Source organism: Microlunatus ginsengisoli, from assembly GCF_039537205.1.
Classification (GTDB): Bacteria; Actinomycetota; Actinomycetes; order Propionibacteriales; family Propionibacteriaceae; genus Microlunatus; species Microlunatus ginsengisoli.
Map to the genome: position 1 here is coordinate 1 of NZ_BAABAB010000021.1, position 56,860 is coordinate 56,860.

50 protein-coding genes, 2 tRNA genes and 2 pseudogenes (1 of these 54 cut by a window edge) are annotated in these 56,860 nt (G+C 70.5%); 23 read left to right on the top strand and 31 right to left on the bottom strand.

Features of this window, described 5'->3' with window-relative positions; genetic code table 11:
• Positions 1-648: 648 nt before the first annotated feature.
• Entirely contained in the window at positions 649-1,164 is a 516-nt protein-coding gene (locus tag ABD747_RS14135; protein WP_344805580.1) for a hypothetical protein, read from the bottom strand.
• A gap of 319 nt (positions 1,165-1,483) precedes the next feature.
• The gene (locus ABD747_RS14140) at positions 1,484-2,236 is read right to left on the bottom strand and encodes a GAF and ANTAR domain-containing protein (protein WP_344805582.1); all 753 of its coding nucleotides are present in this window, start codon (positions 2,234-2,236) and stop codon (positions 1,484-1,486) included.
• Between the two features lie 274 nt (positions 2,237-2,510).
• On the opposite strand from ABD747_RS14140, the gene ABD747_RS14145 reads away from it, so the two are divergent.
• Positions 2,511-3,695, top strand: a complete 1,185-nt coding sequence (locus ABD747_RS14145; RefSeq protein ID WP_344805585.1) for a fatty acid desaturase family protein — start codon at positions 2,511-2,513, stop codon at positions 3,693-3,695.
• Between the two features lie 687 nt (positions 3,696-4,382).
• Here the strand turns inward: ABD747_RS14145 and ABD747_RS14150 are convergent.
• On the bottom strand, positions 4,383-4,811 hold the full coding sequence (locus ABD747_RS14150; protein ID WP_344805587.1) for a hypothetical protein: 429 nt from the start codon (positions 4,809-4,811) through the stop codon (positions 4,383-4,385).
• Positions 4,812-5,507: 696 nt separating this feature from the next.
• Between ABD747_RS14150 and ABD747_RS14155 the strand changes: the two genes are divergently transcribed.
• From ABD747_RS14155 to ABD747_RS14165, 4 genes and pseudogenes are all read left to right on the top strand, one after another.
• Positions 5,508-7,727, top strand: coding sequence for a glycosyltransferase (locus ABD747_RS14155; RefSeq protein ID WP_344805589.1), 2,220 nt, complete (start codon positions 5,508-5,510; stop codon positions 7,725-7,727).
• Positions 7,728-7,752: 25 nt separating this feature from the next.
• A pseudogene (locus tag ABD747_RS26730) lies at positions 7,753-8,106 on the top strand (glycosyltransferase); the annotation flags it as partial.
• Complete coding sequence (locus ABD747_RS26735; protein WP_425562537.1) at positions 8,052-8,747, top strand: glycosyltransferase; 696 nt, start codon at positions 8,052-8,054, stop codon at positions 8,745-8,747. The pseudogene ABD747_RS26730 and the gene ABD747_RS26735, both read left to right, overlap by 55 nt.
• A gap of 76 nt (positions 8,748-8,823) precedes the next feature.
• On the top strand, positions 8,824-9,687 hold the full coding sequence (locus ABD747_RS14165; protein WP_344805909.1) for a glycoside hydrolase family 130 protein: 864 nt from the start codon (positions 8,824-8,826) through the stop codon (positions 9,685-9,687).
• 531 nt (positions 9,688-10,218) lie between these two features.
• Here the strand turns inward: ABD747_RS14165 and ABD747_RS14170 are convergent.
• Complete coding sequence (locus ABD747_RS14170) at positions 10,219-10,905, bottom strand: hypothetical protein (protein WP_344805591.1); 687 nt, start codon at positions 10,903-10,905, stop codon at positions 10,219-10,221.
• Between the two features lie 207 nt (positions 10,906-11,112).
• A complete protein-coding gene (locus ABD747_RS14175; protein ID WP_344805593.1) occupies positions 11,113-12,009 on the bottom strand; it encodes a phosphotransferase family protein in 897 nt (298 codons plus the stop codon).
• 63 nt (positions 12,010-12,072) lie between these two features.
• Between ABD747_RS14175 and ABD747_RS14180 the strand changes: the two genes are divergently transcribed.
• On the top strand, positions 12,073-12,945 hold the full coding sequence (locus tag ABD747_RS14180) for a sugar phosphate isomerase/epimerase family protein (RefSeq protein ID WP_344805596.1): 873 nt from the start codon (positions 12,073-12,075) through the stop codon (positions 12,943-12,945).
• On the opposite strand, the gene ABD747_RS14185 is transcribed toward ABD747_RS14180, so the two are convergent.
• The 3 genes and pseudogenes from ABD747_RS14185 to ABD747_RS14195 all read right to left on the bottom strand — a co-directional run.
• The gene (locus tag ABD747_RS14185) at positions 12,932-14,530 is read right to left on the bottom strand and encodes a glycosyltransferase (RefSeq protein ID WP_344805599.1); all 1,599 of its coding nucleotides are present in this window, start codon (positions 14,528-14,530) and stop codon (positions 12,932-12,934) included. The two genes, ABD747_RS14180 and ABD747_RS14185, sit on opposite strands and share 14 nt — an antisense overlap.
• 56 nt (positions 14,531-14,586) lie before the next feature.
• Complete coding sequence (locus ABD747_RS14190; protein ID WP_344805601.1) at positions 14,587-16,662, bottom strand: YhgE/Pip domain-containing protein; 2,076 nt, start codon at positions 16,660-16,662, stop codon at positions 14,587-14,589.
• A gap of 788 nt (positions 16,663-17,450) precedes the next feature.
• Positions 17,451-19,685, bottom strand: a pseudogene (locus tag ABD747_RS14195) (MMPL family transporter); the annotation flags it as partial.
• An 8-nt stretch (positions 19,686-19,693) separates the two neighbouring features.
• Between ABD747_RS14195 and ABD747_RS14200 the strand changes: the two are divergent.
• Positions 19,694-20,401, top strand: coding sequence for a response regulator transcription factor (locus tag ABD747_RS14200; RefSeq protein ID WP_344805605.1), 708 nt, complete (start codon positions 19,694-19,696; stop codon positions 20,399-20,401).
• Positions 20,398-22,029, top strand: a complete 1,632-nt coding sequence (locus tag ABD747_RS14205; protein WP_344805607.1) for an ATP-binding protein — start codon at positions 20,398-20,400, stop codon at positions 22,027-22,029. The genes ABD747_RS14200 and ABD747_RS14205 overlap by 4 nt, the downstream gene beginning before the upstream one ends.
• Before the next feature lie 148 nt (positions 22,030-22,177).
• On the opposite strand, the gene ABD747_RS14210 is transcribed toward ABD747_RS14205, so the two are convergent.
• Genes ABD747_RS14210 through ABD747_RS14240 form a run of 7 tightly spaced genes read right to left on the bottom strand, consistent with a single transcriptional unit; the run spans position 22,178 to position 25,654 of the window.
• Entirely contained in the window at positions 22,178-22,789 is a 612-nt protein-coding gene (locus tag ABD747_RS14210; RefSeq protein ID WP_344805609.1) for a hypothetical protein, read from the bottom strand.
• Positions 22,780-23,337 carry an RNA polymerase sigma factor gene (locus tag ABD747_RS14215; RefSeq protein ID WP_344805611.1) on the bottom strand — a complete coding sequence of 186 codons (558 nt, stop codon included), beginning with the start codon at positions 23,335-23,337 and terminating at the stop codon, positions 22,780-22,782. The genes ABD747_RS14210 and ABD747_RS14215 overlap by 10 nt, the downstream gene beginning before the upstream one ends.
• A gap of 17 nt (positions 23,338-23,354) precedes the next feature.
• On the bottom strand, positions 23,355-23,975 hold the full coding sequence (locus tag ABD747_RS14220) for a hypothetical protein (RefSeq protein WP_344805613.1): 621 nt from the start codon (positions 23,973-23,975) through the stop codon (positions 23,355-23,357).
• A 53-nt stretch (positions 23,976-24,028) separates the two neighbouring features.
• The gene (locus ABD747_RS14225; protein WP_344805615.1) at positions 24,029-24,616 is read right to left on the bottom strand and encodes a DUF6286 domain-containing protein; all 588 of its coding nucleotides are present in this window, start codon (positions 24,614-24,616) and stop codon (positions 24,029-24,031) included.
• A complete protein-coding gene (locus tag ABD747_RS14230; RefSeq protein WP_344805618.1) occupies positions 24,613-25,002 on the bottom strand; it encodes an Asp23/Gls24 family envelope stress response protein in 390 nt (129 codons plus the stop codon). Before ABD747_RS14230 ends, ABD747_RS14225 begins: the two co-directional genes overlap by 4 nt.
• Complete coding sequence (locus ABD747_RS14235; protein ID WP_344805620.1) at positions 24,999-25,181, bottom strand: hypothetical protein; 183 nt, start codon at positions 25,179-25,181, stop codon at positions 24,999-25,001. The genes ABD747_RS14230 and ABD747_RS14235 overlap by 4 nt, the downstream gene beginning before the upstream one ends.
• A gap of 2 nt (positions 25,182-25,183) precedes the next feature.
• Positions 25,184-25,654, bottom strand: coding sequence for an Asp23/Gls24 family envelope stress response protein (locus ABD747_RS14240; protein ID WP_344805622.1), 471 nt, complete (start codon positions 25,652-25,654; stop codon positions 25,184-25,186).
• A 146-nt stretch (positions 25,655-25,800) separates the two neighbouring features.
• Between ABD747_RS14240 and ABD747_RS14245 the strand changes: the two genes are divergently transcribed.
• The 5 genes from ABD747_RS14245 (at position 25,801) to ABD747_RS14265 (ending at position 27,811) form a co-directional block, all read left to right on the top strand.
• Positions 25,801-25,874: transfer RNA gene (locus tag ABD747_RS14245), tRNA-Asp, on the top strand.
• A gap of 27 nt (positions 25,875-25,901) precedes the next feature.
• A tRNA-Phe gene (locus ABD747_RS14250) sits at positions 25,902-25,975 on the top strand.
• A 93-nt stretch (positions 25,976-26,068) separates the two neighbouring features.
• Complete coding sequence (locus ABD747_RS14255; RefSeq protein ID WP_344805625.1) at positions 26,069-26,638, top strand: RNA polymerase sigma factor; 570 nt, start codon at positions 26,069-26,071, stop codon at positions 26,636-26,638.
• The gene (locus ABD747_RS14260) at positions 26,622-27,053 is read left to right on the top strand and encodes a hypothetical protein (protein ID WP_344805627.1); all 432 of its coding nucleotides are present in this window, start codon (positions 26,622-26,624) and stop codon (positions 27,051-27,053) included. The genes ABD747_RS14255 and ABD747_RS14260 overlap by 17 nt, the downstream gene beginning before the upstream one ends.
• The gene (locus tag ABD747_RS14265) at positions 27,050-27,811 is read left to right on the top strand and encodes a fructosamine kinase family protein (RefSeq protein WP_344805629.1); all 762 of its coding nucleotides are present in this window, start codon (positions 27,050-27,052) and stop codon (positions 27,809-27,811) included. The genes ABD747_RS14260 and ABD747_RS14265 overlap by 4 nt, the downstream gene beginning before the upstream one ends.
• 28 nt (positions 27,812-27,839) lie before the next feature.
• On the opposite strand, the gene ABD747_RS14270 is transcribed toward ABD747_RS14265, so the two are convergent.
• From ABD747_RS14270 to ABD747_RS14310, 9 genes are all read right to left on the bottom strand, one after another.
• Entirely contained in the window at positions 27,840-29,099 is a 1,260-nt protein-coding gene (locus tag ABD747_RS14270; RefSeq protein ID WP_425562538.1) for an NAD(P)/FAD-dependent oxidoreductase, read from the bottom strand.
• 83 nt (positions 29,100-29,182) lie between these two features.
• Positions 29,183-30,214, bottom strand: a complete 1,032-nt coding sequence (locus ABD747_RS14275; RefSeq protein ID WP_344805633.1) for an alpha/beta hydrolase — start codon at positions 30,212-30,214, stop codon at positions 29,183-29,185.
• 79 nt (positions 30,215-30,293) lie between these two features.
• Positions 30,294-31,064 (bottom strand): DUF4870 domain-containing protein, encoded by a 771-nt coding sequence (locus ABD747_RS14280; protein ID WP_344805635.1) that lies wholly within the window; start codon positions 31,062-31,064, stop codon positions 30,294-30,296.
• 42 nt (positions 31,065-31,106) lie between these two features.
• Positions 31,107-31,358 (bottom strand): DUF3073 domain-containing protein, encoded by a 252-nt coding sequence (locus tag ABD747_RS14285; RefSeq protein ID WP_344805638.1) that lies wholly within the window; start codon positions 31,356-31,358, stop codon positions 31,107-31,109.
• 114 nt (positions 31,359-31,472) lie between these two features.
• Positions 31,473-32,546, bottom strand: a complete 1,074-nt coding sequence (purM, locus tag ABD747_RS14290) for a phosphoribosylformylglycinamidine cyclo-ligase (RefSeq protein WP_344805640.1) — start codon at positions 32,544-32,546, stop codon at positions 31,473-31,475.
• Positions 32,543-34,102: an amidophosphoribosyltransferase gene (gene purF, locus ABD747_RS14295; RefSeq protein ID WP_344805643.1), complete on the bottom strand. Its 1,560-nt coding sequence runs from the start codon at positions 34,100-34,102 to the stop codon at positions 32,543-32,545. The genes purM and purF overlap by 4 nt, the downstream gene beginning before the upstream one ends.
• Before the next feature lie 406 nt (positions 34,103-34,508).
• Positions 34,509-36,002, bottom strand: coding sequence for a glucose-6-phosphate dehydrogenase (zwf, locus tag ABD747_RS14300; RefSeq protein ID WP_344805645.1), 1,494 nt, complete (start codon positions 36,000-36,002; stop codon positions 34,509-34,511).
• Between the two features lie 46 nt (positions 36,003-36,048).
• On the bottom strand, positions 36,049-36,858 hold the full coding sequence (locus ABD747_RS14305; RefSeq protein WP_344805647.1) for an IclR family transcriptional regulator domain-containing protein: 810 nt from the start codon (positions 36,856-36,858) through the stop codon (positions 36,049-36,051).
• A 33-nt stretch (positions 36,859-36,891) separates the two neighbouring features.
• Entirely contained in the window at positions 36,892-38,391 is a 1,500-nt protein-coding gene (locus tag ABD747_RS14310; RefSeq protein ID WP_344805649.1) for an amidohydrolase family protein, read from the bottom strand.
• Positions 38,392-38,607: 216 nt separating this feature from the next.
• Between ABD747_RS14310 and ABD747_RS14315 the strand changes: the two genes are divergently transcribed.
• From ABD747_RS14315 to ABD747_RS14335, 5 genes are read left to right on the top strand one after another with little or no spacing between them, the layout of a single operon-like run.
• On the top strand, positions 38,608-39,774 hold the full coding sequence (locus tag ABD747_RS14315; protein WP_344805651.1) for a CaiB/BaiF CoA transferase family protein: 1,167 nt from the start codon (positions 38,608-38,610) through the stop codon (positions 39,772-39,774).
• Between the two features lie 47 nt (positions 39,775-39,821).
• Positions 39,822-40,592: a citryl-CoA lyase gene (locus ABD747_RS14320; protein WP_344805654.1), complete on the top strand. Its 771-nt coding sequence runs from the start codon at positions 39,822-39,824 to the stop codon at positions 40,590-40,592.
• A gap of 23 nt (positions 40,593-40,615) precedes the next feature.
• Complete coding sequence (locus tag ABD747_RS14325; protein WP_344805656.1) at positions 40,616-41,482, top strand: DODA-type extradiol aromatic ring-opening family dioxygenase; 867 nt, start codon at positions 40,616-40,618, stop codon at positions 41,480-41,482.
• The gene (locus tag ABD747_RS14330) at positions 41,479-41,838 is read left to right on the top strand and encodes a hypothetical protein (protein ID WP_344805659.1); all 360 of its coding nucleotides are present in this window, start codon (positions 41,479-41,481) and stop codon (positions 41,836-41,838) included. Before ABD747_RS14325 ends, ABD747_RS14330 begins: the two co-directional genes overlap by 4 nt.
• A complete protein-coding gene (locus ABD747_RS14335) occupies positions 41,835-42,806 on the top strand; it encodes a quinone oxidoreductase family protein (RefSeq protein ID WP_344805661.1) in 972 nt (323 codons plus the stop codon). The genes ABD747_RS14330 and ABD747_RS14335 overlap by 4 nt, the downstream gene beginning before the upstream one ends.
• On the opposite strand, the gene ABD747_RS14340 is transcribed toward ABD747_RS14335, so the two are convergent.
• Positions 42,803-44,155: a dipeptidase gene (locus ABD747_RS14340; protein ID WP_344805663.1), complete on the bottom strand. Its 1,353-nt coding sequence runs from the start codon at positions 44,153-44,155 to the stop codon at positions 42,803-42,805. The two genes, ABD747_RS14335 and ABD747_RS14340, sit on opposite strands and share 4 nt — an antisense overlap.
• A gap of 87 nt (positions 44,156-44,242) precedes the next feature.
• Here ABD747_RS14340 and ABD747_RS14345 point away from each other — a divergent pair, with 87 nt between their 5' ends.
• Positions 44,243-45,019 (top strand): SIS domain-containing protein, encoded by a 777-nt coding sequence (locus tag ABD747_RS14345; protein ID WP_344805665.1) that lies wholly within the window; start codon positions 44,243-44,245, stop codon positions 45,017-45,019.
• A gap of 4 nt (positions 45,020-45,023) precedes the next feature.
• On the opposite strand, the gene ABD747_RS14350 is transcribed toward ABD747_RS14345, so the two are convergent.
• Together ABD747_RS14350 and purL are read right to left on the bottom strand one after the other, a co-directional pair.
• On the bottom strand, positions 45,024-45,491 hold the full coding sequence (locus tag ABD747_RS14350) for a group II truncated hemoglobin (protein WP_344805667.1): 468 nt from the start codon (positions 45,489-45,491) through the stop codon (positions 45,024-45,026).
• 55 nt (positions 45,492-45,546) lie between these two features.
• Complete coding sequence (gene purL / locus ABD747_RS14355; RefSeq protein WP_344805669.1) at positions 45,547-47,811, bottom strand: phosphoribosylformylglycinamidine synthase subunit PurL; 2,265 nt, start codon at positions 47,809-47,811, stop codon at positions 45,547-45,549.
• Between the two features lie 50 nt (positions 47,812-47,861).
• On the opposite strand from purL, the gene ABD747_RS14360 reads away from it, so the two are divergent.
• The 4 genes from ABD747_RS14360 (at position 47,862) to ABD747_RS14375 (ending at position 53,041) form a co-directional block, all read left to right on the top strand.
• The gene (locus ABD747_RS14360; protein WP_344805670.1) at positions 47,862-48,860 is read left to right on the top strand and encodes a LacI family DNA-binding transcriptional regulator; all 999 of its coding nucleotides are present in this window, start codon (positions 47,862-47,864) and stop codon (positions 48,858-48,860) included.
• A 171-nt stretch (positions 48,861-49,031) separates the two neighbouring features.
• Complete coding sequence (locus ABD747_RS14365; protein ID WP_344805672.1) at positions 49,032-50,054, top strand: nitrilase-related carbon-nitrogen hydrolase; 1,023 nt, start codon at positions 49,032-49,034, stop codon at positions 50,052-50,054.
• A gap of 31 nt (positions 50,055-50,085) precedes the next feature.
• Complete coding sequence (locus ABD747_RS14370) at positions 50,086-51,456, top strand: APC family permease (RefSeq protein WP_344805675.1); 1,371 nt, start codon at positions 50,086-50,088, stop codon at positions 51,454-51,456.
• 4 nt (positions 51,457-51,460) lie between these two features.
• Complete coding sequence (locus ABD747_RS14375; RefSeq protein ID WP_344805677.1) at positions 51,461-53,041, top strand: amidohydrolase; 1,581 nt, start codon at positions 51,461-51,463, stop codon at positions 53,039-53,041.
• Positions 53,042-53,120: 79 nt separating this feature from the next.
• Here ABD747_RS14375 and ABD747_RS14380 read toward each other — a convergent pair whose 3' ends face one another.
• The 4 genes in view from ABD747_RS14380 to ABD747_RS14395 are tightly spaced (at most 9 nt apart) and all read right to left on the bottom strand, a layout consistent with a single transcriptional unit that may run on beyond the window.
• The gene (locus ABD747_RS14380) at positions 53,121-55,133 is read right to left on the bottom strand and encodes a hypothetical protein (protein WP_344805679.1); all 2,013 of its coding nucleotides are present in this window, start codon (positions 55,131-55,133) and stop codon (positions 53,121-53,123) included.
• 3 nt (positions 55,134-55,136) lie between these two features.
• The gene (purQ, locus tag ABD747_RS14385) at positions 55,137-55,817 is read right to left on the bottom strand and encodes a phosphoribosylformylglycinamidine synthase subunit PurQ (RefSeq protein ID WP_344805681.1); all 681 of its coding nucleotides are present in this window, start codon (positions 55,815-55,817) and stop codon (positions 55,137-55,139) included.
• Positions 55,817-56,098 carry a phosphoribosylformylglycinamidine synthase subunit PurS gene (gene purS, locus ABD747_RS14390; protein ID WP_344805683.1) on the bottom strand — a complete coding sequence of 94 codons (282 nt, stop codon included), beginning with the start codon at positions 56,096-56,098 and terminating at the stop codon, positions 55,817-55,819. The genes purQ and purS overlap by 1 nt, the downstream gene beginning before the upstream one ends.
• Before the next feature lie 9 nt (positions 56,099-56,107).
• Positions 56,108-56,860, bottom strand: the 3' portion of a protein-coding gene (locus ABD747_RS14395; protein ID WP_344805685.1) for a phosphoribosylaminoimidazolesuccinocarboxamide synthase. 195 nt of this gene lie beyond the right edge of the window; 753 of the gene's 948 nt are visible here — the last part of the coding sequence; its start codon lies beyond the right edge, outside the window; its stop codon occupies positions 56,108-56,110.

Consider the following 56,860-nt stretch of genomic DNA (forward strand, 5'->3'; position numbering starts at 1 on the left):
TGAAACTGACTGTGGCCACGCCACACTTCCTTTCCACGGGCAGGTACGTGCCCGACGATCCATAGTGAAGGAGCCTCGACCGCTAGCCACTGACGGCAGGACCGCCGCCGACGGCTCCCCGGCGAAGAGGGACGAATACATTAACGACATACCCGATCGCCAAGACCTCACGCGGCGCGTGCCGTGCGCCGAGTCCCACGCCTGCGGTCGGCCCAACGGGTGCTGTCGGTGGCCGGCGCTAGTTGCGGCGGACCAGTCATCATGATCCTCCGAGTAAGCGCCTGGCAGCCCCCTGCCGGCGCGGCACCCGGAATCTTGGATTGGAAGAGTTTGATGCCGGGGAGTTTCGAGTCGGTCGGGTCTGGGCATCTGTGCAGATAGGTGCTAAGTCGGGGTCGACACGGGCTCGGCGCCAGGTCCGGCGGTTCAAAAACCTGCCGCCGGGCCGATCGTAAGAGTTCGGCGAGACAGGGCTGGCGCGGGTTGCGGGGATCATGGTGGCCAATCGAACGGTACGCCGGTGATTCCTGGCGGGAGTGATATCTCACCGAGGGCGCGGTTGATCGACGGCGCCAGCGGCCCAGGCCGGCTGCGACATTAGCAGCACTCCCAGCTTACAACCCATCCGGCCTGAGGAGGTCTTGTGTTTCAGCGTTTCAGTAGTTGTGCGGCGTAGACGTACGGTTCGACATCCGCCGCGGCGGCATGACGTTGGAGTGCCCGCAGGGCTTCGTCAGGGTTATGTCCCTGGTCGATGAGGATGCCGATCGCCCGATTGATGGTCGACAGCTGATCGAGTCCGCTGAGGCCGGGCGGCGGCGTGTGCGGAGGAAAATCAGCGTCCAACACGATCGAGGCGTGTCCGCCGCGATGATCCGCGCCGACGTGGTCATCTTCACTCCGGTCGTTTCCATCGCGGCCTTTCCGGCTCGTTGGCTCCAGCCGGCCGATGAGGGTCGGCGCGTTCAGGGCGTGGCCGAGGTCGGCGGCCAGGTCGACGAAAGCCCCCGGTCGTGCCGCCCAGAACACGATCCGTCCAGCGGTACGGTTGCCGGCGTCGAGGCTGGCGAACGGTAGCCGGAGCGACGTGACGATCAGATCGTCCTCGTCGGGCAACCTGGCCAGGGTGATTGGCTGGTCGCCGTCGAAGATCGTGATGATCATCCCCCGGTAGGACGGCACAGCGGACCGGATCGCCGTCACCAGATCGGCCAGCGCACCGTCGAGGTCTTCGTCGCCGAGCGCTGCACCGGCGTTGAATTGCAGCAGATCGCGGAGCAGTGCCGTAGGAAGGTCCACCAGAGTGCTCCGAGGAAGCGGATCCGTCCGCTGATGGGTGTCCCACCTGGTCGGGGTTGCAGGTCGCTGCGCCCGATGAACGCGGTCCGGATACGGACCGAGGTGGTGTGCGACCGCGCCGTAGAGCCACTGTACTCCCGCCAGCATGAACTGGTCTCAGGCGAAGAGGGAGCTGGCTGCCGGGCTAGCTGGGGTTGTGGCGAGCCCGGGCCCGGTTGACGGCCTCCCCGACGATCTGGCTCGCGACCGTGACCAACTTGTGGTGCTCGTTCTGACTGAGCGCCCGCAGCCGGCCCAACGCCTCCTCGGCCGTGCCACCACTGCGGCTCATCATGATGCCGATCGCCCGGTCGACGACGACCCGGGACTCCAGGGCCGTCTGCAACCGGGCCGCCAGTCGACGGGCCTGCGCCAGCACCTGCGCATTCTGCACCGACACGGCGGCCGGAGTTGCGAAGATTTCCCCGAGTTCGGCGGCCCGATCATCGAAGACGTTCTTTGCGTGGGCGTACACGTTCATCGCGCCGACTACCCCGTCGGGGGTCACCAACGGCAACGACAAGGCGCTGTGTACGCCAAGCCGAGCTACCCCGCCGCCGAACTTTCGCCAGCGCGGATCGGCGCCCAGCGATCCCGACATCACCGTCTGGGCTTCGCGAGCCGCCGTGATGCATGGTCCTTCCCCGATCCCGTACTGGATGGCGTCGATGTCCCGGACGAAGTCGGCGGTGGCCACGATCGTGTCGGCCCGGTCCTGCTCCAACAGGGTCAGGCCGGCCCCGTCCGCGCCAGGAATCGCTCGCACCGCATACCTCGCCACTCGGATCAGCAGGTCCTCCAACCGCAGACTGCTAGACAGCCGCGACAATCCGGCCAGCCCTTCGCGAAGATCATCGTCTTCCGCGTCCAGCTCCGCCGACGTCCGATCAGCAACCAAGTCGTCCCCGTCATCCGGGCTCGACCAGACAGCATCGTGCCCCTCATCTGCGTCCATACCCACGCACCCACCTACAACCGTGACCCGACAGCCACCATCAGCGTAGCGCCGCCGAACCGCAGCCCGGCCGGACTACCACTGCACAGATCCGGGCTGTAAACTCCAGGTACTACCTCGTAGTCGGGCTGGACGGATTCGCCGTAATGCACCGCGAATCCTTGAGCAATGTGCCCCCGCCAGACGCCCCGGGAACGCTGCTCGATCGGCTCCTCCTGTGTCCGTTCTTACTCCATCCGCACCTATTGGGATCGGCGCCGAACCGGCCACCACCGCGTCGGCCACCACCGCGTCGGCCACCACCGCGTCGGCCACCACCGCGTCGGCCACCTTTGCGCCGGTCGCTGAGCCGAGTCTCACCACGAGATCGGGCAGTTCGTTCACCGCGTTGGCTCGGCAGGTGCACGAGCTGGGTCTGATGCGTCGCCGCTACGGCTACTACTGGGCCAAGCTGATCGGCGCCGTGCTGGTCCTGACCGGCTGGGTGGTCGGGTTCGTTTGGATCGGCGACAGCTGGTGGCAGCTCGCCTCCGGCGGGGTGCTCGCGGTGACCATGACCCAAACCGCCTTCCTGGGCCACGACGCCGCCCACCGACAGATCTTCAAGTCCGGCCGCTGGAACGACTGGATCAGTCTCATCGTCGCGAACCTGCTGGTCGGGATCAGCTACGGCTGGTGGCGAAGCAAACACACCCGCCACCACGCCAACCCCAACAAGGACGGCTACGACCCAGACATCGCGCTCACTGCCATCGCGTTCACGCCCGAGCGTGCCACCCGCCACCGCAGCCGGCTGATGCGGTGGCTGGTGGCGCACCAGGGTTGGTACTTCTTTCCCATCCTGCTGCTCGAAGGACTGTCGCTGCACTTCGCCGGCATCAAACGGGTCGTCACCCCCGGCAAGGTCGACCGGCGCTGGGTGGAGCTCGCCTTTCTGACCGTACGGCTCGGCGGACTGGTGACGCTGATGCTCTGGGTGCTGCCGCCGGGGAAGGCCGGAGCCGTCCTCGCCGTTCAGTTGGCAGTCTTCGGCTTGTACATGGGCTCCTCGTTCGCGCCGAACCACATCGGGATGCCGCTGGTATCGCCCAAGCTCAAGCTCGACTTCCTGCGCCGCCAGGTCCTGATGAGCCGCAACATCACCGGCGGACCCCCGATGTCGATCTTCATGGGCGGACTCAACTACCAGATCGAACACCACCTGTTCCCCTCGATGGCCCGACCACACCTGCGCAAGATCCAACCCCTGGTCGCCGCCTACTGCGCCGCCGAAGGCGTCCCCTACACCCAGACCAGCATCTGGTCGGCCTACCGCAGCGTCGTCGGCTACCTCAACACTGTGGGACTCCAAGGCAAGAACCCCTTCCTCTGCCCGCTGGTCGCCCAACGCCGGGCAATCTAGGCCGCCCCGGCCGGCGTCGCGGACACCGTCGAGGTATGCCTGGCGCGGGCCGCGATCCAACGCCGCGCCGTTCACGCCGCGGCGGCGCGGCCGCAGCCCGGCGAACACCGAAACCTGGTCGGCAGCTGGTGATCGATAGCTCACCCGCACCACCCGGTCGGCACCGAACAGACCGACCAGCAGTCCGACCGTCGAGTCAGACGCCCCGGGTCCGCGGTCGGTGAGCGCGCGGCGGACGATCCCTTTGCGGCAGCCGGTCAGCACCAGCCACTCCCCCGCGCCGGCCGCGGCCAGGTCCTCCAGCTCGACCACCGCTCGGCCCTTCCTCGCCGGCTTCCTCCTCCCAGATCCGCACGGCCGCCTGCATCTGTTGCGCGGTCACCTTCAAGTCCGGGTTGGCGACGACGTCGAACCCGGCGAGGATCAGGTGCGGCGCGAGATCGGACAGTCCGACCAAAGCCCAGTGGTGTGGTCGGCGTCGACGGCAGGAGGTCCGTGTCGAGCTCGTCGTCCTCGGTGTTGTCGAAGACCGGGTGAGCCACCGGCGGCGCGATGAGCGGGTCGTCAGCGGCGCCGCCGTCGGCGGTCTGGCGCTCGACAGTGCGGCCCTGGGTGGTCGCTTGGTGGGCGTTGGTCTCGCCGGCGGCCACCAGGTTCGGCGGGCCGGCCGAGGGGGCGGCCTGAGGGTCATTGTTCGAGTCGGTCATAGCGGTAGACCTTCCAGTGATCGTGGCCGTCGGAGACGAGGTACAGCACGAGCGCCCATCCGGGGCGGTAGGTGGCTTGGACGGTGACCTGTTCGTCGGAGACGTCGAGGACGTCGACCCCGTCGAAGTGGCCTTGGGGCACGTTGGCGACGTCGACCGTGGCGAGTTGCTTGTCGACGGCGTCGGTCACGTAGGGACGGAGCCGCGCCCGCCAGGTTGTGGTCGTATCGCCGCCGATGGTGGTGAAGGCACGGCTGAAGCCGATGGCGACCGGCTCCCACCTTCTGCGTTCCGCGGTGTCGCCGGCGGTGGGGCCGGTGTCGCGGGCGTCGGTTGCCGAGGCGTCCTCCCCTGCCCCCTCGTCGACCGGCTCAGATCCGGGTTCCGGCCAGGGTTGTAGTTGACGCATCGGCCGGTGACGCGGTCACCGGTCGGGTTGGGCTGACCGATGTCGCGGGCGCGATAGAAACGGTTGGGGCCGCGGACTGCGGGGCGGCAGGGTCGGCGGTGTCGTGGTGGCTGACGCCGCGGACGACGCGGACGGTCAGGGCGACCCCGACTGCGGCAGCGGCGACGACGGCCCGGCGGCTCACGGGGTGACTCCGTGACGACGCAGGATCGGCAGCGGGTTGGTCGGGCTGCCGTCGACCCGGATCTCGTAGTGCAGGTGGGCGCCGGCCGGTCCGTTGGGGATGACGTGGCCGGTAGTTCCGCGGGCCAGGTCCCTATCAGCGGTCGGCGAACGCCACCAGACCGGCGACCCCGTTAATCGACGGACAGGGGCAGTAAGTCATACCGGGTCCAGTGACCGCAGCTCCCCGCCCGGGAGAGCCACCAGGAAGGTAACTGGGCGGCCTTGCCCACGCCGCAGGTGCTGCACCAAGCGGCGCGGTCGTAGCCGCCCCGATCTTGGCGCCATGGATTCAAGGCGGCTGCTGGTCGCCGGCCGAGCCGAGAACTGGCGCGGACACTGAGTCGCCGACAGTCTCTTTCGGCGGACGACCGGATGCATGGAAGACTGGCAGTCTCCTAGAGGTCGAGACGAAGTGATCTGATGCGCGTGGCGATTGTCACGACTTATCCTCCCCGGCCCTGCGGTATCGGGATGTTTTCCCATGATCTGCGCGACGCCCTGCGCGAGGTCGACCCTTCGTCGCCGGTCGAGATCGTCTCGATCGTGCGCGATCCGCGGCAGGTCGCCGCATCGGAGGTCGTGGCCGCGATCCGGCAGGACGTGCGCAGCGACTACGCGGCTGCGGCTGCCGAACTGACCTCGCGGGGCACCGACATCGTGCTGATCGAGCACGAGTTCGGCATTTTCGGCGGGGACGCCGGAGCGTATGTGGTGTCGCTGGCCGAGGAACTGGAGCAGCCGCTGGTGGTCACCTTGCACACCGTGCTATCGGCACCGACCGTGCCGCAGGCCGAGGCGTTGCGCGCGCTGTGTCACCGGGCGACTCTGGTAACGGTCTTCACCGAAACGGCGCGCCGGATGATCCTCGATGCACGCATCGTGACGCCGGAACGGGTACGTGTGCTGCCGCACGGCGCCCCGAAGGTGCTGCTGGATGTGACCGCCGACGTGGCGACCGACAGCCGCGTCTCCCGGGTGGCTTTGGAACGACTCGAAGGCCGCACCGTGCTGTCGACCTTCGGGCTGATCTCGGCCGGCAAGGGGATCGAGCTCGCCATCTCCTCCCTCCCGGCGGTGGTGACCGCCCATCCCGAAGTTCTCTACCTGATCGCAGGTCAGACGCATCCGGAAGTGGTCAAGGTCGAGGGCGAGAGCTACCGGCTGGGGTTGGAGCGGCTGGTCCGCGAGCTCGACCTGAGCGAACACGTGCACTTCCTTGACCGGTTCTTCACCGAAGCCGAGCTCGCGGTGCTGCTGTCGTCGACCGACCTGTACCTGACGCCCTACCGTTCTCGAGAGCAGATCGTCTCCGGAGCCTTGACTTTCGCCGTCGCGGCCGGGTGCCCCGTGGTCTCGACGCCGTACTACTACGCGGAGGACCTGCTTGGCTCCGGGGCCGGTGTGTTGGTGCCGTTCGACGACTCCGCCGCCATGTCTGCGGCGGTGTTGGATCTGCTCGACCATCCCGACAAGCTGGAACAGGCCCGGATCGAGGCCCGCCGGGTCGGGTCGGCCCTCGCCTGGCCCCGGGTCGGTGCGGCGACGCTCCAGGTGCTCGCCGAGGCGGCCGAGCTCGGCCCGGTGGCCGGCTTCGAGAAGGCCTTGCCGGCTCTTCGGGCCCCGGCCATCCGCCCCGACCACCTGCTCCGCCTGGTCGACGATGTCGGCATCATCCAGCACGCCAACGGGATCGTGCCCAACCGGTCCACGGGTTACTGCGTGGACGACGTGGCGCGGCTGGCCGTGGCGGCGTTGGGCCTGGATCGTCAGCTCAACGATCCGAGATATGCGCGAATGCTGTCCTCCGCGCTCGCCTTCATGCAATACGCCTGGGACTCCTCGCGGTCGGGCATGCACAACTTCATGAGCTACGACAGGCGCTGGGTGGACGATGCCACCCACGGTGACCACCTTGGGCGGACCGCCTGGGCCCTGGGTGAGGTCGTCGGCGCCATACCGGCTCGACCGGAGGCCGGACCCAGTCTGCGGATGCTCGAGGCCATGGTCCCGGCGCTCGGGGCGTCCACCAGCCCGCGCCAGGCCGCGTTCACCGTCATCGGACTGGCTCGGCTCGATGCGCGGTCGATGTCGCAGCCGCTGGAGGATCTGCTCCGGCTGCTGGCCGGCCGCCTCTACGCGTGGTACGCGGCATGCCGTAGCGAGGAATGGCGCTGGTTCGAGGGAGTGCTCAGCTATGACAACGCCCGGCTGCCGCAGGCCCTGATCGCAGCGGGCTACCGCCTGGACGAGCCGGAGTGGCGACGGGCCGGGATCGAGGCGCTCGACTGGTACGCCATCCAGTGCGGCATCGAGACGAGCAGCGTGCGGCTGATCGGCAACCAGTGGCGGCTCCGGCTGCACCCCGTCCCGGTCACGGATGAAGGCGACGAGCAGCCCCTGGAGGCGGCGTCGCTGGTGGAGGCGCTCGTTGAGGCGATGGTGTCCACCGGCGATCACCGCTACGGGCTGCAGGCGGTGCACGCCTTCGAATGGTTCCTCGGGCGCAACCGCTTCGGGCTGGCGGTGTACGACTTCGGCTCCGGCGGCTGCCATGACGGGCTCGGGCCCGCGGGTCTGAACGAGAACGAGGGCGCAGAGTCCACCCTGGCGTTCCTGCAGGCTCTGCTCGCGCTCAACGGGGCCGGGTTGCAGTTCTCCGCGCCCAGCCCTGTGACTGTCGTGCTGCCGTGAAGATCGCCCTCGAATGAAGATCGCCATGCTGGGGCCGATCGCCTGGCGTACACCGCCGCGGCACTACGGACCCTGGGAACAGGTCACCGGGCTCCTCGCCGAAGGGTCGGTGGCTCGGGGGCACGACGTTACCCTGGGCGCCACCCTCGACTCGCGTACGTCGGCGATCCTCGACGGCGTGATACCGCGACCGTACGCCGAGGACCGCAGCCTCGACGGCCGCGTCTGGGAGGCGATGCATGTCGCACACGCCCTCGGCCGGTCGGGCGAGTTCGATCTGGTGCACAACCACCTCGACTGGTTGCCACTCGCCTTCGCCGCGCACTGCCGGGCGCCGCTGCTCACCACGATCCACGGGTTCTCCGACCCGGCCATCCTGCCGGCCTACCGAGCCAGCTCCTCCGCGTACGTCTCCATTTCCGACGCCGACCGGGTGCCGGAGCTCGACTACATCGCCACCATCTACCACGGCATCGACCTCGGTGTGCTGCCGGTCTCCGCGGCCGGCGGGGAGGATCTGGTCATCCTCGGCCGAATCCATCCCGACAAGGGAACGGCCGATGCCATCAGGATCGCCGCTCTCTCCGGGCGGCGGCTCCTGATCGCCGGCCTCGTCGCCGACGAGTCCTACTTCGGCGAACAGATCGAGCCCAGGTCGACGGTGACCGGGTCGTCTACCTCGGCTCGGTTGGACCTGGTCAACGCGGCGAGATCCTCGGTTCGGCTCACGCCTTGCTGCACCCGATCGCCTTTGCCGAACCGCTCGGCTTGTCGGTGGTCGAGGCGATGGCCACCGGCACGCCGGTGGTCGCGTTCTCGCGCGGCTCCATGCCCGAGGTCGTCGACGAGGGCGTCACCGGATTCCTGGTCAGGTGCACCGAAGAGACCGCCACCGCGGTGGCACGCGTCGGAGAGCTGGACCGGGCCACCGTGCGGCGCGTCGCGCAATCCCGCTACAGCGCACGCCGGATGGTGGACGACTACCTTGAAGCCTATGCCTCAGTCCTCCAGCGCGATTAGCGAACGGCTCTTTCGTCGTCATCCCGGCAATCCGGTCCTGACACCGAACCGCTGGCCGTACTCGATTAACGCCGTGATGAACGCCGGGGCTGCCCTCGTCAACGGCGACACGGTGCTGCTGTGCCGGGTGGAGGATCGGCGTGGATTCAGCGAGTTGACAGTGGCGCGGTCGCACGACGGCTTCTACAACTGGGTGGTCGAGTCGACGCCCCTACTGGCACCGACGCCGGGTGTCCTCCATGAGTCGTGGGGACTGGAGGACCCGCGGCTGACCTACGTCGCCGAGCTGGACGCGTGGATCATCGTCTACACATCGTTCGGACCCGGCGGACCGAGCCTCTCGTTGGCCCGCACCACGGACTTCCAGACGGCGGAGCGGCTCGGCATGGTTCGGGCGCCCGAGGACAAGAACGGGGCGCTGCTGTCACGAAGGGTGGATGGGGATTGGGTTCTGTTCCATCGTCCGGTGACGGCAATGCACGCGCGCGCCGATATCTGGCTGTCCCGATCAGCGGATCTGCACAGTTGGCAAGCTCCCGAGCCCGTGTTCGCGGCCCGCGAGGGTGGTTGGTGGGATTCGGCCCGGATCGGGATAGGTGCTCCACCGTTGGAGACGCCCGAGGGGTGGCTGCTGGTCTACCACGGCGTTCGCCAGACCGTCGCCGGTGCGCTCTATCGGGCTGGGCTCGCCCTGCTCGATCTCGACGATCCGAGTCGAGTCATTCGCCGATGCGAGGAATGGGTGCTCGGACCCAGCGAGCCGTATGAGAGAACGGGCGACGTGCCGGGGGTGGTGTTTCCGTGTGGTCTGGTCCACGTGCCCGACACCGACGAGCTCAGGCTGTACTACGGCGCGGCAGACACCTGCATCGCCATGGCCACAGCGTCCCTGTCGGACGTGCTCGCATTCGTGGTCGAGTACGGCGTCCAGCCGCCCTAGTCTGCAGCCGAGGCCCGTCGCCCGCCGCGAATCAGTAGAACGAGTACGGCGTCGTGGACAAGTTCAGTTGGCCGTTGTAAAGGTCGCGGCCGCGGTCGGGGTGGGTTGGCTCGCTCATCGACCGAAGTGGAATTGCCCAAGTCATACCCGCAGCGAGGGGTCGGCGGCGTGCAAATCTAGACCCGCCGCGACGCTTGGCACCCAGGTGTATGGATCTTCGCCCAAGGCCGCGTCAGGGCCACAGGACGACAAGAACCGATGGCAGACAACGAGAGATAGCGCGCTGTGCCGTTAGGGACGTCCTTCCTAGTCAAAACAGGTTTCCGCAGTCGCTGACAAGCATGGACGGGCTATGAAAGATCCGTGGGAATGCCCTTTCAAGGCGGCAGCGCGGGTTCGAATCCCGTTGGGGATACCAGCACGTGCACCATGACCGGGTCTCGCGGCCCACCGATCCGGAGGTCAAGGGTCGAGGCTTCGACCTCGGTCGGCGCGGCGCGGCCTCGTCTGATCCCAGAGACTTGGCCGGTCCTACACCCGAGGCAAGATGATCAGGTAGCCCAGCGCGTAGACCAGCATGCAGACGGCCAGTACGTTCGCGCTGATGCGGACCGGGCGCTGCTTGAAGCGCTGCCCGGCCGCGATCAGGAACAGGACAAGGGCGAACAACACGGTCATGCGGACGTACTTCCCTGCCTTCTCACCTGCCTCCGTGCCCGCCCTGAACAGTTCCTCGGCCTCGGCGTTGAGTTGTTCGGCCTTCTCCAGGTTTGGATTCTTGTACCCGGGCATGTAGCCCGGCCCGGGCGGCGCCGACGGGTTGTTCAGCGGGTCCGTCTTGATCCACTCGTCGAATGCTTGTCGATAATCCGGTGTGAAACGGCGGACCAGGATCGTCTCCAGCTCGGTGTTCCCGTCGGCGCGGGCGCCTAGCCAACTGCTGAACATTGCCGCGTCCGCGGCCAATTGCTGTCCGCCGAGGGTCGATGCAGCGCTCGCCGCGAAACGCTGCGTCGTCGCCTGCCCATAGGACAGACCCTGGCGCTCATCCCATTGCGACGCCTGGAATCCGCTCCAGGCGGTCGCTATCGCGGCCAGCGAGAGGACGAGGACCTCGACCACCTCGACGATCTCTTCCCAGCGGTGCTTACGGCGCTCGTCGTCCTCCTCCTTCTCGGCGAGCTTGTGAGCGACCTCGACATTCAGACCCTCGGGCATACCTAGGTCTCCTGGGCGTGAGTACGGAGAACGGCAGGATGGCGTTGAACCAGTCATGGTCTGGCATGCGCACACTATCGCCGATCGACGAGCCGTGGCCGTCGGCGACGACAACCCACCCATCAACTCACCAGACCTGCTGCGATGGCGCCCGAAGGCGACGATTCCTGAGTTCGTCGATGCCTACCTCGATCGGGAAGGCCGGCGTCACCAGGATTGCAGGGTCAGGGCCAACAGATCCTCCAGCCCGCGCCGGATACTGTCGGCGGTCAGGTCCGGCCGGGCAGCGGTCACGGCGGGCAGGATGTGCGCCGGATCCGGCAGGAAGCCGAGGATGTCGCTGACGACCCAGAAGGCGGCGGCGTCGGGGTCGGGATCGAGCCGTCCGCCGCGGCGGACGTACTCCGCCCGGAAGGTCTCGGCATCGGTCGCCGAATGCACCATGGCGAAGTCGGAGCAGGCGTGCGCGACGTCCAGGTCGGGTGGTCCCCAGGACACCTCCGCCCAGTCGATCAGCCCGCTGATCGCATCGCCCTGCCACAAGATGTTGCCGAAGTGGAAGTCGCGGTGCAGCAGGCCCGACGGCGTGGCCGTCGGGCCGACGCGCCGGATCTCGATCGCGCGACGCCAGAGCGCCGGCCACCGGACCCAGTCGGGGACCTGCGGCTCGGCCGGTCCGCGGAAGGAGAATGCCGGCGGTCGGCGCTCGACCGGCACCGGCTGCCCGTGCACCGCCACCGCGAGGTCCGCCAGGGCCGTCAGCGCGGCCGGGCCGAGCGGGTCGTAACGGGTTTGTCCCGGACGCCAGCTCAGCAGGTCCGCCGGTGCTCCGGAGATCAGGCCGTCCACGTCGGCCGCGATCAGCCGCGGCACCGGCAGCCCCGTGCCGGTGAGCAGGCCGGCGGCGAGTGCCTCGCGCCGGACGTGCTCGCGGCCGACGTCGCCCCACTCGGCCGGGTCCGCCCACCGCAGCACCAGCGGATCACCCTCACCCAGCTGCAGGATCCACTTCGTGCCGGTGATCCCGCCGAGGACCGGGGTGGCGTCGACGATCGGTCGAGGAGCGTGCGCCTCGGCCCAGCGCCGCACCGGGTCGGGCAGCATGCCGCGACCCTAGTCGTGATACGCCAGAACCAAGGGACGACACCGCCGACGCGAAGGACCACGATGGACGTACGGATCGGATTGCAGCTCTATTCGGTGCGGCAGTCGCTCGCCCGGGACCCGTGGGGCACGCTGACCCAGATCGCCGAGGCCGGATTCACCCGGCTCGAGGCCGCGAACCACAGCGCCCGGGTCGACCAGGGTGTCGGCTTCGGCGTCGGCGCCGCCGAGCTTCGCGACCAGCTCCGAGAGCTCGGGCTGTCCATCGTCGGCTGCCACATCAACCCGCTGGAGCTGGACATCCTCCCCCGCGCGCTGGACTACCAGGCCGAGCTCGGCAACAACCAGATCGGTTGCGACATCGAGTTCTATCCCTACGGCGACCGCGACTCCGTGCTCCGCCGCTGCGAGACGTTCAACCAGGTCGGCGCGCTCGCCCACGAGCGGGGAATGCGGTTCTACTACCACAACCACTTCCAGGAGTTCCAGCGCTTCGGCGACGAGTACGTCTACGACCTGATCGTGGCCAACACCGACCCCGAGCTGGTCTTCTTCCAGTTCGACACCTATTGGATGTATCGCGGCGGACAGAACCCGATCGACTGGATGGAGCGGCTGGCGGATCGGGTCATCCTGCTCCACCAGAAGGACTTTCCGGCGGACGCGCCACAACCGCTGAACCTGTACGACGGCGTCGTGTCGGCGACCGAGAACATCGACATGGCGGTCTTCGAGGAGCGCAAGGACACGCGTTGCTTCACCGAGATCGGCACCGGCGTGCTGCCCATCCAAGACATCGTCGACGCCGCGGCCGGACTGCCGAACCTGGACTACCTGTTCCTCGAGCAGGACCACACGACGCTGTCCGAGATCGACTCCATCCGCCGCAGCCACGACGCCTTCGCCGCCTCGATCGACAAGATCAGCTGGCCCTGATCACCGTCGCGCCGGGACGCAGCCGGTCGCGCAGGGCCGGCGGCGCCGAGCCGGAGCCCGCCAGCAACAGATCGATCTGCCCGACGTCGGTGAGCGCCTCCGCGGCCTCGTCCGGTGACGCGTGCCGGACCTCGACCCCGTCCAGGCCCTCGTGGCGCACCAGGCCGGCGACGACGTCGGCCCACTCGGCCGAACCCTCCAGGGCGATCAGCCGCCCGCCGCCGGCCATCCGCAGCGCCCGGCCGAGCCAGAGCGTCGACGCGCCGGCACCGACCTCGACCACGATCCCGGGGCGCTCCGCGAGGACCCGGCGAACGCTCTCCTGCAGGGCCCGCGAGGAGAGCGGCCAGTCCTGGCTGAACCCGTCGGGGTCGGCGAGCAGGTGCCGCAGATCGTCCTCCCCGACCGTGGTCTCCAGCCGGTGCTGTGCCTTCCGCAGGTCGTCGACCGAGCGCTGCAGCTGGACCAGCTCCTTGCCGAGCCGGCGGTGGCGGGCCCGGATCACGGCGGTGTCGACGAAGCGGCGCCCGCGGGCGAACCAGCGTGCGGCCGACCGGAACTGCAGCATCGGATGGCTGTGCGGTCGGACCAGCCGGGCGAGCGCGTCCCAGTCCGCGCGGCCGACCACGGCCAGATGCTCGCGCAGGACCCCGTCGAGCCGGCCCGGATCGATCCCCGTGATCAGCGGGTCGGCGAGCAGCTCGGACAGCCGGCGTAGCGCCCGCCCGCCGGCGTCGGGTCCGGCGTACACGATCGCCCGCAGGTATTTCTCCCGCACCAGGATCCGGGGCAGGATCACCCGGGCCGCGATCTCGTGCCGTTCCCCCTCCGGCAGCTCGCACGCGCGCAGCGCGGCCAGCATCCGGCGCAGGATCCGCTCGTTCTTCTCGATCAGCGCGTCGGAGTGGTCGGCGGTGCGGGACAGGTGCACGGGCTGGTTCGGGTCCTCGCCGTGCTGGGTCAGCCGGTAGAAGTCGTAGCCGCCCAGCACCAGGAACCGGTCGGCGCTCAGGATGTAGGAGAACGCGAACGCGACGTCCTGACCCGACGGCAGGGCCTCGTCGAAGCGGAGCCCCTGGCGCTCGACCTCGGCCCGCCGGAAGACCTTGTGCACGGTCAGCGTGGCCAGCGCCCGCGCGCGCGGAACCTCCTCCAGCGGTCGCCGGGCCCGGAAGATGCCGGCCCGGCCGTTCACGGCGACCTCGTTCAGCGCGATCCAGTCCGTCGGAGCGCCCGCGACGGCATCGCCGATCCGCTCCAGCGCCAGCTCGCCGATGGTGTCGTCGGAATCGACGAAGAAGATGTACGCGCCCCGGGCCTCGTCGATGATCCGGTTGCGCGGCCGCGCGGCGCCGCCGGAGTTCTCCCCCAGCAGGATCACCCGGAAGAAGCCGGGGGACGCTGCCAGCCTCCGCTCGAACTCGTCCAGGATGGCGAACGTCTCCGGATCGCTGCTGCCGTCGTCGGCGATCAGGATCTCGAAATCGTCCCGCGGCAAGCTGCTGTCCACCACCGACTGGAGGCAGTTGCGCAACAGGGACTTGCCGTTGAACACGGGAATCCCGACGGTGAGCAGCTTCCCCATGCGTCAGGTCCTCCAGAGCGTCATCAAATCCGACCCGGAGCGGAATCGGACGGTGCCTAGCCTGCCATCACCGGAGTGAGCCGGGCCGGAGCCAGCTCCGGCCGTTTTCGTGCCGTGGCGAACGCGGTGGCCAGCAGACCGAGCACCATCCACAGCACCAGCGTCACGCTGGCGCTCAGCAGACCCCCGCTGCTGCCGCCCAGGATCAGCTGGCCGGCACCGTCGACGAACCTGGGCAGCGGCAGCGCGCCGTTGAGCAACTGGATGAATCCGGGCGCCGTCTCGATCGGGATGACGCCGCCGAGGGCCGCCGCTTCGACCACGGTGAACGCCAGGCTCACCATCCGGCCGATCCCGCCGAACAGGGCGACCAGCGCCTGGTTGACCGCGGCGAAGCACAGCACGCCCAGCCCGCAGAACAGTGCCAGGCCGACCGGCGAGGCGACCTTCGCGCCGCCCAGCAGGACGAGGGCGAGCAGGATGGCGGCCTGAGCCAGGCCGACCAGCACCGCCGGCCCCCAGCCGAGCAGCAGCCGGCGGCCGACCGATGCCTGGGCCCAGGCCGAGCCCGTCGGCACGGCGCCGCGGGCCAGGAACATCATCAGCGTGCCCAGCCAGAGCGCGAGCCCGAGCGCGGCGGGCACCAGCCCGGCGGCCAGGGTGCTCTGGTGATCCGCGCTCGCGGTCACGGTCACCGGCGTGGTCACCACGGTGTCCAGCGTCTTGCGCTGGTCGTCGGTGTAGCTCGGCACGGACTTGGCGAACGTGTCCAGCCCGCTGGCCAGCTTGTTCGCGCCGTCGGCCAGCTGGTGCGCGCCACTGGCCAGCTGATCGGCGCCGTGGTCGAGCTGGTCCGCGCCGGCGGCATTCTGGTCCGCACCGTTCGCCACCGAGGCGGCGCCGCTCGCGGATGTGGCCGCCCCGGACGCCAGGGTCGCCGCGGCGCTGTCCAGCGAGGCGGCGCCGCTGCTCAGCTTGCCGGCGGCCGAGGCCAGGTCGGAGGCGCCGGATGCAACCTTGCGACCGCCCTTGGCGAGCGCGGAGCTGCCGTCGGAGATCGCCTTCGCCCGCTTCGAGCCGGCCTTGACGCCCTCGTCGATCACCCGGGTCGATCCCTGCTGGACGAGCGCTTGGGCGGACAAGGCGGCCAGCTCGGCACAGAACCCTCGCGGCGTCCCGACCACGGGGCACTCCCGAACCAGCTGTGCCGCTCGATCACGCATCTTCACCGCCCGGTCGTGCGTGTTGCCGGTCACCGTCGTCAGCCGCGACAGGTTGGTCGACTGGGTCTTCGCCTGGTCCGCCACCCGGCTCTCGCCGCGGGCGACCTTCGACGCGGAGGACGACAGCGTCCGCGCCCCGGATGCGAGCTTCGACGCCCCGCTTTCCAACGACCCGGTCGCCGACGCCAGCTGGCGCGCGCCGGTCGCGACCTGGGCCGCCCCGCTGGCCGCTTCAGCGGCTCCGCTGTCCAGCTTCGCGGCGCCGGTCTTCAGCGACTGGCTGCCGGCGGCGAGGTCGTCGCTGCTGTCGGCCAGCTGCTCGCTGGAGTCGGCCAGCTGGTGGGCGTTCTTCGCCGTGCTGGTCAGGTTCTTGTTGATCGTGGTGAAGCTGGACAGGGTGTTGTCGACGAAGCCGTTCGTCGCCTGGGCGCCCAGTGTGTTGGCGGCCTGGTCGACCGCCAGCGAGGCCAGCGCGGTGACCGCGACACTGGTCGCGTCGTTGCCGACCAGCTTCAGCTGCGCCTGCTGCGGCTTGTCGCCGGCGGTCGAGGTCAGCTGGGCCGAGAAATCCTTCGGAATGGTCAGCACCGCGTAGTAGCTGCCGGTGCGCAGCCCGTCGGCCGCGTCCTTGGAGTCGACGATCTGCCACGACAGCGGCGTCGCGTCGCCCGGGTCCGGGCGGGTCAGCGAGCCGGCCAGCTCGCGTCCTGCAGCCACCTTCTTCTGGTCGTCGCCCGAGCCGGTGGTGACCGGGTTGTCCTCGTTCACGATCGCGACCGGGATCACCGAGCCGGCGTTCTGCCGGCCGTGGATGGTGATCAGCAAGATGCCGCCGACGAGGGCGGTCAGGATGATCGCGACCACGGGCACGACCCAGCCCGCCGACGTACGTCCGTCCTCCGCGTTCACGCCCGTCCCTCCGTCGTCGCTACCGGCTGCTCGAGGAGGACCGGACCTCGCCAGTCCGCCCGCTCGCCGAGCCGCTCACCGATCAGCACGATGCCCGCCCCGGAGTGATGGGCGTACTCCCGGCAGATCGCCTCCAGCCGGTCCAGGTCGCCGGGCCCGAGGTCGGCGTCGGCGTCGATCACCACGATCATCTTGGGGCCCTGGGCCGCCGCGGCGCTGAGCCCCAGCAACCGGCGGTGCAGCGGGGTCAGCGAGCCGAGCAGCCGGCGGGAGAATTCCGCCTGTCCCGTCGGGGGTGCACCCGTCTCCTCGATCCACCGCTGGGCCTGGACCATCGCCCAGTGCAGCGTCCGCCGCGACGGCAGCAGCCGCTTCGACTGGGCGAACAACACCGACTGCAGGTGCCGCTGAACGCCGACGAGATCGTCGGCGGGATGCGGTACGTCCACCACCCGGACCTGCGCCCGGGCCACGTCTCCCTCCTCGGGCAGCACGCTGCCGAGCACCGCCAGAGTGCCGTCGATCTGCTTGTGTCGCCCGGCCAGTGCCCAGCCGAGGGCAGAGCGCAGCATCGGGTCCGGGTGCTCCACGCCGTAGACGGCGCCGGCCGGAACTCCGAAGTCCAGCCGCACCGGCCCGTCCGAGGACGGCAGCACCAGCCCGTCGGCCCGGACCGCTACCGGGCCGTGCTGCTCGGTCCACTCCGCTTCCTCGACGTGCCGGACCAGCGCGGCGCCCTCGACGTCGATCTCCGGCAGCGCGGCATCCCACGAGTTCGGCAGTGCCCAGGCCCGCTTGCCCAGCAGCGCGAGCACGGCCGGCACCAGCGTCATCCGGACCAGGAACGCGTCCACGAAGACACCGACGGCCAGGCCGAGGGCGATCGGCTTGATCGTGGAGTTGCCCTCCGGCACGAACGACGCGAATACGGTGATCATGATCAGCGCGGCGGCGGTGACCACTCGGGCGCTGGAGATGAACCCGCTGGTGACGGCGTGCTTCGCGTCGCCGTGATGGACGTAGTCCTCCCGGATCGCCGAGACCAGGAACACCTCGTAGTCCATCGCCAGCCCGAACAGCACGCCCATCACGATGATCGGCATGAAACTGACCACCGGTTCGCTCCAGGTGATGTCCAGCGGCCCGTTGAACCAGCCCCAGATGAACACCGCGCTGACCGCACCCAACGCGGCGCCGATCGAGAGCAGATAGCCCAGCGTGGCCTTGATCGGCACCGCAACCGAGCGGAAGACGATCATCAGCAAGATCAGGGCGAGGCCGACGACCACCAGCCCGAACGGCAGCAGCGCGCCGGCCAGCCGGGTGGACACATCGATGGCGACAGCGGTCTGGCCGGTGACGACCAGGTCGGCGACCCCGAGGTCGTGCTCGATCTGCGGCGCCTGGTCACGGATCCGCTGCACCAGCTCGGCGGTCCGCGGATCGCTCTGTGACCAGTCCGGCACCACCCGGACCAACCCGAGATCGCCGGTGGGGTTCGGGGTCTGCTTGGTGATCGCCGCGACGCCGGGGATCTTGGCGATCTCGTCGGCCATCTTGTTCACGGTGCCGATCGGATCGGTGCTGGTGATCACGTCGGCGGTGACCAGCAGCGGCGCGTTGTAGCCCGGGCCGAACTCCTTGGCGATCAGGTCGTACGTCGTCCGCTGCGGCGTGCCCTCCTCCGCGCTGCCGTTGTCGGGCAGGGACAGCTGCAGGTCCTTGGCGGGATAGGCCATCACCCCGATCACGAGAATCACCGCGACGATGGTGATCGCCGGCACCTTGGTGATCAGCCCGACCCAGTGCGCGCCCATCGTCTTGCGCGGGTTGGCCGCGGCGTGCGATGCCTTCTCGGCCCGCGAGCCGGGCTTGGGTCGGAGCTTCTCGCCGAACAGCGCGAGCACCGACGGCAGCAGGGTCAGGGCGACCAGCACGGCGACCGCGACGCCCGCGGCCGCCGCGATGCCCATCACCGTCAGGAACGGGATGTTCGCCACCGCCAGGCCGCAGAGCGCGATGATCACCGTCGTACCGGCGAAGACGACCGCCGAACCGGCGGTGGCGAGCGATTGTCCGAGCGCCTCGGCCACCGGCAGGCCCTGCGCCATCAGCCGTCGATATCGGGTGACGATGAACAGGCCGTAATCGATGCCGACCGCCAGCCCGATCATCTCCGCCAGCGTCGGCGTGGTCGAGGACACCGTGGCGAAGGCAGCGACCACCAAGATCCCGGCCAGCGTGACCCCGACGCCCAGACCCGCGGTGAGCAGTGGCAGGCCGGCCGCCAGCAGCGATGAGAAGGTCACCGCCAGGACGACGAAGGCGACGGCGACACCGATCAGCTCGGTGGCACTGATCGAGGTGCCGGTGCTGGTGTACATCGAACCGCCGAGGGTGACGGTGAACTTCGATCCGGGCGGCGGCGCCGCAGCCTTCTCCACCTCGGTCACGGTCTCCGGCGGCAGGTCGGTCAACGACACGTCGAACTGGATCTGGGAGAGCGCGTCGCCCTTGTCGGTGGAGATGGTGCCGACCGCGCCGGACGCGAACGGGTCGTCCACGCTGGTCACGTGTTTGACCTTCTCGATCGCCTTGATCCGGTCCTCGATCCCGGCCTTCTGGTCCACCACCGGCCCGGAATCGGCGGTGAAGACGACCTGGCCGGTGGTCCCGGATGCCTGGGGGAAGCGCTCCGACAAGGTGTCGATGCCTTGCTGCGACTCGGTTCCGGGGATGGTGAAGTCGTCGATCAGCTTGCCGCCGATCGCGCCGGCGAGGCCGAAGACGATGGCGGCCAGGAACAGCCAGGCGACGAGCACCCGCAGCTTGTGCCGGGCGACGGTTTGCCCGAGGCGATACAAGAACGTGGACACGACACACCCCCACTCGGCGACCGGGCCGGTTCCGGACGCAGACCTCAGCCACTCAATCGGGCGTGGCTGACGGGTAGCTGACCAGATCGCTGACGGTTTCCTGAGTGTCGGCACACCATCTTGCGAACTCCAGGCACGGTGGAACACTGACCAGCGTGAGCCCCGACCACGTCTTGGTGGTCGACGACGACGACGGCATCCGGGAGATGCTGCAGTCGACGCTGACCTTCGCCGGCTTCCGCGTGAGCGCGGCCGAGTCGGCGGAGAGCGCGCTCCGGCTGATCGACGACCAGCACCCGGACGCCCTCGTGCTGGACGTGATGATGCCAGGCCTGGACGGGTTCGAGCTGCTGCAGCTGCTGCGGCACCGCGGTGACGACCTGCCGGTGCTGTTCCTGACCGCGCGGGACGCGGTCGACGACCGGGTCAGGGGCCTGCGGCTCGGCGCCGACGACTATCTGACCAAGCCGTTCAGCGTGGTCGAAGTGACCGCGCGGCTGGAGGCGCTGCTCCGCCGGGCCCGGAGCAACCGGACCGAACCCGACGGCGACGACGCCGTACTGCGCTGTGCGGACCTGGAGCTGGACGAGGACCGCCACCAGGTTCGTCGCGGTGGATCGCCGGTGGAGCTCTCGCCCACCGAGTTCCGGCTGCTGGCGCTGCTGCTGCTGCACCAGGGCCGGGTGCTGTCGAAGGCCCAGATCCTGGACCAGCTCTGGCAGTACGACTTCGGCGGCGACAGCAACGTGGTCGAGCGCTTCGTGTCCAACCTGCGACACAAGATCGACGTGCTCGGCCCGCCACTGATCCACACCGTGCGCGGCTTCGGCTACACGATCCGGGAGCCTGAGGAGCAACCATGAGGGGGCCGGGCGGGCGCGCCCTGACGATCCGCACCCGGCTGATCGTCACCCTCGCGATCGTCGCGTCGGCGATCATCATCGTCTCGGGTGCGGCCACCGTGCTGACCGTCCGGCACTACCTCGAGGAACGGGTGACCGAACGGCTGATCGGCAACACCGAGCGGATCAAGGCGACCCTGCTGGGCATGCCGACCATCGACTTGACCGCGCAGACCATCGACGACATGGCGAGCGCCGAGTCGACCGCGGTGATCATGGTGACCGGCGGCCGGCCGGTGCTCGTCGCCAATACCGACGCCACGACGGCCCAGTCGATCCTGGCGCTCGACCTGTCCGACGGCAGGCCACAGCCGGTCCGCGGTCGTCCGGGCCTGATGGCCGTCGAGATCGACACCACCGACACCGGTCTGGTGGTCAACGACGGCGGCCGCCAGCTCCGTCCGGACGGTCTGATCATCGCCGTCAACGCGACCGAGGAGGTCGCGGCGTTCCAGAGCCTGGTGTTCGCCAGCACCGCCGCCGGTCTGATCTCCATCGCGGCGTTGGTGCTGCTGACGGTCGTCATCGTCAGTCGCGGCATCCGGCCGCTGCGCACCATGTCGGAGCAGGCCCAGGCGTTCGCCGACGGCAACCGGGACGTCCGGCTCGGCGTCAGCTCCGACGACCCCGACATCGCCCGGCTGGCAGCCACCGTCAACCAGGCCTTCGACGCCCAGCAGGAGGCCGACGACCGGCTCCGCGCCTTCGTCGCCGACGCCTCGCACGAGCTCCGGACGCCGCTCACGACGGCGTCGGGGTGGATCGAGCTGTATCTCCAGGGTGGGCTGTCCGACGCCGAGAAGCGCGACCATGCGATGCACCGGGCGCAGACCGAGCTCGGCCGGATGCGGGTGCTGATCGACGAGCTGGCGATGCTGGCCCGGATGGACGCCGACCGGCCGCTCGACCTCGAGCCGGTCGACCTCGGCGCGCTGGCCGCCGAGGTGGTCGGCGACGCCCGCGTGGTCAACCCGGACCGGACATTCACGCTGTTCACCGCCGGCCCTGCCCCGCTGCTCGGCGATCAGCGCAAGCTGCAGCAGGTGCTGGTCAACCTGGTCGGCAACGCCGTCCAGCACACCCCCGCGGGTACGCCGGTGGAGGTCACCGTCGCTCCGGCCACGGCGGCCGCCCGCGGCCGGCACGCGTACACCCTGCTGGTCACCGACCACGGCCCCGGCATCTCCGCGCAGGATCAGCCGCACGTGTTCGAGCGGTTCTGGCGCGGCGACGCGAGCCGCGACCGACACACCGGTGGCTCGGGCCTGGGCCTGTCGATCGTGGCCTCGATCGTCGCCGCGCACGGGGGGACGTACGACCTCAGCAGCCGGCTCGGCGAGGGCACCACGATCCGGGTCACCCTGCCGGGGGTCGGCTCAACCGAGCAGCGGGTCGATCCGGAGCACGTTCACCGTCACCGTGCCGGCGAGGAGACCGTGGCCGGCGATCACATCGGCCACCTGCCGGCGGACACTGCCCGCGACCTCGCGGGCGGGGACCGGTCCGCCGGTGGCGAGGTCGATCTCGACGTCGACCAGGTCTCCGCGACGGGTCACCGCGATCCCGTCCACCCCACCCCGCAGCCGTAGCGCGCGCAGGCCGCTGGACGCCAGCGTCGGCTCGAGCCGGACCACACCGGGCAGGCCGACGACACGGGCGGCGACGTCGGTGGCCAGGGCGGGCTCGACCGGCGCGGGCTCGACCGGCCGGGGCCCGATCCGGCCGGAGTCGGCGAGCTCAGACATCGTGCACATCTTCCACGACGACATCGACCCGTGGCACCCGCACGCCGACCTCGTCCTCGACGGCCGCGATCACCGCCCGACGCAGGGCCTCGATCAGGCCCGGGATCTGGCGCCGCCCGTCGACGCTGACCCCCAGTCCGATGGTCAGCGCGGCTGGTCGCCCGTCGTCCACCGGCGGGTCGGGTTCGGTGATGTCGAGAGCCTGGGGCTCGAGCACCGGCCCGACCGTGCAGCGCCGCACCTGGACGCCGGGGGTCAGATCACCGACCCGGCGGACGATCGTGGCGACAGCCTGCTCGGCCACCGACAGCGAGCTCGGCTCGTCGCCGACCGGCTCGACCAGCGGCAGTCGCCGGCCGCGCCGGACCTCCGACCTCGCGATGTCGAGGATCCTGTCCACGACCTGCGGTCCGGCCTGCAGGTCGGCGTCGTCGCTCCGGCCGAGCTGCGCGGTCGCCTCGGCCAGCTCGACCAGACTGGCCCGAGCCGCCCGGCACTCGGGGCAGCCGAGCTCGTGCCCGTCCGGCGGCCGGTCGAGCGAGGCCCAGACATCGTCCATGTCCCGGCCGCAGCCCAGCTGCTGGGACGGGTTCCTCACCGCCATGACGCCATTCCTCTCAGCAGACTCTGTCGAGCGCGTGCGATCCGGCCGCGAACCGTGGACTGCGGCAGGTGCGCGGCGTAGCCGATCTCGGCATAGGACAGACCGTGCAGCTCGCGCAGTACCCAGCAGACCCGCTGCTCTTCGGGCAGCTCGGCAAGCGCCGCGGCGAGCGCCTCGACCTCGCCGGCCCGCTCCGCCGCGTCGGCCGGGTCGTCGCCGGCCAAGCCGCCGACCAGCGCCTCGCCCAGCTCGAGCGTGGGATCCTCGGCCGGCCGGGTCCGGCGCCGAGCGCGGGTTCGCAGCAGCGTCGTGCAGTGTCGGGTGGCGATCCGATACAGCCAGCCGCGGAACGCCGCCGGCTCGGCCAGTGTCGGCAACCGTCGCCAGACCTGGACCATGGTGTCCTGAGTTGCGTCCTCGGCCTCGTCCCGGTCCGACAGCAGCCGGTAGGCGAGCCGGAAGATCGGCGCCTGATAGCGGCGGACCAGCACCTCGAACGAGTCCAGGTCGCCGTCCTGGGCCCGGGCGACGAGAGTCGCCTCGGCCAAGCACCGGACGGTCTCGGTCACAGCACGACGCGCGAGGCCGAGTGCGGGGTCCGATCCAGGTCCAGCTGCACGCCGAGCCGGGCCAGCGGTGCGTCCAGCGCGGTGGCCAGGTTGCCGGCCACCTCGGACTGCAGCGAGCCCAGCACGGCCGCCAGGTCGGCCCGGTCGGCCGCGGTGACCTTCATCGTCAGCTCCGGCGCCGACCGCGATCCGCGCAGCACGGCCGATACTGCACTGACGCCGTCGATCGCGCGGGCATCCCGCTCCACCGCCGCGCAGATCACCGCGGGGTCGCAGCGGGTGACGCCGTGCTCGGGTCCGGCCTCGAAGCGGTACGTCGTGGCCTCGTTCTTCCGCGGCACCTGGGCGATCGCCCAGACCAGCCCGAGGCCGGCCAGAATCAACGCGGCCGCGACGCCGATGGCCGCCCACAGCGGCGCCTGCAGCTGCGCGACCGGGTCGACACCGCCCAGCACCGGATCGGACCCGTCAACCGCGGGCAACTCGACCCCGATGCCGGCGCCGACCGACTGCAGCCGGCCGGCCGCCACGACGCCGCCCGCGATCGCCGCCAGCAGCAACAGCAGCCCGATCAGACCCAGCCAGACCCGGTTGACCCGTCCCGTTCGTTGCCGCATCGTTTCGTCCCCTTCTGCTCGATCGGTTCGCTCGGTCGTCTCGGCCGCTCGTCTCAGTCGGTCGTGGTCGCGATGATCCGCGGCAACGGGTCAACGCCCGCCGCCTGGTACGCCCGACGCACCTGGTCCGACACCTCGCCGGCGACGTCGCGCGAGCCCGGCCAGGACGTGCGTATCCGGATCCGTACGGTCGAGGAGTCCACCGAGGCCCGCACACCCTCCACGCCCTCGACCTGGTCGGCCCGGGCCGTCGCCAGCCGCGCCAGTGCACGGCGGGAGATGACGAAGTCGGTGTCCTTCGCGCGCAGGCTCGATCCATCCGCGGCGGGCCCGTCGAACGGGGGCGCGAGCCGGTATGCGTTCGGCCGGCCGGGCAGGACCGCGACGACGACCAGCACCAGACCCAGGAGCCCGACCACGACCATCGCTGCGACGGTCCATGGATCGGCCCACGGCTGGCCGGAGAGCCGGCCGCCCGCCGACTGGGCCCAGGCGGGCGCGGTGCCGGTGGCCAGCACCGCCACCGCCGGCCAGCCGATGACGACCCCGGCCGCGACCAGGGCCAGCGCCACGATCAGGGCCGGGATCGAGCGGCTCGGCCGGCGCCGTAGTGCCCGTGACCGGCCGTCGGCCCGGCTCACAGCAGCACCCGCCGGCCTGGAACCGACTGCCAGGGGCGCTCGGCTGGGCTCAGCCAGTCGACCGCGATGTCGATCCGGCGGACCTCCAGCCCGGTCAGCCCCTCGACCCGCCGGGTGACGTGCCGACGTACCTCCTCGGTGGCGGCCCGGATCGAGGTCGGATAGGCCACTCCGAGCCGGAGCGCGACCGCGACCTGACGGCCGCTCAGCGTCACCGTCGCGGCCGGCCGCGCCGAGAAGTCCGTGTCGGCGCCCAACCCGAGGAAGCCGCCCGACCGGCCGCCGGCGAGGGCGACCTCGCTCGCCGCCTGGCCGGCGATCTTCTCGACCACCTTGTCCGCGATCACCAGCCGGCCGCGACGGGCCGGCTCCGCCAGCACCGTCATCGCCGGTCGCTCCTCGCGCCCAGCACGGCGCGCAGGTCGAGCTTGCCCTCGAGGGCGCGGCCGACCAGCAGGCCGACCGCTCCCAGCACCAGCACCAGCAAGAACGCACCGAGCCCGCCGAACGCCGCGACGATGCCGAGCACGAGGCCGACGATCAGGCCGGTCTGGGACAGGGTCACGATCACTCCAGCCGATCGGTGGTCGGTCCGACGGTGCCGTCGTCCTCGTCCTCGCCGGGCAGGTGGACGTCGGTGATGTTGACGTTCACCTCGAGCACCTCGAGTCCGGTGAGCGACTCGACCGCGGAGATGATGTTGCGCCGGATGCTTTCGCTGACCTCCACCACGGACGCGCCGTAGTCGATCACGATGGACACGTCGATGGCGGTCTGCCGCTCGCCCTTTTCCACGCTGACCCCGCCCGAGACGTTGGTCTGCGATCCCGGGATCCGCTCGGTCAGGCTGTTGAACACCCGCCGGGCCGCGTTGCCCATGGCCCAGACACCGGGCACCTCACGGGCGGCCATGCCGGCGAGCTTGGCCACCACCTGGTCGGCGATGGTCGTGTCACCGCGGGCGGTGTGCAACGCGTCCAGCCGCTTCGGCGGGTTCTGCCCCTCGCTGGTGGCGGGAAGGGTCGTGGTCTCGACCATGATCGGTTCTCCTTCGTTCGCGGATACCTGCTGTCGGTGAGGACGCCACGACGTTCCCGATCGTCACGCCGACGATCTCGTTTTCTGACCCGGCTGCTCTTGGGCTATAGTTTCGCGGGCACCAAGGAAGTCCAGGTTCTCCTCTGGGCCCCGTAGCGCAGTTGGTTAGCGCGCCGCCCTGTCACGGCGGAGGTCGCGGGTTCGAGTCCCGTCGGGGTCGCTGGTTCACCGCTCGCTCGGCGAGCACGGCCAGGTAGCTCAGCTGGTAGCAGCGTTCGCCTGAAAAGTGAAAGGTCGCCGGTTCGACCCCGGCCCTGGCCACCGCGATCCCCCGCTCGGCGACACTGTCGGTGCCGGCACGTAGGCTGATCCCGATCGAGGGAGCGAGACGGCGGCCCTCGGGATGAGAGCCAGGTGACCAGCGAGATGAGCCAGCGAGGCGCCGACATCGACGAGTTGGTCGATCGTTTCGTCGCGGGCGACGAAACCGCCCTGGAGACCGTCTATCGGCGCTGGTCGCCGTTGGTCTATGCGGTGGCCATCCGCTCGCTCGGCCAGGTGGCCGACGCCGAGGACGTGACCCAGAAGGTGTTCGTCGCGGCGTGGACGGGTCGGGCGGGATATCGTCCGGAGCGGGCCTCGCTGCCGACCTGGCTGCTGGGCATCGCCCGGAACAAGATCGTCGACGCGCACAAGGCCCGCGCCCGCGAGACGCGGATCACGACCCTGGTGGCGACGAACGCCGAGCCGGCCGTCGACGACGGCGTCGACGTCGCCCGCCGGCTGCTGATCGCCGACGAGATCTCCCGGCTGGACGCTGTTCCGCAGCAGGTCCTGCGACTAGCCTTCTACGAAGATCTGACGCACGCACAGATCGCCCAGCGACTGCACCTTCCGCCCGGAACGGTGAAGAGCCACATCCGGCGGAGTCTGATCAAGCTGCGCGCCCGGTTGGGGGGGTTGACCGATGCATACGAATCCTGAGGTGCTGGCCCTGCTTGCCCTGGGCGAGCATGCGGCCGACCCTGCCGACCGTGCGCACCTGGACGCCTGCCTGCGGTGCCGGGACGAGTTGGAGACTCTCCGCCGACTGATCAACCCGGACCCGGTGGAGGGCGGCGACCGTGCCACCACCCCCGACGCGCCGAGCGAGGCGGTCTGGGCCGCGATCCAGGCCGAACTGGGCTTCATCCCGGTGACCCGGTCGTGGCCGAGCGTCCCGGAGGCGGGCGTGGCGCCCGCTCCGGCGCCCAGCGCGCCCGAACCCAGCGTGCCCGAGCCCAGCGTGCCCGAGCCCGGCGTGCCCGAGCCGCGTCGCCTCGATCCGCGGCTCGCGCTCGTGGTGAGCGTGCTCGTCGTCTTGATCCTCGCCCTCGGGCTGTGGGTCGCGCTCGGTTGACCGGGCCGTTCACCAAGCGCTATCCGGGCGCGCCCGAGGGTTTCTTCGCGGTCGAGGCGGCGGGGCTGGCCTGGTTGCGCGCCGCCGGGCCGGAGGCGGCCCGGGTCGTCGGGGTCCGCGAGGTGAATTCCGAGCACATCGTGCTGGACCGGCTGACCGCGGTCCGGGCGACCCGTGAGGCAGCGGCGGACTTCGGCCGAGCGCTGGCCCGCACCCATGCCGCCGGCGCGGCGGCCTTCGGCCAGCCACCTGACGGCTGGACCGGCGACGGCTTCATCGGCCGGCAGCCACTGACCCTGCGCCCTACAGCGGACTGGGGCACTTTCTACGCCGAGCAGCGGCTGTTGCCCTACGCCCGGCAGGCGCGCGATCTCGGCACGCTGGGCCGGACCGGCCTCGCGCTGGTCGAACGGGTCTGCGGCCGGCTCCGCGGCGGGGACTTCGACGACGGCCGGGCGCCGGCCCGGATCCACGGCGATCTCTGGTCGGGCAACGTGGTGTTCACCGCCGCCGGTGTCGTGCTGATCGATCCGGCCGCGCACGGCGGTCACGGGTTGGCCGACCTCGGCATGCTCTCGCTGTTCGGCGCGCCGCATCTGGAGGCGGTGCTGGCCGCGTACGGCGAGGCGGCCGGCCTGGACCCGGGATGGCGGGACCTGATCGGGCTGCACCAGCTCCAGCCGCTGCTGGTGCACGCGGTCAGCCACGGCGGCGCGTACGGCCTCCAGGCCGAGCACACCGCCCGCGCGTACGTGTGAAGCCCGGACCCCCGGCCCAGGCCGACGGCTACTTCTCCCGGATGGCCCGCAGTTTCGGCGGCTCCATCACGTCGCCGACGATCACGCCGGACCGGCCCAGCCCGACATAGCGGGTGCCCAGGTTGACCAGGGTCTGGATCCGGTTGCGGTTGCCGAGCAGATACATGATGTGCAGCGCGATCCAGCCGAACCAGGCGAGCAGACCCTTGATCTTGAGTCCCTGCGGCAGCTGAAGCACCGCGTCGGCCCGGCCGATGGTGGCCATCGAGCCCTTGTCCTTGTACGAGAACGGCTCGGTCGGCAGCCCGCGGGTCAGCCGGACGATCTGCCGGGCCGCGTGCTTGCCGCCCTGCAACGCCGGCTGGGCCACCTGCGGCAGCGGGTTGTCCACGATCAGGCTGGCGTCGCCGACCGCGAACACCCGGTCGTCGTTGGTGGTCCGCAGGTCGGAGTTGACCTCGACCCGGCGGCCGCGGCCGATCGGCAGGCCCCAGCTGGCGAGCCGTTCGTAGCCGGCCACGCCGGCGGCCCAGATGACCAGGTCGACCGGCATCGAGGTGCCGTCCTTGAAGACCACCTGGTCCGGGTCGACCTGCGAGATCGCCGTGTTCAGCCGGACGTCGACGCCGCGCTTGACCAGCTCGCGCAATGTGTACGTCCGCAGCGACGGCGCGAACGGGGCCAGCAGGTGCGGTCCCATCTCCACCATCACCACGTGCACCCGCGCCGGGTTGAGCTCGGGATATACCATCGGGATCGCGTGGTTGCGCAGCTCGGCCAGCTGGCCGGCCATCTCCACGCCGGTGGCCCCGCCGCCGACGATCACCACGGTGAAGCTGCCGGTCAGCAGGTCCGACGCGCTGGCGATCTTCTCGATCGCACCGAAGATGGTGTCCCGAACCTTCAGCGCGTCGGGCCGGGTGTACATCGACATCGTGTTCTCGGCCGCGCCGGGGATGCCGAAGTGGTTCGTCGTGATCCCGGTCGCGATGATCAGATAGTCGTAGCCGATCTTGACGCCGTCGTCGCACTCCACCTCGCGCGCGTCGTGGTCGACGCCGACCACGGTCGTGCAGCGGAACCTGATCTTCAGCCGGGCGGCGAAGAACCGCAGCGAGTAGGTGACGTCACCGGCGTTCAGGCCACCCGTGGCGACCTGATACAGCAGCGGCTGGAACGTGTTGTACGGGTGCCGGTCCAACAAGGTGACCCGGAACCCCTCCTTCGCCAGCTCCGAGGCCGCCGACAATCCGCCGAAGCCTCCGCCGACTACAACCACATGCGGCATCTCAGTCACGAACCTCATCTAACCAGGGGCCTCCGCTCGGCGGAAACCCTGTCCGGTCCGGGCGGTCCAGCTGCGTCAGAGGTCTATTCCGCGAGCACCCGAACCGGCGGCTCCTCGAAGGCGTACGCCTGCAGCCAGCGCTCGAGCTCGAACAGCGCCACCTCCCGAACCGGCCGCGGTGACAAGAACAGGTCGTGCAGCCCGCCGTCGATCCGGACGATCGTCACGTGCCGGCCGAGCCGGGCACCGCGGGAGACGATCTGGTCGACGTCCAGCACGGTGTCCGCCGAGCGCAGCCCCTCGTGCCACTTCCGGGCGAACTCCGTCGCGGCCGAGGCCATCACCAGCACCGGCATCGGCAGGCCGAGTCCCGCGGCGACCCGCTGGTGACCCTGCCGGATGGCTCGCAGCCAGCCGGCCCGGATCGGCGGGCTGGGACTGCTCTTCAGCTCCAGGTCGTAGTCCCACTCCCCCTCCAGACTCGCGTGCAGGGTGCGGGCGTAGAAGCCGAGATCGGGCAGCGGGATGATCGAGGTCGGTGCCTGCCGGCCGAGGGCGTCGACCACCGGCGTACCGATCGCGCGGACCATGGCCGAGCCCTGCAGATCCAGCCAGGGCGAGTCCAGTGCCAGCGCGACGACCTTGTCCGGGTGCGAGGCGGCCCACAGTGCCGCGATCAGGCCGCCGGTGGAGTGCCCCATCAGCACTAACCCGTCGTGGTCGGCGGCGATCACCTCGACGGCCTGGTCGATCTCCTCGGCGTAGTCGTCCAGGTTGGTGATGAACCCGCGCAGGTGCCCGTTGCGCAGGCTGCGGCCGTAACGCCGCAGGTCGAGGGCGAAGAAGTCGAAGCCGAGCTCCGCGATCCGGTCCGCCACATGGGTCTGGAAGAAGTAGTCGTTCCAGCCGTGCAGGAACAACACCGCCCTGGAGTGGTCCGGCCGACCGGAACTGGTCGGCACCCGACGGATCAGGGTGCCGACCATCTCGACGTCGGGCGGTTCGCCGGCGGCGCGGGCCGCGTCCGGCAGCGGCAGGTCCAGCGACTCGTATCCGGGCAGGAAGTCGGACTCCCAGGTCGGCCGACCCGGGAACGACGCTCGCTGAGTGGACACGGCTCCAGTCTGCCGTCTGCGATCAACGTCGCGGTCGGAGTGTGGCGCGAATTACTCCGCCCCGCTCACTCCGTCCGGCTCACTTGATCAGGCGCCAGTTCACCGGATAGCGATAGGCCTCGCCCTTGTTGGCCGCGATCGCCGCCATGATGCAGAACACCAGCACGGCGATGAAGATCAGCATCGGCAGGAAGAACAGGATGCCGATCGTCACGCTGGTCAAGATCCAGCTCGCCACCTGGGCGATCGTGTAGAGGATCGAGAAGTTCAGCGACTCGGTGCCCTGATCCTTCAGGAACGCGCTGCGGTCCTTGAACACCAGATAGACGATCAGCGGTCCGATCACGCCGATGAACGGGATGCTGATGTGGCTCAGGGTCGCCCACAGGCGCTCGTCGCTCTGGCTCATCGGCTGCTGGCCCGCGTACTGCTGCGGGGGATAGCCGGGCTGGGCCGGGTAGGCAGGCGGCGCGCCGGGCGGTGGGGCGTACTGCCCGGGCTGCTGCTGGTAGCCGGCCTGCGGGGGTTGCCCGTAGCCCAGTTGGGGCTGCTGGGCATAGCCACCCTGCTGCGGAGGCTGCGCGTAGCCCTGTTGCGGCGGCTGCTGGTACGGCTGCTGCGCGTACGGCGGCGGGCCCGACTGCTGGAAGCCCGGCTGCTGGTAGCCGGGCTGCTGGTGGCCCGACTGCTGATAGCCGCCCTGCGGCGCCTGGTCGTTGCCCTGCGGGGCAGGGCCGGCCGAGGAGTCGTCGAACAGCGCGGAATCACCGTCGGCCCCCTGAGCGGAAGAACCCTGCGCGACGTTGTCGCGCGCAGGCTCGTCCGGCCGATCTGGCGTGGTTGAGGTCATACCCAAAAGGCTAGCCCCCAGCCGCGTCGCAACAGAGCTTATTTAGCCTGACTTGCGAAGATGCCCGTAATCCTCGTCGCGCGGGACCGCGTAGTCGTCGCCGTCGTCCTCGTCGCCGTAGTCGTCGGGGTCGGCGTCCTCGTCGTCCTCGACGAGATCCGCGTACGCCGCCGGCACCTGGTATTCGTCACCGCGGAGCTCGCGCTCCAGCGACGAGAAATCGGTGTGTGTCGAGCGGTACTTGAGTTCGCGAGCGACCTTGGTCTGCTTCGCTTTGGCACGGCCGCGCCCCATAGTGGGTCGACCCCCTCGCACTTGTCTGCCGGCGTGGCCGGCGCAATTGGTCAATGTCGTGAGACACAGGCTACCCAATGGCGGGAGACGCGCAAACCGGGCCGGGCCGCGCGGTCAGCCCGGATGCACCCCGAACAGGCTCACCCGATCTCGAGTACCCGACCCGCTCGGCGCCGCTCCCCCGCAGACCCAGGCCGCCAATCCCCGCCGGTGCAGCAACTCGATCGCCCGGTCGGCCTCGGCCGCCGGCAGCAGCACGACCATGCCGACGCCCAGGTTCAGGGTGGCCTCCAGATCGGGCACCGGAACAGCACCGACCTGCCGGACCAGCTCGAAGATCGGCGCCGGCCGCCACGTACCGCGATCGATCCGGACCTCGACCGCCGGCGGCACCACCCGGGCGAGGTTGTTCGCCAGCCCTCCGCCGGTGATGTGACTCACCGCATGCACCTCGACCGCGTCGATCAAGGCGAGGATGTCACGGCTGTAGATCCGGGTCGGGACCAGCAGCTCCTCACCCAGGGTCCGGCCCAGCTCGGGCACGTGACGCTCGACCGACCAGCCCGCCCCTTCGAAGAACACGTGCCTGACCAGGGAGTATCCGTTCGAGTGCAGACCCGAGGACCCGATCGCCAGGGCCACGTCACCGGCCACCACCCGCTCGGCGCCGAGGATCTCCTCCCGCTCGACCACCCCGGTGGCAGCGCCGGCGACGTCGTACTCCTCGGGGTCGAGCAGCCCGGGATGCTCCGCGGTCTCCCCGCCGATCAGTGCGCAGCCGGCCTCGACGCAGGCGGCGGCGATCCCCGCGACGACCGCCGCGATCCGCTCCGGCACCACCCGGCCGCAGGCGATGTAGTCGGTCATGAACAGCGGCTCGGCCCCGCACACCACCAGGTCGTCGACCACCATCCCGACCAGGTCGAAACCGATCGTGTCGTGCACGTCCATCCGCTGAGCGATGGCGACCTTGGTGCCGACGCCGTCGGTCGAGGTGGCGAGCACCGGGTGCGACATCCGGGCCAGTGGCGCGGCGTCGAACAGGCCGGCGAAACCGCCCAGGCCGCCGATCACCTCGGGCCGGCGGGTCTTGGCGACCCAGTCCTTCATCAGCTCGACCGCGCGGTCGCCGGCCTCGATGTCGACCCCGGCGGCGGCGTACGCCGAGGGTCGCGGTTCGGCCGTCATGGCCGGGTCAGCGCGTCGGCGGCGCCGACCCCGGCGACCGCGGTGAGCAGCCCGTCGGGGTCGACGTGCACGGCGGCGTCGTCGGGCTGCTTCTCCTCCAGCACGTGCTTGCCGCGCCGGTCGACGACCGGCAGCGGCACCGGGTAGACGCCGTCGAAGCAGGCCCGGCACAGGTTGTCGGCCGGCAACGTGGTGGCCGCGACCAGGCCGTCCAGCGAGACGTAGCCGAGGGAGTCGGCGCCGAGCGAGCGGCAGATCTCCTCGGTCGACAATCCGGTGGCGATCAGCTCGGCCCGGGTGGCGAAGTCGATGCCGTAGAAGCACGGCCACTTCACCGGCGGTGAGGAGATCCGGACATGTACCTGCGCCGCCCCGGCCTCGCGCAGCATCCGGACCAGGGCGCGCTGGGTGTTCCCCCGCACGATCGAGTCGTCCACCACGACCAACCGCTTGCCGCCGATCACGTCGCGTAGCGGGTTCAGCTTGAGCCGGATGCCCAGCTGCCGGATGGTCTGGCTGGGCTGGATGAACGTCCGCCCGACGTAGGAGTTCTTGACCAGACCCACGCCGTACGGGATGCCGGACTGCTCGGCGTAGCCGATCGCCGCCGGTGTGCCCGACTCGGGCACCGGAATCACCAGGTCCGCCTCCACCGGGTGCTCTCGGGCCAGCGTCCGGCCGACCTCGACCCGCACGGCGTGCACCCGGCGATCGGAGATGGTCGTGTCGGGCCGGGCCAGATAGACGTACTCGAAGATGCAGCCCTTCGGCTCCGGCGTCGCGAACTGGCGGCTGCGCAGGCCGGTGGCGTCGATCGCGATCAGCTCACCGGGCTTGATCTCGCGGATGAACGAGGCACCGACGATGTCGAGCGCGGCCGTCTCGCTGGCGACCACCCAGCCGCGTTCCAGCCGGCCCAGCACGAGCGGGCGGATGCCCTGCGGGTCGCGCGCCGCGTACACCGTCTCCTCGTCCATGAAGACCAGGCTGAAGGCGCCGCGCAGGTGCGGCAGCACCTCCATCGCCGCCTCCTCGGTGGTGCCGTCGAAGGTGGCCAGCAAGGCGGTGATCAAGGCGGTATCGGTGGTCGGCTCGTTGGCCAGCGCACCCGGCACCAGGGACTGGCTCTCGGTGTCGCGTTCGGCAAGCCACGCCTTCAGTTCGAGGGCGTTGGTGAGATTTCCATTGTGACCGAGCGCGATGCCGCCGGTCGCGGTCGGCCGGAACGTCGGCTGGGCGTTCATCCACACGCTGGCGCCGGTGGTGGAGTAGCGGCAGTGGCCGACGGCGAGGTAGCCCTTGAGCGAGTTGAGGTCGGGCTCCTCGAAGACCTGGGAGACCAGGCCCATCTCTTTCATCACCAGGGTCCGGTTGCCGTCGCTGACGGCGATGCCGGCGGATTCCTGGCCGCGGTGCTGGAGGGCGTAGAGACCGAAATAGGTGAGCTTCGCGACTTCCTCGCCGGGAGCCCATACCCCGAAGACGCCACAGGCGTCCTGCGGGCCTTTGTCTTGTGGATCCAGGTCGTGGGTCAGGAGACCATCACCGCGGCGCACGGCCTCATGCTATCCCGGCCGGCCCGCTCACCCTCGACTCTCGTGACCGGGCTCACACCCTCTTCTTGTGTGGGCTCGCGCTCGCTGCGCGCCTCCAGACGCTGACTTTCTCCCTCGCTCGCAGCCCAGGCACCCCGCCGCTGCCGCCGGCCTGGCGCGGGCTGCTCGTTCGGTCGGAAGACAGCGCCCGGCGCTTCGCTTGCCGACGCTCGCCCACCCTCGTCTCGTGTGGGCTCGCGCTCGCTGCGCGCCTCCAGACGCTGACTTTCTCCCTCGCTCGCAGCCCAGGCACGCCGCCGCTGCCGCCGGCCTGGCGCGGGCTGCTCGTTCGGTCGGAAGACAGCGCCCGGCGCTTCGCTTGCCGACGCTCGCCCACCTAGGCCCGCGTTGACCGCACCGGAAGGATCTACTTCTTCTCGCGCCAGACGCGCTCGAACGGGAGCCGCCAGGCGTGCGGGGCGATCAGCTGGTGGATGGCGTTCGGGCCCCACGAGCCCGGCGGATACATCTTCACCGGCGGCGGGTCGGCCAGCAGCGGGGCGCTGCGCTCCCACAGGCTCTCGATGCCCTCGGCGGTGGTGAACAGGGTGTGATCGTCGCGCATCGCGTCCATGATGAGCCGCTCGTACGCCTCCAGCACGTCGGCCGCCCGGTCGGTCTCCTGGGTGGAGAACTGCATCGACAGCTTGTCCAGCTTCATCCCCGGCCCCGGGCGCTTGCCGTAGAACGACAAGGACACCTTCGACTCGTCGGCGAGATCGAAGGTCAGGTGGTCTGGACCCTGCTGGCCGACCCCGGAGCCGGGCGGGAACATCGACTTCGGCGCCTCCTTGAACGCGATCGAGATGATCCGCTGCCCCTCGGCCATCCGCTTGCCGGTCCGCAGATAGAACGGCACCCCGGCCCAGCGCCAGTTGTCGATGCCGACCTTGAGCGCGATGAAGGTCTCGGTGTCGGAGTCCCGGGCGACGCCGTCCTCGTCGCGATACCCGGTGTACTGCCCGCGGACCACGTTGCGGGTGTCGATGGGCAGCATCGAGCGGAAGACCTTGTTCTTCTCCTCGCTGATCGCGCGCGGTTCCAGCGCGGTCGGCGGCTCCATCGCCACGAAGGCCAGCACCTGGAACAGGTGGGTGACGATCATGTCCTTGAACGCGCCGGTCGCTTCGTAGAAGCTCGCCCGACGGTCCAGCCCGAGCTTCTCGGGTATGTCGATCTGGATGTGGTCGATGAACTGGCGGTTCCAGATCGGCTCGAACAGCCCGTTGCCGAACCGAAAGGCAAGGATGTTCTGAGCCGCCTCCTTGCCCAGGAAGTGGTCGATCCGGAAGATCTGGTCCTCGCGGAACGTCTCGTGCACCTGGTCGTTCAGCCGGATCGCGGATGCGAGGTCGGTGCCGAACGGCTTCTCCATCACCACCCGCGAGTTCTCCACCAGCTTCGCCTCGCGCAGGGTGTTGATCACGGCCGGCGCGGCGACCGGCGGCACGCTCATGTAGTGCAGCATCGGCACGTTGCCGCCGAGCCGCTCCTCCGACCGGGCCACGGCCGCGGCGAGCCCCTCCGCGCCGGCGGAGGTCGGCACGTAGTGCAGCTTCCCGGCGAACTGCTCCCACTGCTCCTTGGTCAGCGGCCGGTGGCTGAACTCCGACAGCGCCTGGTTGGCGAACCCCTGGAACGCCTCGTCGCTCAGATCCTCCAGCGACGTGCCGATCACCTCGATGTCGGGCGCCAGCGCCGACAGGGCCAGGTGGGCCAGACCGGGCAGGAGCTTGCGCCGGGACAGGTCGCCGGTCGCGCCGAACAGCACGATCACGTGGGGCGGGAGCTGGTCCACCGGCACCCGTGGGCGTGCTCCGGGCGCAGGGTAGGCCACCGTCTGTGCGTGAGAGTCGGGCACGGGGGTGACTCTGCCATCCCTGTGTAACGCCGACAACCCGGGGTGCTCAGGACCCGGCGGCGACCTCGACGTGCGGTCTGGACTGCCACAGCGCCCACTCACCGCTGACCGTGCTCGCGGTCCGCAGCAGCACGGGGAGGTGTCGCGACAGCAAATCCTCGGTGCTGGTCTCGGCGGCATGGACGGTCACGTTCATCGCCGCCAACACCCGGCCCGCGCCGTCGCGCACCGGGGCCGCCACCGAGCGCACGCCGGGCGCCAGCTCCTCGTCGGCGAGAGCCCAGCCGCGGGCCCGGATCTGGCTCAGCTCGGCGGTCAGCGCGGCCCGCGGCACGTCTCCCACCCCGGTGAGCCCCGACCGGGTCGGCTGGCTCAGCACGGCGGCCAGCGCGGCCGGGTCCAGATCGGCGAGCAGCACCTTGCCTTGGGACGTGACCGCGGCCGGGAACCGGCTGCCGATATCCACCCGCAGCGCGATGATCTTCGGCACCGACACCCGCGCGACGTAGACGATGTCCGAGCCGTCCAGCTGCGCCATCGACGAGGACTCCCCGGTCTGCCGGACCAGGGCCTCCAGGTGCGGCCGGGCGATCCCCCACAGCCCGAGGGACGAGGCGTAGGCGATGCCCAGCTCCAGCACCCGAGGGGTCAGGGCGAAACTGCCCTCGTCGGAGCGGACGTAGCCCAGCTCCTGCAGGGTCAGCAGCAGGCGGCGCGCGGTCGGCCGGGCCAGCCCGGACACCGCCGCCACCTCGCTGAGGCTCATCTGCGGATGTCGGGCATCGAACGCGGACAAGATGTCGAGGCCGCGGGCCAGCGCCTCGACGAAGTCCGGACCCTCGCCCCGTCCCGCCACCGCCACCTCTCCATCAGCACTCGAACTGTCGGGTCATGCCCCCGCGCCAGTCGGCTCACCGAAGATCGTCCCACGAGCGCCGCGGGTGGCATCGGACTTGAAGTCGGTGTACGTATACGGGTTGTCCAGGATCGAGTCGCCCGCCGGCATCTCCGGGTTCATCCCGGCCCGCCAGACGTCGTCGCCCATCTCCGAGATCAAGTGCTCGACCGTGGCTTCCGCGTCGCGGCGAAGCGTCGCGAGATCCGCCCCGACCAGCCGGTGCTCGTGCTTCACCACCTCGCCGCCGACCACCACGGTCTGGACGTCACCGCGCTGGGCCTGGAAGGCGACGTGGCCGTACGGGTTCAGCAGCGGGAAGCTGACCGGGGAGTTCTCGTTCCTGATCACGATCAGGTCGGCGGTCTTGCCCACCTCCAGGCTGCCGAGATCCGGACGGCGCACCGCGCGGGCACCCCCGCGGGTCGCCCAGTGCACGACCTGCTCGGCGCGGAGGCTGGACTGGGTCACGGTGTCGCCCTTGGCATGCGCCTCCAGATGCTCGCGCGCGCGGTCCGCGCCGAGGGTCGTGCGCATCGCCGAGAACAGGTCGCCGCTCCACCAGACGCTGGTGTCGTTGGACAGGGAGACGTCGATGCCGTGCCGGCGGACCTGCCAGGTGGGCGGGTAGCCCTGGCCGGCGCTCTGCTCGGACTCGGTGGAGACCGAGATCGAGCCGCCGGTGGCCGCGATCCGCTGGTAGGAGTCCGTGGTCAGCGTGGCGGCGTGGACGTACACCGTGTTCTCGTCGGCGAAGCCACCCTCGTGCATCTGCCGGATCCCGGTGTCGTTGGTGGCGCCCCAGACCCCGGCGTGGGTGGTCACCGGCAGGCCGAGCTCGCGGGCGACCTCGAACGCCGCCCGCTCGGGGAAGTTCGGATCGCCGGTGACGTCGAACGCCAGCTGGACGCCCATCCGGTCGTCGCCGGAGTCGCGCAGATCGGTGAGGAAGCGCTGCACCTCAGGCTGCGCGGTCCACTCCCAGGGACCGGCCTGGATGTTGCCGTACGCCAGCACGAACCGGCCGCGGGTCTCTCGTAGCCCGTCCACCGCAGCCTGGGCATGCTCGACGCTCTGCAACCCGTGTGACCAGTCCAGCGTGGTCGTCACGCCAGCCTCCAGCGCCTCCCAGGCGCTGATCGCGTTGCCCACCCGCATGTCCTGCGGCCGGAACCGCCGGCCGTGCTCGAGGTAGTACCAGACGAAGTACTGGGTCAGCGTCCAGTCGGCGCCGTAGGCGCGCATCGCGCTCTGCCACATGTGCCGATGGGTGTCGATCATGCCCGGCATCACGATGCCACCATGTGCGTCGATCTCGTACGCGTCCGGCGGAGACTCCACCCCGGCGCCGACCGCGGCGATCTTCCCGTCGACGACCACCACGTCGCCACCTACCAGCACCTGGTGCGCATCGTCCATCACCAATACGGTGCCGCCGCGCACCACCAGCGGCAGACCGGCCTCCGGAACGGGCTCCACTACAGCGTCGCTCATGACTCCCCCTCGAGTAGACCCCGCCCGCCGACGGGGCCGGACATCTGTCCGTATAGCGGTCGAACGACTCCACACTGCCCCGCGGCCATGGTGGTGTCAAGGAATCGCATCGCTCGAACCGTTGACACACGGAAGCCTCGGATGAATGATCGATTCGACCATGTACGGACGAGTGTCCGTAGAGCGGACATTATCTCGACCATCGGAGCAACCACGGTGACCGACCCCGATCCCGGCGACCGGCCCAGCGGACCACTCGCCGGTCTGCTGGTGGCCGACTTCTCCCGGATCCTCGCCGGCCCCTACGCGACGATGCTGCTGGCCGACCTCGGAGCCGAGGTGATCAAGGTCGAGGGGCCCACCGGGGACGACACCCGCACCTGGCAACCCCCGGTTCGCGACGGCGTCTCCACCTACTACCTCGGCGTCAACCGCAACAAGCGCTCGATCGTGCTCGACCTGAAGACCGCCGAGGACGCCGCGCTCGCCCGTGAGCTCGCCGGCCGGGCCGACGTCGTGATCGAGAACTTCCGGCCGGGCGGCCTGCGCCGGTTCGGGCTGGACTACCCGACCGTGTCCGCTGCGAACCCGAAGGTCGTCTATGCGTCGATCTCCGGGTTCGGCAGCGGCGAGCAGGGCGCCGCACTGCCCGGCTACGACCTGATCGTGCAGGCCATCTCCGGGCTGATGAGCCTGACCGGCGATCCGGACGGGCCGCCCTATCGGGCCGGCATCTCGGTCTTTGACGTGATGGCCGGACTGCACGCCACCATCGGCATCCTGGCGGCGCTGCACAAGCGGCACGAGACCGGCCTGGGCCAGCAGGTCGAGGTCAACCTGCTGTCCTCGGCGCTGTCGGGCCTGGTGAACCACTCCAGCGCCGTCGTCGCCGGCGGCGTCGTCCCGTTCCGGATGGGCAACTCCCACCCCAGCCTGTTTCCCTACGAGCCGCTCCCCTGCGCGGACGGGGACCTGATCATCACCGCCGGCAACGACGGCCAGTTCCGCAAGCTGTGCGAGGTTATCGGCGCTCCTGAGCTGATCGGCGACCCGCGCTTCGCGCACAACCAGGACCGCACCGCCCATCGAGACGAACTCCGGCCGCTGCTCGTCGCGCGGCTGGCCACCCGGACCAAGCAGGAGTGGTTCCGCGACATCATCGCGGCCGGCGTGCCGTGCGGCCCGATCAACACCCTCGACGCCGGGGTCGCGTTCGCCGAGGAGATCGGCCTGGATCCGGTGGTCGAGGTCGGCGAGGGTCCGGCGATGGTGCCCAGCGTCCGGAATCCGATCACGTTCTCCGCCGACCCGGTGGACTATCGGCTGCCGCCGCCGGGTCTGGACGAGCACGGCGCCGAGATCCGGGAGTGGCTGGCATCGTGACGGACTCAGAGCTACCTTCCCCGACGTCGCCGTCTTTCCCGACGTCCTTGGGAACGTCCGACGCCGATCGGATCCGGCTGCTCGGCCGCGACCTGACCGCGGAGCTGATGGGCCAGGTCTCGTTCGCCGAGCTTGCCTATTGGATGGTCACGCTCCGCCGTCCGAACCCGGGTCAGACCCGGGTGCTGGAGGCGGTGCTGGTCGCGCTGGCCGATCACGGCTTCACCCCGACCGCGATCGCTGCCCGCGTGACCTACCTGTCCGCGCCGGACTCGCTGCAGGGTGCGATCGCCGCCGGCCTGCTGGGTGGCGGCTCGCGCTTCCTCGGCGTGACCGAGGACTGCGGCAGCTATCTGCACGAGGCGCTGGAGGCGTACGGCGGACCGGTCCCCTCCGACGACGCCGGCTGGGATGCGCTCGCGCTGGAGACCGTGCGCACCACCCGGGCGGCGAAGCGCTTCGTGCCCGGCCTCGGCCACCCGGTGCACAAGCAGGGCGACCCGCGGACCCCCGTGCTGGTCGGGATCGCCCGGGACGCCGACTGCTACGGCCCCCACCTCGCGCTGTTCGAGGCGATCGGCCGCGTCCATGATCAGGTTCTGGGCCGGCAGCTGCCGCTGAACGGCGCCGGCGTGTGTGGTGCCGCGCTGGCCGACATCGGCATCCCGGTGCCGATGTTGCGTGGTTTCGCTCTGCTGGCCCGGTGCGCGGGCCTGCTCGGCCAGCTCGCCGAGGAGCAGCGACGACCGATCGGGATGGACGTCTACCTGACCGTCGACCGCAACGCCACCTACGTCGAACCCGAGCTCGATAACTGAACCCAGAAAGGAGAACCGGGCCGATGGCCACCATCGCAGCCGTGATCGCGTCGACGCATCACCCGTTCTACTATCGCGCGAGCACCGCAACCGGCGCGGACCGGCCGCCGTTCGCCGACGAGTGGGTCGCCAAGATCGAGACCTTCCGGGAGACCCTGACCCGGGCCCGGCCGGACGTGCTGGTGATGGTGGGCAGTGATCACTTCCACCAGCTGTGGCTGGACAACATGCCGCAGTTCCTGGTCGGCAAGGCACCGTTCTTCGACGGCAACTGGCACAACGAGGAGCGAGAGTTCGGCCTGCCCCGCTTCCACTTCCGCGGTCAGGAGGACTTGGCCACGCACATCCTGCGCAACGGGCTGGACAAGAACTTCGACCTGGCGTTCAGCAACGAGCTGCGGATCGACCACTCGATCACCTGTCCGATCATCACCCTGCGGCCGGAGGCGGACCTGCCGATCGTCCCGATCTACACCAACATCTTCGCCCCGCCGCTGCCCCGGCCGCAGCGCTTCGTCGACCTCGGCATCGCGATCCGGGAGCTGGTGGAGAGCTGGCCGTCGCAGCTGCGGGTCGCGATCATCGGCACCGGTCATCTGTCGCTCGAGCTGGGCGGGCCGCGGCAGTTCGGACCGCACGGCCCCGATCCGGAGTTCGACCGCAAGGCGGTCGAGTGGATCGCCACCGGCGACCTCGACGGCTGCCTGCGGGAGGTGACCCTGGACAGCCTGCACGCCCCGGGCAACGCGACCCACGGTTTCATGGACTTCATGCTGATGATGGGCGTCGCCGGGGCCGGGCGGGCCGCCGATCATGTCGACTCGCTCGACCTGTTCCACACCATGGAGGCGTACTTCACCTGGTATCCGGAAGGAGCCCCGGCATCATGAGTCGGTATCTGCTGGACAAGTTCCTTTATACCGTCGACCGGGACCCGGAACTGACCGAGCGCTACCGCGAGGACCCGGCCGGGACGGTCGAATGGTGGGAGGCCGAGCGGGCCAACGTGATCTTGAACTGTCACGCCGACGAGCGCAGCACCTGGCTGGCGTTCACCGCCGAGGAACGCGAGGCGCTGGCCGGCCACGATCACGTGAAGCTGTTCGAGCTCGGCGCCCACCCGTTCCTCACCCTGACCCTGTTCATCGCGATGTTCGAGCGCGACCACGGTCCGCTGGAGTACCAGATCGCCTATGCCCGCGCGATGGACCACCTCCGGCTGCCCTACCCGGACATCGCGACATGAGGGCCGCCGTCCTGCACCGGCACGGCGGGCCACCGGCGTACGAGGATCGAGACGAGCCCGTGCCGGTCGACGGCCGCGCCCTGGTCCGGGTGAGCGCCGCGCCGATCGTGCCACTGGACCTGCTCTGCGCCAGCGGTATGTCCTACTTCGGCCCGCCCGCGCTGCCGTACGTTCCGGGGGTGCAGGGCGTCGGCACCGTGCTCGACTCGGCGGTGCTCGCGGAGGGCACCCGGGTCTGGTTCGCCACCACGGCAGGGATGGCGCCCGGCGACGGCTCGATGTCGCAGCGCTGCGTGGTCGCGTCCGACGACCTCGTCCCGATCGAGGCCCCGCTGGGCGACGCCGAGGTCGCCGCGGTCGGCACCTCCGGGGTCGCGGCCTGGATGTCGCTGACCTGGCGGGCGTGCCTTCGCGACGGGGAGAACGTGATCGTGCTCGGCGCGTCGGGGATGGTGGGCCGGACCGCCGTCGCCTCCGCCCGGGCGCTGGGCGCGGGCCGGGTGGTGGCGGTCTGCCGCACCGACACGGCGCGCGAGGGTCTGGTCGCGGCCGGGGCCGACGACGTGCTGGCCACTGGCGACGACATCGACCCGACGTCCCTCACCGGGCAGATCCGGGAGGCGCTCGGCGCCCCGGCGGACGTGGTGATCGACCCGGTCTTCGGGCCGGCCGCGACCGCCGCGGCGGCCGCACTCGGGCCCGGCGGCCGGCTGGTCAACCTCGGCGGATCGGCCCACGACGTGGCCGAGTTCTCCTCCGCCGTGCTGCGCGGCCGGACCATCGCGATCCTCGGCTACACCAACAACGCGCTGAGCGCCGAGCAGCGGGCCGACGCGCTGCGTTCGGTGCTGGACGTGGTCGCTCGGCGCCCGAACCTGCTGACCTCGCGCCGGTTCCCGGCGCAGCGCTGCGCCGAGGCGTGGGCCGCCGCCGGGTCCGGAGGCAGCCGGGTGGTGCTGGAGTTCTAGCGGGAGTCCGCGAGCTCGGCCAGGCCGCCGAGCAGCAGCGTCTCGGCGAGAGCCGCCTTGCGCAGGTCGCCGAGGTGCACCGACTCGTCCACGCCGTGCATCCGCGAGTCCGGGTCGCAGACCGCCGTGACCAGCACCGTCGCCGCCGGGAACGCCTGCTGGAACTCGGCGACCATCGGGATCGAGCCGCCCTGACCCATCTCCACGACCTCGGTGCCCCAGGCCCGGGCGAAGGCGGCGCGGGCGACGTCCGCGATCGGCCCGGTGGCGGCGATCCGGCTCGGCTGCCCCGTGTCCCCCGGGTGCACGGTGACCCGGGCGCCCCAGGACGCATGACTCTCCAGGTGCTCGGTCAGCCGGGCCAGCGCGCGCTGAGCGTCGTCGCCGGGTGCGAGCCGTAGGCTGATCTTGGCTCGCGCCGACGGGATGATCGTGTTCGACGCCTGCGCGATCGGCGTGGTGTCCAACGCGATCACCGCGATCGCCGGCTTGCACCAGAGCCGGTCGACCACGCTGCCGTCGCCGATGAAGTCGACCCCGTCCAGCAGCCCGGTTTCGGCGCGCAGCCGCGCTTCGTCATAGGCCAGGTCGGGCGGCTCGCTGGTCGCGAGCCCTGCCACGGCGACGTTGCCGCGCTCGTCGTGCAGGGTCGCGAGCAACCGGCACAGGGTGGTCAGCGCGTCGGGCACGACGCCGCCGAAGCCGCCGGAGTGGATGCCGTGGTCGAGCGTGCGCACCTCGACGACGCAGTCGACCAGCCCGCGCAGCGAGGTGGTGAAGCTGGGTCGCCCGACGCCCCAGTTCCACGAGTCGGCGATGACGAAGACGTCGGCGGCCAGCGCGTCCCGGTTCTCGGCGAGCAGGGCGCCGAGCGTCGGCGAGCCGACCTCTTCCTCGCCCTCGACGAACAGCGTCACGCCGACCGGCGGGTGCCCGTCGTACGCCCGAAGCGCCGCCAGGTGGACCGCGATGCCCCCTTTGTCGTCACCCGACCCGCGGCCGTACAGCCTGCCGTCACGCTCCTCGGGCGCGTACGGCGGACTGGTCCACTGCGCCGGGTCGCCCTCCGGCTGGACGTCGTGGTGGGCGTACAGGCAGACCGTCGGCATTCCCTCGGGCGCCGGGAACCGCCCGATCACCGCGGGTGCACCGGCAGCGGCGGACACGGTTCGCACGTCCGGGCAGCCGGCCGCGCGGAACCGCTCGGCGACCTGCTCCGCCGAGCGGGCCACCTCGCCCGCGCGGGCGGGATCGGCGCTGACGGACTCGATCGCCACCAGCTGCTCGAGGTCGGCCAGGACGCCGGGCAGGACGTCGTCGATGCGTTGCTCGGGATCGATTGTCGTCACGGGCTGACCATACCGACCCGACGGGTGTAACTTTCTGTCGCCGCGAGTCGTTCGACCCGCAGATTCTTGCCGATCGAGAAGGTACGCATGACCCATCCGACCGTGAACCAGCGGACAGCCGTTCGGCTGCTCCAGGACGCCTTCAACTACGTCGTCGAGACGCAGCAGGACAACATCGCCGCCGCCGCCCAGCTCGTCGTCGCCTCGTTCGACGCAGGCGGCATCATCCAGGTGTTCGGCACCGGGCACTCCCGCAGCTTCGCGATGGAGATCGCCGGTCGGGCCGGTGGCCTGGTCCCCGCCAACAAGATCTCGCTGACCGACCTGGTTTTCCTGGGCGGCGACGAGCCGGCCAGCGCCAACGACCCGCTGCTGGAGCGGGATCCGTCGATGATCGGCCGGCTGCTCGCGCTGCAGGGCGTGAACCCGGCCGACGTCTTCATCATCTGCTCCAACTCCGGCGGCAACGGCTCGACCGTCGAGCTGGCCTCGCGGGTCAAGGCGCACGGCCACCCGCTGATCGCGGTGACCTCGCTGCAGCACACCACGAAGATCACCTCGCGGCACCCCAGCGGCAAGCGGCTGTTCGAGCTGGCTGACGTCGTCATCGACAACGGCGGGGTGTTCGGCGATGCGGCGCTGAAGCTGCCGGCCCACAACGGGGACACCCCGGTGGCGATCACCGCCACCTCGACGGTGACGTCCGCGCTGATTGCGCAGATGCTGGCGACCGAGGTCTGCGGGCTGTTGCTCGAGGCCGGCCACGAGGTGCCGGTGCTGGTCTCCGCCAACGTGCCGGGCGGCGACGAGCACAACAACGAGCTCCGGGCCCGGTTCTCCGACCGGGTGCACAGCGCTCCGTAGGGTCTCAGGGCTGGTACGGCGGGGCGACGCCCCAGCCCCAGTGCGGGACCGGAGCGTCCTCGACGACATCGGCGTCGATCGCCGAGTTGTGCAGGGCGAGCCGGGTCCCCCACTCGACGTAGCCCATGAACGCCGCCCGGAACTCCGGGTCCGCGGGCAGCCCAGCGTCGTCCGCGGCCAGGCTCATCAGGGTCGCGAACGCCAGCCGCTCCTCCGCCGTGATCTGCAGGCCGCGGTGGTGGGCCAGCATCGCCGGGTAGCCACCGAGATTGCGGGTGTAGCCGTCCGCTCCGCCGAAGACCTCGATCCACCACCGCACGACATGGTCGCGGTGGTCTCGGCTCACCCCGCCGGGGAACAGCCGGTCGAACCGGTGGTCCTGCTCGACCCGGTCGTAGAACGCCTCGATCAGACGCCGGAAGGCGTCGTCACCGCCCGCCCAGGCATGCAGGCTCGGGACCTCATCCGCCATCCGGACCTCCCGTGACGCGTAATGATGTAATCATCGCACGCCGGGAGCAAGCTGATCAGATGCCGAGCGCCTCCCGGATCGGTGCACGCCAGGTGGCGCGCAGATCGGCCAGCGACAGGCTGAACTGACCGGCGACGCCGATCGTCGGATCCTCGGTCCCGGCGACCCGCCCGAGCCGGGTCAGCGCCACGCCGTGCTCGCCGGCCAGTGCCTCGAGGTCGGCGAGCGACTCCTCGGGGAGCGAGACCAGCACCCGCCCGGCGCTCTCGGAGAACAGCGCGACGAACGGATCCGCATCCTCCGGTAGCGCGATCTCGGCCCCGAATCCCTTGCGCAGCGAGGATTCGACGATTGCCTGGGCCAGCCCGCCATCGGCGAGATCATGGGCACTGGACAGCAGCGAGCGGTGCGCGGCGGCGATCAACACCTCGGCCAGCCGCTGCTCGTGATCGAGGTCGACCACCGGCGGACGGCCGCCGAGATGGCCGTGCACGACGTCGGCCCAGACCGATCCGGCCAGTTCGTCTCGGGTCTCCCCCAGCTGGACGACCACGTCGCCCTCGGCGGAGAAGCCGATCGGCGTCCTCTTCGCGACATCGTCGATCACGCCGAGCACCCCGACCACCGGGGTCGGCAGGATCGCCACGCTGCCGGTCTGGTTGTAGAAGCTCACGTTGCCGCCGGTGACCGGAGTGCCGAGCGCCTTGCACCCGTCGACGAGACCGGCGATGGCCTCGGTGAACTGCCACATCACGGCCGGATCCTCGGGAGAGCCGAAGTTGAGGCAGTCGGTGATCGCGACCGGCCGGGCGCCGGAGGTCGCCACGTTGCGATAGGACTCGGCCAGCGCGAGCTGCGCACCGACGTACGGATCGAGGAAGGCGAACCGGCCGTTGCAGTCGGTGGCCAGCGAGACGCCGAGCCCGGTCTGCTCGTCGATCCGGAGTAGACCGGCGTCCTCCGGCTGGGCGAGAACGGAGTTGCCGCGGACGTACCGGTCGTATTGGTCGGTGACCCACGACTTGTCGCACAGGTTCGGCGAGCCGACCAGCCGGAGCAGCGTCTCGGCGAGATCGTCGCCGGTGGCCGGCCGGGCCAGCGCGTCGACGCCGTCGGCCTGGACGACGTCCTGCCAGTCCGGGCGGGCGTACGGCCGGGAGTAGACCGGGCCGTCGTGCGCCACCGAGCGCGGCGGCACGTCCACCACGGTCTCGCCGTGCCAGTCGATGATCAGGTGATCACCGTCGGTGACCTCGCCGATCACCGTCGCCTGCACGTCCCACTTCTCGCAGATGGCCAGGAACTCCACGACGTGCCGTGGCTCGACGACAGCCATCATCCGTTCCTGGGACTCGCTCATCAAGATCTCTTCGGGGCTGAGCGTGGGGTCGCGTAGCGGTACCAGGTCGAGGTCGACGTGCATCCCGCCGTCGCCGGCGCTGGCCAGCTCCGAGGTGGCACAGGACAGTCCGGCCCCGCCCAGGTCCTGGATGCCGGCGACGACCTTGGCCGCGAACAGCTCGAGGGTGCACTCGATCAGCAGCTTCTCCATGAACGGGTCGCCGACCTGGACGCTCGGCCGCTTCGCCGGGCCGTCCGCGTCGAAAGTCTCGCTGGCCAGCACCGAGACACCGCCGATGCCGTCGCCGCCGGTGGCGGCGCCGTACAAGATCACCTGGTTGCCCAGCCCGGACGCCTTGGCCAGATGGAGATCCTCGTGCCGCAGCACACCGACGCAGAGCGCGTTCACCAGCGGATTGCCGGCGTAGGTCGCATCGAACACCACCTCGCCGCCCACATTCGGCAGGCCGAGGCAGTTGCCGTACCCGCCGACGCCGGCAACGATTCCCGGCATCACCCGGGCGGTGTCCGGCGCGTCGAGCGGGCCGAACCGCAACGGGTCCATCACCCCGATCGGCCGCGCGCCCATGGCCAGGATGTCGCGGACGATGCCGCCCACTCCGGTGGCCGCACCCTGATAGGGCTCGACGAAGCTCGGGTGGTTGTGCGACTCGATCTTGAACGTGACCGCGTAGCCCTGGCCGATGTCCAGCACGCCCGCGTTCTCGCCGATGCCGGCCAGCAGCTTGCCGATCGGGGTCTCCGGCGGCAGCTCGCCGAACCGGCGCAGGTGCACCTTGGACGACTTGTACGAGCAGTGCTCCGACCACATCACCGAGTACATGGCGAGCTCTGCCGAGCTCGGCCGGCGGCCCAGGATGTCGCGAATCCGCTCGTACTCGTCGGGTTTCAGACCGAGCTCGGCCCAGGGCTGGGTCGTCTCGGGGGTTCGGGCAGCGTGCTCGACCGTGTCCACCACGCGCGCAAGGCTACCGGGCGCAATTGCTCGGCTGTGTAGGTTGATCCACCGTGAGCAGACCGCGCCTGGTGGACGTCGCCGCGCGGGCGGGAGTGTCGCGGACGACCGCGTCGGCCGCGCTGAGCGGCGGCGGCCGGATCGGCGAGGACACCCGGCAGCACGTGCTCGCGATCGCCGCCGAGATGGGCTACGAGATCAACCGACAGGCCCAGAACCTGCGGATCCAGCGGGCCGGCGCGATCGGGGTGTACGTCCCCCCGGACGCCACCGGCTACGAGTACTACCTCGCGTTCGCCTTCGGGGTCGTGGACGAGGCGATGCGCCGCGAGACCCCCGTCGTGCTGATCCCGAACGGCAGCACCGAGGCGTCCCTGGCCCGCGACCACGTCGACGGCTACATCGTCATCGACGCCCTCGACGACGACCCGCAGCTACGCCGGATCCTGGCCACCGGAAAGCCGGTCGTCTCCGCCGAGCCGCTGCCCGATGGGGTCGCAGCCGCTGCCGGCACGGTGTCGTTCGACCACGAGCAGGGCACCATCGCGCTGCTGGACCATCTGGCGGCCAGCGGCGCCCGCCGGATCGGCCTGATCAGTCCACCGCTGAACACCTCCTGGGCCCGACAGATCAACGCGGCGTACGACCGCTGGTGCACCGGCCACGACCGTGAGCGCCTGGTGGTCGGCGCACCGTTCCTGGCCGACGCCTCCAGCGTAGAGCGGCCCGTGGAGGAATTGCTCCGGCGGTCCGACCCGCCGGATGCCATCGTGGTCGCCCAAGACGGTATCGCCGCCGCGGTCGCTGCGGCCGTCACCGCGCGCGGCTACACGATCGGCACGGACCTGCTGCTGGCCGCCTGCGTCGACGGCCTTCCGGTGCGATCGTCGATCCCGCCGATCACCGCGATCGATCTCGTCCCGCGCGAGCACGGCCGGGCCTGCGCCGACCTGCTGCTGTCGATCCTCGACGCCGCGACCCCGCCCGACGGCCCCCGGACGATCACCCTCGAGCCGCGCCTCCACGCCCGCGCCTCCACCGGCGCCCCCTGACCCCCACCCCGCGAGTTGTCAGGTTCTCAGCGCGCTATAGCGCGCTGAGAACCTGACAACTCGCGGGCTTGAGCCCCTTGCGCGTGCGGAATCGATTCTGCTAATGTTCTCTCACCCGCTGCGGGATCGATCCTGCAATCGCAACCACGTCATCGCCGAGGAGCACCGACAATGCTGTCCGCAGAGATCATCGAAGCCGGCCCGATCCCCGCCTCACCGGCCCGGACAACCCGAGACGAGGGCCCGGTACTGCGCGTCGGTGTCGTGCAGCACGCCTGGGACGCCGACTCCGAGCGGCTGCTCGGCAAGCTCCACGACATGGTCGGCGCAGCGGCCGCCCGCGGCGCGCGGATCGTCTTCCTGCCCGAGATCACCCTCGTCCGCTACCCGGCCGACGGCCTGCCCACCGGCGCCGCGACCGACCTCGCCGAGGACCTCGAGACCGGTCCCTCGGTCGCGTTCGCGCGGCGGGCCGCAGCCGCCCACGACGTGTACGTCCACATCTCGGTCTATCGCACCGACGCCGGCACCGACGGGCTCGGCTCCAACACCGCCGTCATCGTCTCCCCCGACGGGCAGATCGTCGCCGCCACCGACAAGTTGCACATCCCGGTCACCGCCGGCTACTACGAGGACCACTACTTCCGCCCGGGCGCGGCCGACGGCGAGCCCTACCCGGTGCACCGGATCGACGCGCTGGACGGCGCCGCGTTCGGGCTGCCGACCTGCTGGGACGAGTGGTTCCCCGAGGTGGCCCGCAGTTACTCGCTCGGCGGTGCGAACATCGTCGTCTATCCGACCGCGATCGGCTCCGAGCCGGACCACCCCGACTTCGACACCCGCCCGCTGTGGCAGCAGGTGATCGTCGGCAACGGCATCGCCAACGGCCTGTTCATGGTCGTGCCGAACCGGACCGGCGCCGAGACCCGCCCTGACGGCACCCCGGGCAACACCTTCTACGGCTCCTCGTTCGTCTCCGACCCCTACGGCCGGGTGCTGGTCCAGGCTCCCCGGGACACCGAGGCCGTGCTCGTCGCCGACCTCGATCTGGCCCAGCGGCAGGACTGGCTCGACCTGTTCCCGCTGCTGCGCACCCGCCGGCCGGACACCTACGCTCGCCTCACCGCGCCGGTCGACCCGGATCATCCGTACGGCGAACCCGCCACCGCCCTGTCCGCCGCCCCGACCCGCTGACGCGGCGCGCCGATCCGAAGGACGAACGATCATGACGTCACCACTCCCCGCGCCGGCCGAGACCGCCGCCGCTACGCCCGGCCACGACGGCACGTTCCAGCGGGTTCTCGGGCTGCCCACCCTGGTGCTCCTCGGGCTGGTCTACATGGTTCCGCTGACCGTGTTCACCACCTACGGCATCGTCACCGAGATCACCGGCGGCCGGCTGCCCGCGGCGTACGCCCTCACCCTGGTCGTGATGCTGTTCACCGCCCGGTCCTACGGCAAGATGGCGGGCGCGGTCCCGGTCTCCGGCTCGGCGTACGCGTATGTCTCGAAGAGCTTCGGGCCGGCAGCCGGCTTCCTCAGCGGCTGGTCCCTGCTGCTCGACTACATGTTCCTGCCGATGATCAACTACCTGGTGATCGGCATCTTCTTGAACGCCGCGCTGCCGATGGTGCCGCAGTGGGTCATCGTGGTGGCCTCGATCGCCCTGGTCACCGTGGTCAACCTGGCCGGGATCACCTCGATCGCCCGCGCCAACATCGTCATCGTCGGAATGCAGGCGCTTTTCATCGCGGTGTTCGTCGTGCTGGCCATCGTCGAGATCGGCGCGACCGGCACGGTCGACCCGCTCGCACCGTTCGTCGGCACCGGTGAGGGAGACCTGAGCGGGCTGTTCGCCGGCGCGGCGATCCTGTGCCTGTCCTTCCTCGGCTTCGATGCGGTCTCCACGTTCGCGGAGGAGTCGAAGGACGCCCGCCGGCTGGTGCCCCGCGCGATCATGCTCACCACCCTGATCGCCGGTGCGATCTTCATCGGCCTGTCCTACCTCAGCTACCTGGTCCTGCCCACCGCGACCTTCGCGAACGTCGACGCGGCCTCGCTGGAGGTGATCACCAAGGTCGGCGGCCAGTTCCTGTCGGTCTTCTTCACCGCCGCGTACGTCGCCGGCGGCCTGGGCTCCGCCCTCACCTCCCAGGCCTCGGTGTCACGGATCATCTACGCCATGGGCCGGGACGGGGTGCTGCCGACCCGTGTCTTCGGCTGGCTGTCGAAGCGGGGCGCGCCGGTCTCGGCGATCCTGGTCACCTCGGCAGTCGGGCTGCTGGCACTGGTGATCTCGCTGACCACCATCTCGTCCCTGATCAGTTTCGGCGCGCTGGTGGCCTTCTCCATGGTGAACCTGTCGGTGATCAAGCACTTCTTCGTCGACGAGAAGCGGCGGTCCGGGTCCGACGTCGTCTCCTACGTCGTGCTGCCGCTGATCGGCTTCGCCGCTACCGTGTGGCTGTGGACCAGCCTGTCCGGGCTCACCTTGATCGTCGGGCTGAGCTGGGCGGCGATCGGCTTCGTCTACCTGCTGGTGCTGACTCGTGGGTTCCGCCGGCCGACACCGCAGCTGGATCTGAAGGAGGTCTGACCCGATGGGCGCCATCGTCTTCGGCGGCGGCACGATCGCGACCGGATCCGAGCGCGGCGACCTGGACCGGCTGGTGGTGGTCGACGGCCGGGTCGCCGAGCCGGGCGCGGCTGATCCGGCCGGCGCGGAGGTCGTCGATCTCGGTGGCGGCTACCTCGGTCCCGCGTTCGGCGACGGCCATGCCCACCTGATGCAGGCCGGCCGGGAGTTCTCCGGGCCGGAGATCCGGTCGGCGTCCTCAGTCGCCGACGTCGTCGCGTCGGTTCGGGCCTGGGCCGACGCCCACCCGGACGCCGAGTGGATCGTCGGCGCCAGCTACGACGCGACCCTGACCTCGGACGGCCGGTTCGACGCGCGCTGGCTGGACGAGGCGGTCGCCGACCGACCGGTGGTGCTGCGCGCCTGGGACTACCACACGGCGTGGTGCAACAGCCGCGCGCTGGAGCTGGCCGGCATCACCGCGGACACCCCCGACCCCGCCGACGGGATCATCGCCCGCCGGCCCGACGGCAGCCCGCTGGGAACCCTGATCGAGTCCGGTGCGACCGATCGGGTCTTCGACCTCGTCCCGCCGACCTCGGTCGAGCAGGGAGTCGAGGAGCTCCGCCGCAGCACCGCGTTCGCCGCCTCCTGCGGGATCACCTGGGTCCAGGACGCCTGGGTCGAGCCGGGCGACGTCGACGCCTGGGTCGCCGCGGCCGAGCAGGGGGCGCTGTCGGTGGACGCCGACCTCGCCATCCGGGCGGATCCGGTGGACTGGCCGGAGCAGGTCGGCGAGCTCGCCGGCCTGCGGGACCGGATCGAGCGGGCGCCCGGGATCACCGCCCGGACGCTCAAGTTCTTCGTCGACGGCATCATCGAGAACCACACCGCCTACCTGCTCGCGGACTATGCCGACGCCTGCACCCGCGGGCTGCCGGTGTGGACCGACGATCAGCTGCGCCAAGCGTTCGTCGACGCCGACCTGCTCGGCTTCGACATCCATCTGCACGCCATCGGCGACGGCGGTGTCCGGCTCGCGCTCGATGCCACCCAGCACCTGCGCGGCGTCACCGGCTGGTCCGACCGGCGGGTCACCCTCGCCCACGCCCAGCTGGTCGACGAGGCCGACCTGGCCCGGTTCGCAGCCCTGGACGTGACGGTCTGCTTCCAGCCGCTGTGGGCGGTCGAGGACGCGGTGATGCGGGACCTGACCCTGCCGCGGCTCGGCCCGGAGCGCTCGCTGCACTACCGGATCCGATCGGTCCTCGACGCGGGCGCCCGGATCAGCTTCGGCAGCGACTGGCCGGTGACCAGCCCCGAGGTGCTGGCCGGTATCCGGACGGCGGTCACCCGCGAGACGCCCGATGGCTGGCCCGCCGGTGGCTGGCACCCCGCCGAGCGGATCACGGTGACCGAGGCGCTGACCGCCGCGACCCGCGGTGTGGCCTATCAGGGGCGGTCCGAGGGCGTGCGTGGCGCGCTCGTGCCCGACGCCCAGGCCGACCTGGTCTGGCTGTCGGCCGATCCCCGCAGCGTCGCGCCGAAGGCCCTGACCGACGTACGGGTGCTGGGCACCTGGCGTCGCGGCACCCGGACGTTCTAGGACGCCATCGTCCCGCCCCGCCCGCCGCTTCCCCGGAAACTGTGCGGCTGCTGCAGCTCCCGTCGGCGTGTCGCTGCACCTACCGCACAGTTTTCGGGGGCCAGTGGCGGGCGGGAGTGGTGGGAACGAGGACGAGACCGTCGAGCACGAACCACGCCACGGTGATCGCGTACATCCCGGTGGCGGTCAGCCAGACGCTGATCCCGCCGTCGTTCAGCAGCGTGCCCAGGATCGCGACCGCCAGGCCCGCGATCACGACCGGCCGGATGGTCGAGTAGGCGGTGGCGACCCTGGGCACCGCCCAACGCAGCATGCCGATCCACAGCGGGACGCCGATCGCGAGCGAGATCAGGCCGAGCGGCGAGACGATCGTGTCGACCGAGGCAACGCCCTTGCGCACCACGATGTCGAACGCGTCCCCGTCGATGATCCGCTGGACGAAGTTGCCGAGATGGCTGCGCGCCCCCGGACCACGACGCCAGTCCAGCACCGAGATGATCGCGACCAGCACGACCGCCCCGACCCCGGCGAGCGCGAGTCTCGGCCACGACACCCGGGCGTCCGGCCGGTCGATCGCGAGGGCGAACAGCAGCCACAACAACGGCGGGGTCAGCGCGATCACGCCGCCGAAGTCGGTGCCCATGCTCGGCCAGCCCTCGCACAGCACGATCCCGAAGCCGATCGCCGCGACCGCGACGACCGCCAGCCGCGGCCGGCCGTTCGTCCGCAGCCGGTGCGCCACATAGCCGGCGAGCAGCAGGCCGGCGGCGGCGTACGCGGCGAAGGTGACGTTGCCGAAGCCGTACCAACGCAGCCCGAGGATCGGTCGCGAGTTGAGCAGCGAGCCGGGCTGCATCACCGCACCGAGCGCGGCGTCGGCGGTGAACGCGGCCACCGTCAGGCCGGCGCCGGCGATCGCGGCCGGCACCCGCAGCCATCGGGAAAGGCCGAGGGCGGCCAGGGTGAGCGCGCCCGCCCACCCCGCGGCAACCAACCCGACCGCCAGACCGGGATGGCGGAGCCCCTGCCAGGGAACGGATCCGGTCAGCATCATGGCGGCCGCGGTGATCGTGCCGACCGTCATGATCAGCCGGGCCAACGGCCAGCGGCGACGCCACAACGCGACCCCGAAGACGGCCAGCAGCACCGCACCGCCTACCCCGACCGCGAGATAGCCGCTGACCACCGCGTCCGAGAGCGCGGTCACCGCCGCCAGGTGCCGCTCGATCCCCCTCACGCTCAGGTCGTCCGGATCGACCGCGAACGGCGAGCCGTCGACGGCGGCCGACGTCGCCGCCGCACCACCGCCGAAGTCGATCAAGGTCGCGGTCAGATCGGTCAGCGTGACGATGCCCTCCCGCCGGGTGCTGTCGGAGGTCAACCAGCCGGGAATGGTCGTGCCGAGCCGGTAGACGACCTGGGTGCCGGGGTCGTCCGAGCCGGCGTCCGGGCCGATCCCGGTGAGGATGACGGTGACGTCGCTGCGATCGGCCAGCTCGGCGACCAGCGCGTCGGCCGCGTCGCCGGCATCCACCAGGGTGATCGGGCAGGCCGGTTTCGCGCCGCCGGCGCGGAACTGCGCCACCGTGGCGTACGCCGCCAGCGACCCGTCCGGCCGCGCCGCGGCCAGCGCCGCGCCGGGACCGACCGCGCCGACACAGCCGGACACCGAGGCGGACAGGGTGCCGAGCTTCGCGTCGCCGTGGTTCGCCGCGGCCGCCGCCTCGCGGGCCGCCCAGTCGGCGACCCGGGCGTCGCTTCCCGATCCGTTCACCACCGGGTCGCACAACTCGCCGACCGCCGCCCGCCGGCCTGCGCCGAGCGTCGTCCAGCCGGCGGCGGCGCAGTCGCCGACGTACCGCGGCCGGACCACCATCGAGCCGGCCTGCGCGTCGTCGAGGTGCGCGCCGAGGACCTCCCGGTCGCCCGGCGACAGCGTGTAGCGGCCGGTCACCCCGACCACCACCACCTGGGGGGTATAGATCGCCGAGGACGTCGCCGGCTCCCCCGCCCAGTTGACCAGGCGGAACGCGACGAAGACCAGGCCCAGACCGATCAGCGCCCCGATCCAGTGACGGGTCGACCGGCGCACGGCCTAGACCCGGGCGGCCAGGAAGCTCTGCACTCCGGTGAAGAACGCGCGGCCGTCCAGCGTCGGGCCGGTCAGCTGGTCGACGTTGTGCTCCGGGTGCGGCATCAGACCGACCACGTTGCCACGCTCGTTGCGGACACCGGCGATGTCGCGGCGCGAGCCGTTCGGATTGCCGTCCAGGTAGCGGAAGACGACCTGTCCCTCGCCCTCGAGCCGGTCCAGGGTCGGCTCGTCGGCGATGTAGCCGCCCTCGCCGTTCTTCAGCACGATGGTGATCTCGTCGCCGACGCCGAACTCGCCGGTCCAGGCCGTGTCGATCGACTCGACCCGCAGCTTCTGGTCCCTGCAGACGAACGTCCGGACGTCGTTGCGGATCAGCGCTCCCGGCAGCAGGTGTGCCTCGCACAGGATCTGGAAGCCGTTGCAGATGCCCAGCACCGGCATGCCTCGATCGGCCTCGCGGATCACCTCCGCCATCACCGGCGCGAACCGGGAGATGGCTCCGCAGCGCAGGTAGTCGCCGTAGGAGAACCCGCCCGGCAGGATCACCGCATCGACCCCGTCCAGCGTGTCACTCGCGTGCCACAGCGACACCGGCTCGCCCCCGCACAACCGGACGGCACGCAGCGCGTCGTGATCGTCCAGCGACCCGGGGAAGGTGACGACCCCGATCCGGACCGGCATCAGGCGGACGCTCCCTCGGATGCCTCCTCGGCGACGAACTCGTCGGCCACATGCACGACGAACGTCTCGATCACGGTGTTCGCGAGCAGGGTCTCCGCCGCCTGATGGATCGCGTCGATCCGTTCGGCAGTCAGCTCCCCGTCCACCTCGAGCTCGAACCGCTTGCCCTGCCGGACCGCGATCCCGTCGAACCCGAGCCGGGCGAGCGCGCCGGTGACGGCCTTGCCCTGCGGGTCCAAGATCTCGGGCTTCGGCATGACCTCGACCACCACACGTGCCATGCCCCGATCCTATCGAGCCCGGCCGCCCTCGCCGTCCGCGGCGACCGGCGCGAACACATCGCCGGTCAGCTGCTCGTACGCGCTCACGTAACGGGCCCGAGTGGCGGCGACGACCTCGGCCGGCAGACCCGGCGGGGCATCGCCGGCGGAGCGGTTCCAGCCGGAGTCGTGCAGCAGCCAGTTGCGGACGTACTGCTTGTCGTAGGAGTCGAGCCGTCCGCCCGGCTGCCAGGTGCTCGCGTCCCAGAATCGGGAGGAGTCCGGGGTAAGCACCTCGTCGGCCAGCACGACCGTTCCGTCCGGCCGGCGGCCGAACTCGAACTTGGTGTCGGCCAGCACGAAGCCCCGCTCGGCGGCGATCGACGCCGCCCGGGTGTAGACCGCGAGCGTCAGGTCGCGGATCCGGGTCGCCAGCTCGCCGCCGACGGTGTCGGCCACCGTCTCGAACGAGACGTTCTCGTCGTGCTCGCCCAGCGCCGCCTTGGTCGCCGGGGTGAAGATCGGCTCCGGCAGCCGGGAGCCGTCCACCAGCCCGTCCGGCAGCGGAACGCCACACACCTCGCGGGTCTGCTGGTACTCGAGCCAGCCGGAGCCGGTCAGGTAGCCGCGCGCGACGCACTCCACCGGGATCATCTCCAGCCGCTCGCAGACCACCGCCCGCCCGGCGACCGGGGCCGGGACATCACTCGACAGCACGTGGTTGTCGACCAGGTCGGCCACCCGGTCGAACCACCACAGCGACAGCCGGTTCAAGACCTCGCC

Excerpts from the sequence above, each read along its gene's own strand:
- ABD747_RS14330 (WP_344805659.1), top strand. The coding sequence starts at position 41,479 with ATGAGTCGGTATCTGCTGGACAAGTTCCTTTATACCGTCGACCGGGAC.
- ABD747_RS14230 (WP_344805618.1), bottom strand. The coding sequence starts at position 25,002 with ATGACGGTGCTGGCGGAGCCGGCCCGTCGCGGCCGGCTGGTGATCGCG.
- purQ (WP_344805681.1), bottom strand. The coding sequence starts at position 55,817 with ATGCCGGTCCGGATCGGGGTCGTCACCTTCCCCGGGTCGCTGGACGAT.
- ABD747_RS14180 (WP_344805596.1), top strand. The coding sequence starts at position 12,073 with ATGGACGTACGGATCGGATTGCAGCTCTATTCGGTGCGGCAGTCGCTC.
- ABD747_RS14170 (WP_344805591.1), bottom strand. The coding sequence starts at position 10,905 with ATGCCCGAGGGTCTGAATGTCGAGGTCGCTCACAAGCTCGCCGAGAAG.
- ABD747_RS14260 (WP_344805627.1), top strand. The coding sequence starts at position 26,622 with ATGCATACGAATCCTGAGGTGCTGGCCCTGCTTGCCCTGGGCGAGCAT.
- ABD747_RS14365 (WP_344805672.1), top strand. The coding sequence starts at position 49,032 with ATGCTGTCCGCAGAGATCATCGAAGCCGGCCCGATCCCCGCCTCACCG.
- ABD747_RS14270 (WP_425562538.1), bottom strand. The coding sequence starts at position 29,099 with ATGCCGCATGTGGTTGTAGTCGGCGGAGGCTTCGGCGGATTGTCGGCG.
- ABD747_RS14310 (WP_344805649.1), bottom strand. The coding sequence starts at position 38,391 with ATGAGCGACGCTGTAGTGGAGCCCGTTCCGGAGGCCGGTCTGCCGCTG.
- ABD747_RS14175 (WP_344805593.1), bottom strand. The coding sequence starts at position 12,009 with ATGCTGCCCGACCCGGTGCGGCGCTGGGCCGAGGCGCACGCTCCTCGA.
- purS (WP_344805683.1), bottom strand. The coding sequence starts at position 56,098 with ATGGCACGTGTGGTGGTCGAGGTCATGCCGAAGCCCGAGATCTTGGAC.
- ABD747_RS14185 (WP_344805599.1), bottom strand. The coding sequence starts at position 14,530 with ATGGGGAAGCTGCTCACCGTCGGGATTCCCGTGTTCAACGGCAAGTCC.
- ABD747_RS14325 (WP_344805656.1), top strand. The coding sequence starts at position 40,616 with ATGGCCACCATCGCAGCCGTGATCGCGTCGACGCATCACCCGTTCTAC.
- purM (WP_344805640.1), bottom strand. The coding sequence starts at position 32,546 with ATGACGGCCGAACCGCGACCCTCGGCGTACGCCGCCGCCGGGGTCGAC.
- ABD747_RS14210 (WP_344805609.1), bottom strand. The coding sequence starts at position 22,789 with ATGGCGGTGAGGAACCCGTCCCAGCAGCTGGGCTGCGGCCGGGACATG.
- ABD747_RS14240 (WP_344805622.1), bottom strand. The coding sequence starts at position 25,654 with ATGGTCGAGACCACGACCCTTCCCGCCACCAGCGAGGGGCAGAACCCG.
- ABD747_RS14150 (WP_344805587.1), bottom strand. The coding sequence starts at position 4,811 with ATGCGTCAACTACAACCCTGGCCGGAACCCGGATCTGAGCCGGTCGAC.
- ABD747_RS14335 (WP_344805661.1), top strand. The coding sequence starts at position 41,835 with ATGAGGGCCGCCGTCCTGCACCGGCACGGCGGGCCACCGGCGTACGAG.
- ABD747_RS14375 (WP_344805677.1), top strand. The coding sequence starts at position 51,461 with ATGGGCGCCATCGTCTTCGGCGGCGGCACGATCGCGACCGGATCCGAG.
- ABD747_RS14135 (WP_344805580.1), bottom strand. The coding sequence starts at position 1,164 with ATGATCATCACGATCTTCGACGGCGACCAGCCAATCACCCTGGCCAGG.
- ABD747_RS14345 (WP_344805665.1), top strand. The coding sequence starts at position 44,243 with ATGACCCATCCGACCGTGAACCAGCGGACAGCCGTTCGGCTGCTCCAG.
- ABD747_RS14370 (WP_344805675.1), top strand. The coding sequence starts at position 50,086 with ATGACGTCACCACTCCCCGCGCCGGCCGAGACCGCCGCCGCTACGCCC.
- ABD747_RS14350 (WP_344805667.1), bottom strand. The coding sequence starts at position 45,491 with ATGGCGGATGAGGTCCCGAGCCTGCATGCCTGGGCGGGCGGTGACGAC.
- ABD747_RS14165 (WP_344805909.1), top strand. The coding sequence starts at position 8,824 with ATGAACGCCGGGGCTGCCCTCGTCAACGGCGACACGGTGCTGCTGTGC.
- ABD747_RS14155 (WP_344805589.1), top strand. The coding sequence starts at position 5,508 with ATGTTTTCCCATGATCTGCGCGACGCCCTGCGCGAGGTCGACCCTTCG.
- ABD747_RS14220 (WP_344805613.1), bottom strand. The coding sequence starts at position 23,975 with ATGCGGCAACGAACGGGACGGGTCAACCGGGTCTGGCTGGGTCTGATC.
- ABD747_RS14280 (WP_344805635.1), bottom strand. The coding sequence starts at position 31,064 with ATGACCTCAACCACGCCAGATCGGCCGGACGAGCCTGCGCGCGACAAC.
- ABD747_RS14285 (WP_344805638.1), bottom strand. The coding sequence starts at position 31,358 with ATGGGGCGCGGCCGTGCCAAAGCGAAGCAGACCAAGGTCGCTCGCGAA.
- ABD747_RS14205 (WP_344805607.1), top strand. The coding sequence starts at position 20,398 with ATGAGGGGGCCGGGCGGGCGCGCCCTGACGATCCGCACCCGGCTGATC.